Origin of the sequence: Spiroplasma chinense (genome assembly GCF_008086545.1) — a bacterium.
GTDB classification, from domain to species: domain Bacteria; phylum Bacillota_I; class Bacilli_A; order Mycoplasmatales; family Mycoplasmataceae; genus Spiroplasma_A; species Spiroplasma_A chinense.
Genome location: NZ_CP043026.1, coordinates 1 through 57,671, shown reverse-complemented (window position 1 = coordinate 57,671; position 57,671 = coordinate 1). Strand labels below are relative to the sequence as shown.

The following is a 57,671-nucleotide window of genomic DNA, read 5'->3' as shown; positions in this document are numbered from 1 at the left end:
ATTTTTGAACATTTATTACACCACCCACAAATGAAAAGTATGATACAATTTAATTAGTCAGATCATTAGGTTGGTCTAGTCGTGCTTGAAATAGTACATAAATTGAGTTTATACTCCTACACTTGTGTATGGGGTTTTTATTTTAATTTGAATAATCAATACAACCGTTAACGCTGTTGTATTTTTTTTATTCTATTTTGCACGCCAAGACTTTTAATTTCACATTTAATATTCTAAATAAAAAAACACAAGAGTTAAAAATAAACTCTTGTGTTAAATAAATAAAATTCTTCTTTGTTTTTTAAAGTTGTGTATCTACTACAAGTTTTTTATAGAAATTTGTCTGAACAAATTTATTGGTTAAAAAATTAATACCTTGCATGTACTTCTTATATGGTCAGTATATTAATAAACTTATTAAAAAAGTTATAGCTGATGCAAGTGAATACATACCATCGCTATTATATTTTCATCCAAATAAATGAAAGAAAAATTTTGAGAATCATATAGTTGACATATGCAAAGCAAATATAAATAACGAAATGCTTCCTAAAAAATCTATAAATTTATAATTCTTCATTGGCATTATTTTAAAACTTGCAAATAAAAAGAATGAAGCTCCAAACGATAAAAGTGAACCATTGTTTTTTGATAAATCAAATCAATCATCTTTTTGAGGATATAAAAAAACATAAAGTAAGTGAAACCCTAATTGAACTAAAAAATATACAATTGTAGAAATTCATATAGTTTTTTTATAATTAAAAACATTTTGTCCAAATAATTTTAATCAACCACCAAGTAAGTAAGAGAAAAATAATGTTGGCAATGCATTATGGATATATGTAAAAGGTCTATATGAATAAAGTAATAGAGCTTGGATTTGAAAAGTTAATCAAAAAGAAATTATCAAAATAAGCGACACTTTTTTCCCAGTAACTTTTAATCCTGCATTAAAAAATGGTGTAAAAATATATAAAATAAATACTGCATAAATATATCATCAAGGACCAGTTCCTAATTGCAAGAACTTAATTCATTCCAGTCTAGTTGAAAAAATTTTATAGTCACTTGAAAAGTTAAAGATTAATACTAAAGATAAATTAATAACATATAAGAAAACTATTGTCGGTATGAATTTTAAAAACCTTAGGTTATCTTTTTTTTCAACCAAATAATAACCAGAGATCATAGCAAAGGCACCAACACAACCATGAAGAAATGGTATGTTTGCTTGAAAGCTAGGTAAAAAATGAATTACTAGTACGCATATTGCCATAAAAATTCTTAGCAATTCGATATTACTTGAGCGTTTTGTTTTTACTTCTTTAATGTTATTTTCGTTAATTTTAAATACTTGTTTTTCCATTGAGAAATTCTCCCTAAAAAAATAGTATCATTTATTGCACTCATAATTTCTTTAATGATTAATTTATCAAAACCCAAAACATTAATTTATAACTTTATTATGATCAAGCATTTATTAAAAACTTTTTATAAGAAAAGAATAATAAACAACATGAAGATAAGGAAAGCAACAAATAAATATAACCTACTAAACCATAATAGAAACTATAATTTATTTTAATTGTTTCGTTGTAGAAAATGCTGTCCCTGAAAGAATTAGACCCAGAATAACTATATTTATTTAAACTTACTTCTGTAGAATTTTCTCCTTGTTTGGCATCAATTAACTTTTCAATTTCTGGAGAATATTCAACACTCGTAACAGCACTACTTTTAAAATGTATTCCGTTGCCCGTTTTAAAAAATTCTACTAGTATTGGATTTATATTTCTTGGTTGATTTAAAGTAGATAAGAATGTAAATGGATTCAAAAAGCTTTCCAACCTTTGTTGCCTTTTAATTTTTTTCATCTCTTTAGTAGTTAAATTTTTCGAATCGCCATTAGAAGCCATTTCAAAATTCATTCTTATTAAAGGAATGTCAACAGACTTACTTCAATACGTATTTAACATCTGCATATATAAATTAAATTCAGGAACTCTTTTGTAGAAATCATTTACAGCACTTTCTTTTTGTGACTCTTCTATTTTATTATCACGGTATATGTCTTCAATGGTTTTATATCATTGCCCTTTATTTCCATTTTGATAAAAAAACACAATTCTTTCATCTAAAAATTCGAATAGTTTTTTATATTTATTTCAAAATAATTCATTACTTTTTAATTTTGACATGAACCATTTGGTATCTAGATTAAATGACCCAGTGCTTTTTGAAATTGGAGAATCTTCAATTTTTAATTTACTGTCACTAGTTTCAAAAATAGAATAAGTTTCAAAAATTAAATCAGTTAAAAAATCGTTTCCTCCATATAAAATCAAAGACTCTTTTTGGATTTCACTTTCTGAACTTCTAGGATCTTGATTTAATAATTGTCCAGCTTTAAACATTAACTCTTCTTCTATGCTTTGTGGAGTGATATAAGAACTTTGACCAAGAAAAATTCTTTCATCAGAATTTTTAAAAACAACTTGTCTCAAGTTTTCTGACTCATAAATTTTATTTATTTCATTATCTTCACTAAATTTATTATAAAATTCTCACCCCAAAAATGTATTTGCATTTATACGTGCAAGACTAGCTGAGTTTTGATCTCTATTTCTATCAATAATTTGAGTCAATGCTCTATTTATTATTCCTGAAAAAGCCATTAAGAAAATCAAAGTTCATGCCAATATAGACGAACTTACCTTATTAAAATAATTAAACACAAACGAAAAGAAAGTGTTAGTTGTTAATGCTAGAAATAGCATTACAAAATAGGGAAGTATAATTAAACTAAAGTAGGTTGAATTCATTGTAGTATTTCCAATAAGAAAAAAACTACTTGTTATCAAGACTACAAATATCAATAAGAAATTTATTAAAATTATAATTAAGAACCTTGTAAAAAAAATGCTTCACCCTTTATATCCATATCTTTGTTCGAGAGTAATTATGTTTTTTGCAGTTTCACTTTTAAAGAATAAACTTCATAAATAAACCGAAAATAAACCTAATACTAAATAATTAAACATGTAGTAGAATACTAGAAAATAAGTTTGTTCACTTATTAAAGGTCCCCTTTTAAAATAAAGACCAAAAATTTGTAAACCTAAGTTTCCTAATATAAATATTGCAACCATGATGTAAGTTTTGATATTGGAAGCTAATAGCTTATAAGAAATTTTACAAATTGGCAGTAAGGTGCTAAATCTATTTTTCATATAGATCTCCTAGTTGTTTTGTAACATTTTCTTTTTTAATATAAAACCTGTTATAAATTTCTAAAATCTTTCCACTACCTTTTATATATTTTTCATCGTAAACTATCTGTCCATTTTTTAAAACAATAAGTCTATTAACATATTTGTCTAACTCATCTGTTATATGACTTGTTATAAAAATACCAACTTCTCTGTTACTTAAAAAATTTATTATTTCCAGTAACTCTTCTTTTGAATCTATATCCAAATTAGCAGTTGGTTCATCCATAAAAATAAAACTGGGTTCCACTATCAACACACCAGCCAACATTACTTTTTTTATTTGACCTGTTGATAAAGTTTTTATTTTCCTTTTTTGTAGTTCAACTATTTTTATAATTTCTAAAATTTTTATGATTCTATTGTTGTAACTTTCTCTGTTAACATTTGCTAACACAGAAACGTATCACAAATAATCTTTAACAGTTAAGTTGTAAGGGATTTCCCCTTGATTTGGAAACAAACAAATTTCCTTCAGTTTGTTTTCCAAAAATAAATTTTCGTTGTTAATAATTATTTCTCCATTATCTTTTTTTAATAAGTTAAAAATTAATTTGATAATAGTAGTTTTTCCAGAACCATTCTCTCCAATAAAAGCAATAAAGTCACCTTTATTAATTTTTAAATTTATTTTTTCTAGAGAAAAGTCTTTAAAACTTTTAGATAAATTTTTTATCTCTAACATATTTTCTCTTCTTTCAATTTGACAATAACAGTAAAAACTGTTTTATATATTTCTAATATTGTTACTTTAAATCAAATAGTTGATTTATCTTTTTACCAACCCCGTCATTTTCTGGGGACTCTATCATATTTTCACTTAATATTTTTATGTAACTGGGAGCACTTCTTGGAACATATGCATTCTTTTTAAAACGTTTTATCATTTCTACATCATTTATTCCATCTCCAAAAATATATACATCTTCATCTTTAATATTATATTTTTTATTAAGGTATTCTATACCAACAAGCTTTGAAGTATTTTTACTTGAAATCATAAACAAATCTGTTGCTTTTCTTGATGACTTTGAACAAATAAAATCTATGTCAAGATCTTTGTTCTTTAAAAAACTTTCTAGATCATCGTATTTATCTTTTGGACAATAAAGAGCAATTAGCACAACATTGTTTCAGTTAAAGTATTCATCAATTTCTATAACTCTCATGTTAGGAAGTATTCCCTGTTCAACTCCATACCTATCTAATTTTATATTTGAAAAATATATAGCCGGTTCTAAGTAATCTATGATGTAAGCTTTTATTTCTTTCAATGTTAAGTAGTCAACAATTCTTTTTACAGATTTTGTTTCTATAGTTCTTACATTTTCTGGCTCAAAATAATTTGTGTTAGAAACATATGAACCATTACAACAAATAGATTCTTTAAAGTTTTTGTTTATTTCTAAAGTTGCTGCAAGTTCTGTTACTTCTGCAAAAGTACGTCCAGTTGCAAAAGCAACTTTAACTCCTTTCTTTTGAACATTAATAATTGCATCCCTTGTTAGATCACCTAAATTTTTATTCTTATCCAATATTGTCCCATCAATATCTAAATAAATTATTTTATTCATAATTAAACCTCACTTTCTTTTTATGGTTAGTAGGGTTTATACAATTAATAATTTATATATTTAGCAAGAGAGGAAAAATAAATAAAAAGTACCAACTTTTAAGATTGGTACTTTAAATTAATTTTTCTATTTCATATACATGATCAATTAAATGATCGACTACTTTTTCAACTCCAGGTTGATGGTGTTTCATTCCAAAACCATGTTTTGTCATTGCCAACATTTCAATGTCATTTTCTCCATCTCCACTTGTAACAACATCATCAAGTTCAAAACCTTTTAGTTTTTGAACTTCAAATATTCCATGAGCCTTTGAAACATTTTCATTCATAATTTCAATTACATTTACATGTGTTCTTACAGCTTTGCAACCTTTAACTCTTCCTTCAATTATTTTTTTAACCTCTTCTACTCCATCTTGTCTTACATAAATGTATAACAAGTTTAAGTCTTGGTCTTCTAAAATTTCTTGAGTTGCAATTTCAAAGTTGTTTTCTCTTGGAGCATAGTCTGTTAAAAATTTATTGTCATCAATTTCTTTTTCAACTACTCTTGAGTATCCACGTCTTTCATCTAATATACAATATCCCAAAGTATACTTATCTCTAATTTCTTCAAACAATTCAATGATGTCTTTTCTTGATTCCATTGGAATTGAGGTTTTTGAAATTATTCCTTTTCCTTTTTCATAAACTACAGCTCCGTTATTACAAACCATATAGTTATAAGGAATGTTTGCAGCTTCTAACTGAGGTCTAATTTCGTGTTCCATTCTTCCTGTTGCTATTGCAAATTTATTTCCTTGTTCAATTCATCTATTTATAAATTCTAAATCTTTTGGGTCAATATAATCATTGTGTTGTAAATTAATTGTCCCATCGTAATCTGAAAATCATCACTTCATGTTTTTGATACCTCTCTTGCTAGATAAGTTTATTATATCAATAAATTTTTGAATACTTTAGATAAAGAAAAACTCCACACTTATTTGCGTGGGGTCTCTTTATTTTAGTCTCACAAAATTTCTCCTTTTGTATCTGAAACTTTTTTAAATCACTTACCTGATTCTTTAATTTTCCTATCACCCGTTCCTTTTCCAAAATCATCAATATCAACATAAATGAATCCATAACGCTTAGACATTTCCTTTGTTGACATTGAAACCAAATCCAAAGCAGTTCAAGCAGTATACCCAATACACTCAACCCCATCCTGCATAGCCAGTTGAATATTTTTTAAATGAGATTTTATATATTCAATTCTGTAATCATCTTTAAGAATATTTTCTTTATCATCTCACTTTTCATCCACACCAATTCCATTTTCAACTATCATTAAAGGTTTTTGATAACAATTATAAAGTCTATTCATAAAAATTCTCAAGCCTATAGGATCAATTTGTCAACCTCAATCACTTTCTTTTAGATAGGGATTTTTGCCACCAAAAAATAATGTACTTCCACCTTTATCTAATACTTCTTGTCCCATAACAGAAGACATGTAATAAGAGAAACTTAAATAATCAACTGAACCTTCTTTTAAAATTTCTTTTTCTTCTTCACTAATATTTAACTTAATATTTTCTTGTTCAAAAAAGTTGAGTATGTATTTTGGATACGCTCCTCTTGATTCAATTTCAAAAAATAAATCATTATTAATTTGTGAAAACTCTTGATTAATAATTACATCATTTGGATCACAAGTACTGGGGTAACTATTTACAGCAGCAATCATTCCTCCCATTTTATTATCTTTATTTATTTTATGTGCTAACTTAACTACCAAAGCTTGTGCGACAAATTGATTGTGTAAGGCTTGGTACTTTATTTCTTTGTTTTTTGGATTATCTCTTTTTAGCACAACACCTGCCCCTGTATAAGCAGAGTGTGTTGTCATATTAATTTCATTAAAACAAATTCAATAGTTAGTAAACTCGTCAAACTCTCTTAAAACTATTTCGCTATATTCCAAGAACTTTTCAATGGCGTCTTTATTTGCAAAGCCATTATATTTTTCAACCAACCACATTGGATAATCATAATGACTAAGTGTAAGAACTAACTCAATTTTTTGTTCTTTGAATTTTTTAAAAATCTTTTTATAATGCTTTATAGCTTCATAATTTATAACTCCTTCTTCTGGAATTATTCTACTTCATGCAATAGAAGTTCTGAAACAATTCATTCCTATTTTTTTAAAGAGTTTTATATCCCCTTCGTACTTATTATAAAAATCTACTCCTCAACGATAAGGATAAATTTTGTTTTCTTCTGTATCTTTCAATTGAAGAAAAACATCTTCATAACATTCGATTTCGTTCATGTTAATTTTTTTTCTATCAACTTTAGGGTTATAGGTTTTGTAATCTGCTATACTTAAAGATTTTCCATCTTGTTTATAAGCTCCTTCGTATTGACTAGCTGCAGCTGCAGCCCCTAATAAAAAGTTGTCTGGAAATTTTAATTTTTCCATTCTATTCCTTCTTTCTATAAATCAAAAATTTGATTTATTTTTTTTCCTACGCCGTCATTCTCTGGTGGTTCAATTATATTTTTACTTATCTCTTTTACATAGGCTGGTGCATTTGATGGAACAAAAGCATTTGACTTAAATTTTTGTATCATTTCTAAGTCATTTACTCCGTCACCAAATATATATACATCTTCATCTTTGATGTTAAATTTTTTATTTATATATTCTATTCCTACCAGTTTAGATGTATTCTTATTTCCGATCATAAATAAAGGGTTGACCCTGTGTGATGATTTTGAACAAATATAATCAATCTCTGTTGATTTACTTTCTAAAAAATCTTCATAGCTTGAAAGTTCATTTTTAGGACTATCAAAAGCTATTAGTACAACATTATCTCACTTAAAATCATTATCTATCGTTTTAACTTTCATTTTAGGCAAGACCCCTTGTTCTATACTAAACTTATCAATATTCAAATTAGAATAATAAGTTTTAGGGTCCAAGTAATCTATAAAGTAACCCTTAGTATTTTTACTTGATAAAAAATCTGCAATATCTTTAGAAACTTCTTTAGGAATGGTTCTAATATTTTCTGGTTTAAAAACATCAGTGCTTGATATGTAAGAACCATTACAACAAATAGCTGTATTGAAGTTCTTGTCCAGCTCTAACAACTTAGCTAAATCTTTTATTTCAGCAAATGTTCGACCGGTTGCAAAAACTACTTTAACATCTTTTTTTTGAACATTAATGATTGCATCTCTTGTTAAATCTCCTAATTTTTTTTCTTTATCTAATATAGTTCCATCAATATCTATGTAAATTATCTTATCCATTTTTTACTTCCACCTTTTTTATTTTTAATTTTTTTAAGTCAGAGAAATTATTGTCGTAACCTTCCAACAATTTATAATTAACTTCTAATCCATGAGAAATATTAAACAGAACATTTCCAATGGTATTTAAACTTTCGTTTGTTATATCATTTAATGATTTTATTTTTTTCATAACTAAGTCATACATTGCTAGATGATCCTTATCAACAATTTTCAATTCAGCTTTAATTTCTTTTTCAAGTGAATTTATTTGTTGTGTTTCTTTCTCAATTCTTAATTTTTGACTATCTTTTAAATTTTCTTTACTACTGTATTTTTCTAATAGATACTTTTTATTATTGCTAGCTACAACTTTTTTTTCTAAAATTTTTGTTCTTCTTAAATAATCTTTATTTTGCATTTGATTTATATTATTTTTCATTTCAGAGATTTCAGTTATTCCAAGTTGATTTGAAATTTTACTAATAACTTTAAATAATTTGAAGTATTCTCTTTTTTCATTTTTTCTTTCTTTGTAAACTAACATAGTTAAAGCAAAACAAACAACAAATATAAATGCCATACAAATAAAATACTTAGGTAGATTTCAGCTATCTGCAAAAACCGATATGGCACTTGTGAATCCTAAAACTCCTCTACCACCAGGTTGATATCATCTTAAATCTAATAATCCTATAAGAACTCCAGTCAATCCTCTAGCCACTACAACCGGAACAAACAAGATTGGTCTAATCATAGAAATACTGTAGTAGGTTGGTTCTGAAATTCCAAACGCTCCCGGAACTAACGCGCCGAATGCAATGGTTTTTATATTATTTTCTTTAGCTTGAATACCAACAGCAGCACATGTTGCTATTGTTGTAATACTTGTCATTGTTGTTAAGGCCAACAATGTTGAACCCACTTCTGGATTACTTAAAAAACCACTCATCATAGCTGTTGCCAATGCCAAATGCATTCCAGTTAATACTAGGAATGTTCAAGCAAACCCAAATATTCCAATTCCAATTCCGTAAGGAATTTTTTGTACACTGTTAAAAATATAAAAGACACCTGTTTCAACAAGACCCAAAATTGGTCCTGCAACAAAAAACATTATTCCACATGTTATAAAAAATGCCATGAAGTGTCTCAAAATTATATCTAGAGCAGCTGGTATTCAAGTTTTAATCCAACGATCTAAATAAACATAAATGAAGGCAGCAGCAATCTGAGGAAATATCATTGTAGTATATCCCTGAAATTTAATATCTACTGGTCCAACTGTGAATAGAACTCAAGCCTTTCCAGGATATAAAAATGGACTTGCAATAGCTAAAGCTACTAAGACACCCATTGGTAAATTACCCTTCATATATTTCACAGTATTGAAACACATAAACATTCCAATAAATTGAAGTGCTGTATTGGTAATAACAAACAGCGAACCTGAAATAAGGTTTTGATCTGTTGTTAGATTTGGAATATTTGAAGTTGTTATTGGGTCAACCGCTTTTGTTATAGTTAAGATTGCAAATAAAGCTTGACCCATTCCTCCGACCATCAATATCGGAATGGTTGGCAGCATAACATTACTTATAAAATCGACAAAAGCTCTTTTAAATTGAAACTTTTGTTTATTAATTAGTTTTTTAGAAGCTGAACCATTAGTTTCAAAAAGCGATATATATTTATCTCTTACTTTGTTTACCTCGGGTCCTATAATAACTTGCAGTTGATTACCACTTCAATTGATTCCTCTTACGAAGGATATTTGTTTTAATTCTTTGATATTAACTAAATCTTTATTTATAATATTAAACCTAAATCTTGTTACACAATTTAAATGCGAATCAACATTTTCGCTTCCTCCGACATGTCTGTTCAATAGAGTATAATCACTTTCAATATTGCCCCCTATTTCTTTTATAGGTTTATCAATCAATTCAATTTCAATCTCAGCTATCAAGTCTCCTTGTTTTGCGTTTTGTTTTAAAATTAATACTTTTAGTTTTTTTACATTCTGTTGATCAACACAAATAACGGTTTCATTAGAAAGTCCTTCTTTTTCGATCAAATCTAAATTTACATTTAGTAAAGCTTCACTTAAACTAACTTCCTCCTTTTCTTCAACAAGAATATTAAAAGGTTTTCCATTTAGATTTACTGTCTCTAAGCCTATATGCATTAGAAACTTTAGATTTTGACTTTCCAAAAATATAGCATGTTTTGTGTCTGCGATCATAGCAACTTTTGACGATTCCAAAAATGATTTGAAACTTCCGTTTTTGGGTATGATTACTAATCCATCACCCAACATTTTTTGAGCAAAAGTTTCATCACTACACTCACCAATTGACTTTACATCACAGTCAACGGGTGCATAAATTTTAATCTTCATTTCTCTTTCTCTCCCTTCATAATGATTTTATTGACATCAAAGGAAAAGAAAAGTAATAAAGAGTACTAACCATTAGTTAGTACTCTTTATTAGTTTCTTCAATTATAAAACTTAAAGCCAGGTCAAAAATGTCTTTCGCTACATTAATTTTTGTAAATCTCTTCATTTCTTTTATGTATCTTGGTTCTGTGATTAACCAATAAATAAATGCAAGAAAATCAATTCATTTTACATAACCTCTTTCTTTTAAGAAGTTTCTAAGTTCTATGAAATGAACTTTTATTAATTCCAGAACACATTCTATCTTAGTAACATTAAAATTTATAAAAGCAGAGTAAATAGCTTTTCTGTTAGCTTTTAAAAAACATTTACTCTTTTCATCTTCATACCAATTCTTTTTAGAAATGAATAATCTAGTTAAAAGAACAGGTGCAAATGAACTGTTACTTAAAAATTTGAATGTTGTTGTGTTATAAATGTTGAGCGCTTCGTCGTTATTCAAAAACAAATCTATGTTTTTATAAAAATTTAATCTATCATTTTTCTCTATATCAAAATAATAAATTAGTGCATCGTTTATAGCTTTTTCACACAAATCTGTAAGTATAAGTTTAATGTTTTCATGTCTAAATTTTAGTTCGGACAGCATTTTAATATACAAGAGTCTTTTTATTTTTTTTAAATCAAAATCATATTTTTCATTCTTTTTTTTCTCTTCAAAAAGACCAGAACGAATATAACTTTTTATTTGTGGTAAAGTAGTAAACGCCTTTCTTTTTAGTAAAGAAATCCCTCAAACCAACTTCATTTTATACCTCGCTATTTCTAGGTTGTTAAATTTCTATAATAAATAAAAATTAACAATTGTTAGGTTGGTACAATATTGATAACCAGCATTTCTGCATCAAGTTAAGTTGAACATATTTTAGAAATATATTTCCTTCTTTAACTAAGTTTATTATATCAATAAATTTTTGATTCCTTTAGATAAAGAAAAACCAATACATCAGTATTGGTTTTTATATTGCTATTTATCAAAAGGTATAAAGAAATCATTTATTCATTTATTTATTACTAAATTATTTCTTGAGTAAACTTCTTTTTCAATAATAGTACCTTGACTTGAATTATCCTCTAAGTATTTCAAACTTCTTAACAAGTGTCCTCTGTAGTAAGCGCTTGATTGAATAAAAGGATGAATATGTTTTCCTGAAAAATTGTAAGCCTCTAAGAAACTTCCAATTACCATTGGTGCAACATGTCATCAAACTGGAAATCCTAACAAAATGTGTTCATAGTTGTTTATAAAGTCTGGTGTTTCTTTTAGTTCTGGTCTTTGATTATTAACAGCTTCAACTCTTGCTTGTTCTGATAACTCACTGTAGTTAGAAGGGTAATCTACTTTTCTTTCAATTCTAAAAATTGGTAAGTTTAGTTGTTCTGCTAAATAAGTTGCAGATCTTTCAGAATTTCCACTTCCCGAAAAGTAAACAACAATAGTTTTAGATCGTAAATCTTCTCCAATTTGTTTCATATTTGCATCTTGTGCTCTATCTTCTACATTTGTAGTATCTTTATATTCTGGTGGTAAATCATCTAGGTTGAAATCAGAATTAGAACCTGTTGAGTTATCTGTGCCACAAGAAATTAACTGACTTGTAGCATTTGCTATTGGACTTGATGCCAATAAAGTTAATAATAATTTTCTCATTATATCTCTCCTCTTAATTAATCCTATTTCATTAGAGTAACTATAAGGCAAGTGTTATTTTCAAAAAAAAAAAAAAAACACTAAATAAAATTTAGTGTATTGAACAATTAATAAAAACTTGGTTTATCAAAATCTGTGTTTGGTTCAGAAACTCCAAGACTTGTATTTTTAAAAGTTTGTTTATCATCGAAAATGATATCTTCAACAAGTTTCGCACAAGCATTTCTTGAAATTTCAACACCTTTAAATTTTTCGCCTTTTTGAGTTAATTCATAATCTTCATTTTTCTTATTATGCATTCATGCATATCTTAATATTGAATAATCAATTCCAAATTTTTCAACAAGTTCCATAGCATCATAGTATTTTTTGTAAGCAGCTTTGCCGCCAACCATACCTCAATGTCAATCTGCAAAAGGCCCCTCTATTTCATCATAAATTCCTACAGCACTAGCTCAAATTAATTTATTAACTTTTGTACCTTTTGCGGCTTCTAAAATTGAAATTGTGTCTTCAATATTTGTTGCAGCGTTTACATAAACTTTTTCTACACCTTCAAGCATTAACTCGTGCATTTTTTGTGTTTGAGAAAAATCACCATTTATTACTTTTACATTTTCTTTTTGAATAACTTGGTTGCTTATTCTTCTATTTGCATCTCTTGCAAATAAAACTAATTCTACATTATCTCTTTCTAGTAACCTTGCGGTAACTAATTCAGATATTCTTCCCGCTGCTCCTAAAATTAATATTTTCATAATTTTTTCCTCCTCATAAATAAATGATAAAACATTAGACCTAGACTAATGCAAGAGGAAACTTAAATTAATTTTCTTTTATTAAATCATCATAAAATTTTAATTTATATTCAAGATAAACTATTTGGTCATCTATATCTTTTCTGATTGAATGAGCTTCTTGTAATTGTTTTTCAATCATTTGTTGTCTTTCTTTTAAAGTATCACGACCTTGTTCTACTAACTTTAAATAATGTTTAATATCTTCTAAACTCATATTTGTCTTTTTAAGACAAATAATTACTTCAATAGTTCTTAGATCATCTTCATTTAAATATCTATAACCATTATCATCTCTTTTAAAATTCTTAAGTAACATTTTTTTATCATAATAACGTAATGTGTGTTCTGATATATTAAACTTTTTAGCTATATCATTTATATAGTATTTTTTTTCCATAAATTAATCATTCCTTTTCTTGATACTTTAAATATTTTAACATTATTTTAATTTTACTCTTGACCTAGAGTAACACTAAGGTTGTAAAATTTTTTATAGTTACAAAAAAGAGGAGGTAACTGTAATGAAAAAAATAACATTAAACGATGGTAACCAAATGCCAGTAATTTCATTTGGTACATTCCAAATCACTGACTTTAAAGAATGTGAAAGAGCAGTATTAGATGCTCTTGCAGTTGGATTTAGAGCAATAGATACTGCTCAAAGTTATATGAATGAACAAGCTGTAGGAAATGCACTTGCAAAAACCGAAGTAAAAAGAGAAGAGATATTTTTAACTACAAAAATTTGATTAAGTAATTATGGATATGAACAAACAATAGCTTCTTTTAAAAGAAGTTTAGAAAGACTTCAAACTCCATATGTAGATTTAGTATTATTACACCAACCTTTTGGTGAATATAGAGAATCTTTTAAAGCACTAGTTTCTTTAAAAGAACAAGGTTTAATTAAATCAATTGGAGTTTCAAACTTTTATGATGATAAACTTGTAGATCTTTGTTTATTTAATGACTATGGAGTTGTGCCAGCTGTAAACCAAATTGAAGTTAATCCTTTCTTTCAAAGAATTAACTCGATTGAAGTAAACAAAAAATATAATGTAACACCTCAAGCATGAGCACCATTTGGTGAAGGTAAAAATAACATTTTTGAAAATGAAATTTTAAATACTATTGCTAAAGCTCACAACAAATCTGTAGCTCAAGTAATTTTAAGATGACTTTACCAAAGAGAAGTTCCTTTCATCACAAAAAGTGTAAACAAAAATAGAATGGAAGAAAACTTCAATATCTTTGATTTTGAATTAACTTCTCAAGAAATGAATGAAATATTATCATTAGACCAAAAAGAATCTTTATTCTTCGATCACACAAGCGCAAAAGGCGTGGAATGAATTCACAGTTTGATTGCACAAAGAGGTTAACTCTAAAATAAAAAATACTACTTTTGAAAGTAGTATTTTTTATTCTAAACATAGTTTTAAATAGTTTCATTTATTGTTAATTTAAATACAGCAATATATAAAGTTGTATTATTCAAGAATAGGTTTAAATTAATAATAAAGGGGGGGATAATATGATTTTTAACGAAGAACAAGTAAGCGAAGAAATTCACCGTTGTTAAAAAAATATTTTCAAACGACATAAGTCGTTTGTTTTTTAAGTTGAGGAGTTTTATGAAAAGATGAATATTCAAAAAAATGGTAGTAATCAATAAAGATATCAATAGTATAGTATTTCAGCATCTTACCAAAAAAATTACCCTTCAGGACAAGGAGGGTAATTTTGAATGAGAAATAAAGAAAGTACAAGATAAACCCAGTTTTCAAGAAAGCGAACTAGATCCATCCCTTTTTAACTTTTTAAAAAATAAAAATCTTATTTTAGAACTAGAGGAACCCATTCATTTAAATGCAAGGTATGAAAAAAATTACCCTTTCTTTCAGGAAGCAATCAGGGATAATTATTCTATAAATGAATTTATTACTAGTATCGAAAACGAAATAATTTTAATTTTAGGTTGCGGAGGATTAGGCACTGTTGTTCTGGATTGCATGTTAAGAGCGGGATTTAAAAAATTTATATTGATCGATGGGGATAAAATAGAAATCTCAAATTTAAATAGACAACTTTTTTTAGTTATAAAAGAACAAATAATTATAAAGTAAATTATTTAAAAACTTTGATAGACCAGGAATACGAAGATGTTAGTATAAAAATTATAAACAAATTTATATATTCTACAGTGGAACTCAAAAAAATTTTGATTAACGAAAATCCTTCATTTTTTATAAATTGTGCAGATCAACCAAAAGAAAAAATTTTGGAATTAACTAGTAGATGTTCAAGAGAAACTAAAATACCATATATAACTGCAGCTGTTGGAATAGAATCTGGTTGATGAGGCCCTATTATTGATAAATACAACAATAAAAATTATAGTTTTCCAAAAAGCAAAACTGAAAGTAATAATTTAAAAATTGAAGGTTCTTCCTCAACAACAAATTTAATAATAGGTGCGGTTTTGTCTAATGATGTTATGAACTATTTTTTAAGAAAAAATAATAATCTCTATATTGGAAAGGAAATTAGTTTTTTAAATTATGAAATTAAAAGACGATAGTAGGAATATTTATATATTCCTTGAAGATATACCAAAAACCATAGATTTAATTGGATGTAGAGACTATAACCAAAACTATATACTCGGTTTCTTATATCAACCCATAATTGACTTTAATAATTCTGGTTCGATATGTTCGCATTTAATTCAGAAGAACAAACTCATTTTGAAAATTAGAGCTCAAAAATGGTCTAATGGTTTAAAAATTGAGCTGAGAGATGTGTATAATTCATTAATTTATCACTTAAAAAAACAAAACTCCAGCTGCTGCTTCTTTGGGTTTTATATTGGGTGTTAGAGAATATTTTGAAGACAAAATAGAACTAGATGAAATACAAATTTATTTTAAAAAAAACGAAATGGAAATTTATGTTGATGATTGAAAAACTGCTCAAGAAGTTTTGTCTTCCATTTACTTTAGCCCATTTAAGGTTCAAAATAAAAATTTGACCAATGGTGATTTTACCGTAGAGAAACACACAAGAAAAAAAATTGTATTAAAACCTATAATAAAAAATCGTAAGATCAAAAAACTTATATTCATAAAAGTAAGTAAAATAAATCTCGTTTTAAAAAAATTTTATAAACTTAAATGTAATGTTATAACAAATTCACTCTTTTTTAAGTACTCCCTCTTGAGTCGTAAAGAAATAATAGACAGGGTATTTGAGAAGAGTTCCGGGCTATATATGTGCTATGAATTTAAGGATAACAATTTAAAGGAAGCTTTCAAACTACATCTTCTAAAAAATTACAATACTTTTAAAAACTTTCATAAAAATTATTTTAAAGTTTTCGAATCTTCTTTACTCTTTGAAAATCGAAGTATTGAAAAAAAAATTAATTCAAAAAAAAGTGTGAATATTTTATTGCCCGGTTATTTTCCAAACAAGAAAAACATCACAACACTTATACAGTTTCTCGAGTCTAACTCGATAAAATATAAAATTTTTGAATTTAGTATGACGGATTATTTAAAGGAAATTTATAAAGACAATTACGATATCAAATATAAAATTTTTAAACCTATTACTAATGATTACTACACCTTTTGTAAAATTTTTATAAGTATGGTACGAGGAATGACAAATAGAAAAAAATTAATTAATTTTTTAAATCGACAATATTATTTACAAGAAAATAATAGAGAGTCGGTTCTAAAATATATAAATAGCAACACCAATATTTTAGTTTATGGTAACCTAAGGCATATCTATTTAACAAACAGCTCTATTAATACTTTTTTCTATATAGATGAGAATGATTTTTATAGATTTAAAGATAATTGATGACAGTAAGGAAGTGAAAAGATGAAAAAACAACAAAAAGTATTTTTTATTAAGATTTGTTTTTACACATTTTTTGTTACTCTTATGTTTGAAAATTCTTTGTGAATGATTTATTTAACAAATCTAGGATACTCTTTATCTCAAATTGCTACTTTACAAATTACTTTCTCTGTCGCCTTATTGTTCAGTGAATATTTATCTGGAATTCTTGCAGATAAATTTGGAAGAAAGAAAATGTTAATCATTGCAAATATTGGAATATTCACATATGCTTTGTTAATGATATTTGCATTTAAAATTATTTTACTTTTTATTGCTTTCTTAATTTATGCGTTTTCATTAGCTCTTGCTTCAGGTACAAGTGAAGCTTTGCTTTATGATAACTTAGACAAAGAAAACAAAAAGAAATATATTAAATTAAGTTCAATAATTCATGTAGTTTCAATTTGCTCAATGTTTTTAGCAGATTCTTTGGGAGGTCAATTAGTATGATTGTTGAATTGAAAATGAATATTTATATTCACTTGTTCTTCACATGTGATCACGCTTTTAGTTTTATTCGCAATTAAAGATAAGCACACTAAATATTTAGAAAAAAATGAGATCAAAATTTTTAAGGAATTGAAACTTGAATTTAAACATAAAAAAGAATTATATTACTTTATTTCTATTTTTGCTTTATTACAGTCTTCAGTTTCTATTATGTTTATTTACGGACAAGTAATTTTTGAAAACCTTTCTCAAACTCCTTTAAGTATAAGTTTGATTTATGCATTTACAAGTGCCTTTGGTGGAGGTGTGTTACTATTTCTTTCCTTTATCAAAAAATTGAATTGATATAAATTGACGTCAATTTTTATTTTAGTTTCTTTAGTTTTGATATCTTTCTTTACAACTAAAAACATTTATTTTTTTGTTGTAATTTTTGTTACATTAAACACAACCTTGATATTATTTTATGTACATCTAATGAATAAGGTTAATGAACTTATTTTAAGTTCAATTAGAGCAAGTTTTATTTCCATAATGAGTGGTGTATCTTCCATGTTGATGATAGGTTTTCAAATTTTGTTTTTGATTTATAAAGATTTTAAAATAGTTCAAAGTTCTATATTTATTTTTCTGATTATTTCATTTTCTCTTGCAACATTTTTATATTTGATTTACCTAGTAAAATGTTCTAAAGATATCGATCAAAAAATAAAAGGTCTTCTTTTATTAAAAGAAAAATATGGAAAGTTAAATTCAAAAAAAATGGTAAAAAAACTTTCTTCAATAGAAGAAAGTTTAAGTCTATTAGAGAAAACAAAATTACTAGCAGAAGAACAAGAAGAAATTTAAAATAAAAAAAACTACTTTTAAAAGTAGTTTTTTGTTTCTAGTTTTCGATTAGAACTTTGATTCCAGGACCCATTGTTGTTGTTACTGAAATGTTTTTAATGTAAGTTCCTTTTACAGCTGCAGGTTTTGCTTTTCTGATTACATCAAATAATGCTGCATAGTTTTTCATTAAATCTTCTTCTTTAAATGAAACTTTTCCTAAGATTGAGTGAATATTTCCTTCTTTATCAGTTCTGTATTCAACTTTACCTTTTTTAATTTCTTCTAAAGCTTTTTTAACATCCATAGTAACTGTTCCAGTTTTTGGGTTAGGCATTAATCCTTTTGGTCCTAAAACTTTCCCGATTTTTCCTAATTCAGCCATCATTTCTGGTGTAGCTACAATTACGTCAAAATCAAATCAGTTTTCTTTTTGGATTTTTTGGATTAATTCTTCTGCTCCAACAAAATCTGCTCCTGCTTCTTCAGCATCTTTAGCTTTTGTTTTTGTAAGAACTAAAACTTTTTGTGATTTTCCAGTTCCTCCTGGTAAAACAAGAGCCCCTCTAATTTGTTGGTCAGCATGTCTTGGATCTACGTTTAAGTTGAAAGCAACTTCTACTGTAGAATCAAATTTTGTAATTGAAGTTTCTTTTGCTAATTTAATAGCTTCAGCAATTGGGTATAATTTAGTTTTGTCAACTTTAGCGTTAACTGCAGTTAATTTTTTACTTAATTTTGGCATAACTATTTATCCCCTTTTTCAGGCATACCTGTTACTTTGATACCCATGTTTCTTGCTGAACCTTCGATAATTCTCATTGCTGCTTCAATTGTATTTGCATTTAAGTCTTTCATTTTGTATTCTGCGATTTTTTTAATATCGTCTGCAGTTAAAGTTGCAACTGTTTCTGTCCCAGTTTTTGATGCTCCTTTTTGAATTCCCGCTGCTTTTTTTAACATAAATGCTGCTGGAGCTGTTTTTAAGATGAAATCAAATGATTTATCATCATATGCAGTAATAACTACTGGCACAACTTCTCCTGCTCTGTCTTTAGTGGCATCATTAAATTGTTGTGTGAATTGAGGCATGTTAATTCCAAGTGAAGCTAATTCTGCACCTGGTTTTGCTTGCATTGCCATAAATTCTAATTTTGCTATACGTGTGATTTTCTTTGCCACGAACAACACCTCCCTGTTTTCGCTGTGGTACTAACGTACGAACAATTCTTGTTCTTACTTCCACAATTAAAATCTGCCATAAATAATAATAACACAAGAAGTATGAATTTTTTCATACTTTTTTACTTTAATAAGAAAAACAAAAGCACTTTCGTGCTTTTGTCTGGATTATCTATTAGCAAATTCTTTTGTAAAAGCATTGGGAAGACTTTACAAAAGCTTTGCTATAGGGTGAAACTCTATACACAGATCATAATTATCTAGTTAGGAGAACTACAACAATTAGAAACATGTAATTTAGTTTTAATAAATCTGTGTAATTGAAATTATTCACAACAGATGTTGCTTTCGCTTCAGCTAGTTTTCATCCTTTTTGTTCAATATATTTTTTAAATATAACCGTAAACTTTTTCTACTCATTCTCATTCAAGTATTGGGATAACCCACTATTATTATAACTAAAAAATTAAAAAATTTCCAAAAAGTTTTATTTTTTTCAAAAAAATAGAAAAATACCCTTACAGGTATTTAGATTAATTCTACAGTTTTAATGATAATTGGCTCTACTGGTACGTCATCGTGGAAACCTTTTGATGTAGTTTCAACGTTTTCAATTGCAAGAGCAACATCTAAACTAGCTTGATCACTTAATTTTCCAAATGAAGCATATTGTCCATCTAAGAATTTAGCATCTCCAGTTACAATAAAGAATTGACTTGTTGCACTATCTGGAACATTAGTTCTTGCCATTGAAAGAACTCCTGGAACATGACTTAATTCCATTGCATTTTTGTTTCAACCATTGATTGAAAACTCACCTTTAATTTCTTGTAATCCACCTTTTTCATTCATATCCAAAGTCATTCCACCACCTTGGATCATAAATCCTTTAATTACTCTGTGGAAAATAAGACCATCGAAATATTTATCTTTTATTAAGTTTACGAAATTTTCAACACTAATTGGTGCTAAATCAGGATATAAATCTGCTTTCATTTCTCTTCCATCCTCAAGAATAAATTTAATTTTGATTGTATTCATAATTGATACCTCCTACTAATTAATATAATACAATAAAAAAACATATCCTAAGATATGTTATTGATAATTAAAGTTTATAAGCTAATTCAAGACTTTTGAATTGAAATTCTGTTGGGGTCATTCTTCCGAACACTTCAATATTTACAACAGCCACTCCTTTTTCAAAATCCATTTCTGTTACTTGTCCTTCAGTTCCTGCAAATGGTCCATCTTTAACAAGTACAACTTCTTTGACTTTGAAGTCAGCTGTGTGAAGTACTTTTTCTTTTTTAGGTTGTGCTTGACCAGAATTTTTTGAAGCAGATTTTTTATCTTGACTTGATTCGTTTGATGCAAGCATTTTAGCTACTTCTTCACTTGTTAATGGGAAAGGTTTTGCACCTTTTCCAGATGATCCAATAAATCCAGTTACTCCTGGAGTATTTCTAACGATAAATCATGTTTCATCTGTCATTAACAAGTTTATAAAAATATATCCTGGGTATTTGTTTTTATCTGTAACTTTGTTGTTTTTTCCAACAACAGGTCCTTTTGAAATTCTAATGTCAAAGATTCTATCTTCAAGGTTTGAAGATTCTACTTTTTGAAGTAAATCTGCTCTAACTCTTTCTTCATGACCACTGTTACAGTTGATTACAAATCACTGACCTTTATAAGAACCAAGTTCTTCTTCTAAATAATTTAAATTGTCTTCCATAATAACCTCCTATATGATTTTTGCCAATGTAAATAGATACTGCAATGCAGTATCGACTGCATAAAAGAATATACCAAATACTATAAGAAATACAATAACTCAACTGAATTTTTGACCTAAATTTTTACGATCACTTCATTTAATTTTGTTAATTTCTTTAAGCATTTTAATTGGTGCTTCTTTTAAGGCAAGTTTATAGTTTATTTTTTCTTTGTGTTTTTTAATCTTTACATCTTTAGCTTTTTTAATTTTTTCTTCTTTAGTTAAATTTTTATCACCATCGAGTTGTTTATACAATTCCTGCATTTGTTCTTTTTGTGCAGATTTTTGTTCTTTCTTTATTCTTTTAGCTTCTTCTTTTTGCTTTAACTTATCTAGTTTAGCTTTGGCTTTTTGTTCAGCTAATTCATTTTTATTCTTTTCGCTCATTTTTTATCTTGTCTCCTTATGAGTAGTGTGCGCATTGCAATTACTACAGAATTTTTTAATAACTAATCTTTCTCTTTGAGAAAGAGTACTTTTTGTTATACTGTAATTCCTAGATAAGCAATCCTCACATACTAGGATTATTTTCTTTTTACTTTGTGACATTGTTTTACAACTCTTTTCTTACCAAATAATTATATATTACTTGGCCCATTAAATAAACTACTTAGGAAATTTTTTAACTTTAATAGTATTTTTTCAAGTTCTCTTCTTGTAATATCTAATTTATCGCATATTTCTTTCTTACTTCTTCCTTCTTGGAAGTAAATTAATGCTTTTCTTTCAAGTTCACTTTTAGCATTTGCTATGTGTTCCTTAAAAGAATTATCAATTAAAATTGTTCTTTGCATTGTTATGTAATCATTATATGCTTTTGACTCTAGACCCATAGAGTAAGAATTTAATTCTTCACCAAAGTAACTTATTTGTGAAACAAATTCTAGTTTATATTGTCTAGCCAATTTTCTAACGTAATCTAACATTCTTTTTCTAACAATAAACATGGCATAGTTTTCAAACTTAATACCTCTTTGTTCGGTGAACTTTTCTTTAACTTCAACTAATGCTAAATAAGCCGTAGTTAAAAGTTCATCTGGTTCACAAATTGTTTGTTTATTGTAAGTTGCAAACTTTAGCATATTTGCACGTATACTATACGTCAAATAATCTAAAGCTTCAGAATCAAGATTTGGAAATTGTGTATTTACAAGAACCTTGATGGTTTGATTAATATTAAGCACTTAAGTTTTTAGTAAATAATATGATACCTGCAGCTACAGATACATTTAAAGAATCTATAGCTTTGTTTGTTGGAATACTAAAGCAGAAGTCAGACTGATTTGCAATTTTTTTCATTACACCATCTCCTTCACTTCCCATAATTATTACGGATTTTTTATCAAATTTAATATTTCTAATGTCAGTTGATGTATCAGATAGGTATGAACAATATATTCAATACCCTTTTTCTTTTAACATGTTAATTGCATTACTTAGGTTTGATACTTTTACAATTGGTATGTTGTAAATTGTTCCTGCTGAAGATTTTATAACAGCTGGAGTTACATCTACTTGATTATGATCCAAAATTACGATTCCTTTAACACCAAAAAGTACAGCACTTCTGATAATTGAACCAAAGTTATTTGGGTCTTGAATTCTATCTAAAACCAAAATAGTTTGTTCTTGTTCATTTCCAATTATATCTTTCATACTTCTATAATTGTATTCTTTCATATCAGCTATGATACCTTGGTGATTTACTTTTTCGTGGATTAAGTTGTTAAACTTTTCTTTATCCAAAGAACTTCAAGATATATTTTTTTCTTTTATTACTTTATATACATCCCGGTCAAAAGAAAATCCTTTTAAAACATAAATATGTTTTATTAGGTTTGTAAAATTTACAATTGTATTTTGAACAGGTTTTTTACCATAAATAAAATTTTTCATAATTATATAATTTTTTCTACTTTCAATTTATCTCTAAGTTCATCTGCTATTGCAAAATCTTTTGCAACAACAGCTTTTCTTCAAGCTTTAAGATCATCTAAATTTTGACCTTCAATTTTTTTTGTTTCAAATACAAAACCAAGTGTTTGTAAAATACAAATTAACTTATTATAAGTTTGGTCTATCACTTTTTCTCTAACTTGTTTGTTTAGATTTTTAACCATTTCGTCAATTAAAGTTATTGCCATTGGTGTATTTATATCATCTTCCATATAACAACAGAATTTTGACATATATTTATACGAGTTAAAATCTTCATCAATTGGGGTTTGGTTGCTGTTTGTAATTTCACCCACCGCCAATGATCAATTAATTAAGGTTAAAATGTTTTGTACTTTATTTTTTCAATCGATTGCTTGAGAAATTAATTCTCCAGAGATATTTAAAGGTTGTCTATATCCAGAGTTTAAAAATATAAATCTTAGTTCGTTAGAACCATAATCATTTATAAAATCTTTAACCAATATTGTATTGTTTAAAGATTTAGACATTTTTATATTATCTACTGCTAAGTGACCATTATGCATTCAAACATTTGAGATTTCCTTGTTGTTTTTTGCAACATATTGAATTCTTTCGTTTTCATGATGTGGGAATTTTAAATCTATTCCCCCTAAGTGAATATCAATACTATCTTTAAAGTAAGAATCTATCATAACAGCACATTCAGTATGTCATCCAGGTCTTCCCAGACTTCATTTTGATAGTCATTTTTTCCCTTTTTCTGTTTTCTTTCATAAAACAAAATCAAAAGGACTTTTCTTGTTACCGTCTTCTTCTACTCTACTTCCAATTTCTAACTCTTCTAGTTTTTGTTTTGACAGGTTTCCATATTTACCCTTAGTTGCTTGTACATCAAAATATACATTACCATCAACTTCATAGGCAAATCCTTTTCCTATTAATTCGTCAATGAAATCTATGATTTCATTTATTTTTTCAGATATTGGAATGGTTTGGGTTGGTCTTTGAATATTTAAATTATTTAAATCATCTAAAAATGCTTGTGTAAATTTTTGGGTAAGTATTTCTTCTGGTATGTTTTGTTCTACAGCTTTATCAATGATCTTGTCATCAATATCTGTGATATTTAAGAGGTATTTATATTTGATATTTCTAAATTCTAAATACCTTACTATAACATCAGTTAATAGTAAGGGTCTAGCATTACCAATATGAATATAGTTATAAACAGTTGGTCCACAAGTATAAATACATACTTTTGGAACATCAACTTCTTTTAATTCAGTTGTTAAAGAATCATATAACTTCATATTTTTAAACCGTCTCTATCTATCTCTTTTTACCAATGGTGATACTGCTTTATATGTATAGTAAAGAACTGCAGTGTTAAACAAGATTTTTAACGGTGCTTGTACTAGTCTTGACATTAACATAATAATATAACCATTTGTATTAACTTCGTTACCAGATAATCCTAAAAACTCATAATCTCCTCATGCAGAAATTATTGAGGTAACTAAATATTCTGATGCTGTTGCAAACAGAACAATTGGTAGTAATGTGCTTAAAGCCTTTTTTCTTCCAGTTGCAAGAGTCACTAATGCCAATGTTCAAACAACAAAGACACAAGCAATAATTGAACCAATGAAAACTCACTTAAAGACTTGTTTGCTCATTTCGAAACCAAACACAGATATTGTTTCAAAAGATGCCAAGTCAATAATGTATGTCATAACAAAAGCAAAACCAATTAAAAAAGTATTAATAACTGTCATAATGATTCAGTTATTTCCTTTTCCAATTCTTAAAAAACTTGACCCTATTCCTGCAACAAAACCATAGAAAACTATAGTGATCATAAATGCAGGGTGAATAAATGAAGGTACAAAAATCATAACTAAAAGTTCTGTAATTAAACCTACTATTACTCCTACAATTGGACCAAAAATAAATCCTGTAATTTTTACCATAACCCCTTCAAAGGCTATTCTAATTGGTGGAAAAACTGTAATTGGTGCTGTTAATAAAATAACAACAGTTACACTTACACTCACCGCTGTAAACATTGTCATATAGGCTATGTTTTTTGTTGTAAAACGAATACCGTGATATCTTTCTTTTAATATTCTATAAGACAAGGTGTTATAACCAATATAGATAAAGATAAAAATACCTATAAAAGCTGACATAAAATATGCTAAATTGTTACCTTGTAATAGAGTTTCTGCAAACTTTTGCATTCCTTATTCCCCTTTTTATAAATCTCAATTAATTGGTTTTGAATTGTTTTCAACTAATTTTTCATTTATTTTTGAAAACGGTTTACTGTTTTCAAAACCTTTTTTGTAGCTGAAAGGAGAAGGGTGTGAAGAAAAAATCACATCCTTACCTTTAACATTAAGTTTATTATATAAGTTTTTTGCGTGATTTCCCCATAAACAATAAATTATATTTTTATTTACTAAATTTAAATTATTTAACGCTTTTTCAACGACCCGTTCTCACCCTAATTTGCTGTGAGAACCCGGTTTTGCCTTTTCAACAGTTAAAGAACTGTTAATTAGCAAAACTCCTTGTTTTAATCAACCCATTAGATTGGTATTTTCATAATGTTTGATACCCAAATCTCTCTCAAGTTCTTTAAAAATATTTCTTAAACTTGCAGGAGTTTTGTTATTGCTACTTACACTAAATGCTAAACCATCAGCCATGTTGGGGGTGTGATATGGATCTTGTCCAATAATCACAACCTTTACTTGCTCTGGTTCAATTTCTTCAAAAATTCTGAAAACATTTTTTCTTTCAGGAAAAATGTTTTCTCAACTGTCGATATTTGCTAAGATGCTTTCAACTTCTTTATCTATATTTTCCGAAATAAAAAGGGTTTTTCACCCTTGCTTAAAATTGTCTAAAAAACTTTTCATATCACTAACGTATCATTTTATTGTATTTTTTTCTATTCGCAGCTTCAGCTTTTTTAATTTTTTTAAGAGTTTTTTTATCTTTATTTGTTAATGTAAAATCTTCAAAATCATCTTGTTGTGCATCCATTCTTGGAGTTGAAAAGATATCATCTTCTTCATCAATGGGTCCTAAATCAATTAGTCCGTCATCTTTTTTTGAAGTAACTCTATTTTCAGGCATTAAGTTATTTTCATATGCTGAAGTAATAGTATCGTTTTCTCCAAGTGTTTTACTTTGCTCTTTGGTACTTTGAGTTTGCGTTGTAGTACCTAAAGAGGTTAAATTTTCATTTAACATGTTACCATAACTTCCTAAATCACTATTGGAAGTATTGTTTGTATTTCCTGCTCAATCATTGACCACAGGACTGTGACTCTCTACTACAGAACTCATATTATCTAGATCGAAATCATTGACAACATTTGTTGATTGAGCAATCGTTTCGTTTTGTAATAGTTTGCTAGTATCTTTTAATTCACTTTCGATATTTTTGTTTTCAACACTAACTAGAGCTTCGCCCTCTTCTTTTTTTGATTTCTTGTCCGCCTTTTTGTCCATTTTTCTTCGCTTAGAATAAGCTGCAGCTTCACCAAGACTATCATCGTCAGTGTTGTTGATCATTGGAGGATTAACCTGAATAATTGCTCCTAGTCGATCTTCTTCAAATGCACTCATATCGAATGACATCGTTGTGTCATCAAAACTCACATTCTTTTTCATTGAATCTTTTGTAGAAGTTTGACCCCCAAGAGATGCACCGCCTAGTGATGACATTCCTTGATTCATAAGTCCACCCGTTTGTCCCATCTGTGCTCCATTATGAGGAATGACAGGTCCATTTTGATTTACCATAGGTTGAGACATCATTGGTTGTTGCATCATTTGCTGTGGTTGCATCATTGGCATCATTGGCATCATTGGTTGTTGTGGGAAGTAAGCTGGCATGTATGGATTCATACTTGGCATTGGATACATCGGTTGTTGTGGTTGTACGGACGCTAAAAGAGATTGCATAAATTTGTAAGCGTCTATTTCGTTTACAAATGATGCAATCACTCTGTTTGTGTTACCGTCAACTATTTGGTAACTTCCGTTATCAATACGAATATAATAATTCACGCTAGCCCCTCGATTCTTATTACTATTATCTCATATTTTAGGCAGTTTTTAAACCCCCTAATTACCCTACTTTTGCTGTGTCGATTGTTACTTGAGGTTTAAAATCGTTTCCAAGCATTGAAAATACATCTTGCCCATTTGTGCTTGGTATAATTTCGTTTTTAAATTGGTATCCTACTGGCTCATATCAGAAAATGTATTGGTCATATTTTCTATCATCAGTTTTTGAAGATAAAACCAATCCTCTAAAACTAAATACTAAAGCCATTTTATTAATACCTTCATATTTGATAGTATAGTTATCCATGTCTTTTCCTGGATCATCATATGTCATTGTTAAAGTGTTTATTGCACTTTCAGATTCTGCATAGACCAAAGTATTTGTGAACTGGATTTTTTGTCCTGAATCATCAGCATATAATCTGAATTTGTCATTTACTTTACCACTTGCAATTGGTGTGTTGTTTTCACCAACTGCTAATGTTCCATCAGCTTCTTTACTTAAATTATATTTTCCAAGTAATTTAACATCTTTTAATTCTAATGCTTTTAATTTTTGAACTTCTTCTTTACAAGTTGCGTTATCTCCACATTCAGCGGTTGCGTCCTCATCTGATTTACCAATTGCTTTTTTTCAATCAGATAATAAACTTCCTGTTTTTAATCCTTTGTATGCACTTGCATCATCATTAATAATTGTGTCACTTACAAATTCGTTTTTATCATTATAATTTCTGTTAACTAAAAATACAGGAGCATCTCCATTATTAAAAGTATCAACATCAGCGTTAATGTTGATATTTGTAAAGTTTGTGTTTCTTGCAGCTGCATAAGATTTAGCAAACCCTCCATTAGTATTATCTTTTAGGTTTTCATCTTTTAAAACATTATCCAGAGATAAGTTCAATCCGTTTGTTCCTAAAAATTTTCTTTGTTGTTCTCTTTTTGAAGCTGTTGAATATTTAGAATCACTATATGTGATCCCTTCAAGTAATTTTGTTAAAGTTAATGCAACTTTTCCAGTAGCAATATCATTATCAAAATCTTTTGTTTCATATTTAGTACCGTCACTTCCTGTAACAGTTACTTCAATTTGTTTGGTTGGAACAGAACAAGCAACAACACTTGTTATAGAACTTGTTCCGATTACAAATGCTGATAAACTAGCTAAAAGCTTTTTCATATCTTATACCTCAATCTATATATACTAAATAATTTTACATTATTATTTATGTAAAATTTTAAGAATTTTTGGACTGGTCAATAAATTTTCCATAATTTCTTAGGAAGTTTACTTTTACTACACCAGTAGCACCATTACGGTGTTTTGAAATTATTACATCAGTTTCATCTGTTGGATTATCTTCTGCCATGTCATATTCTTTTGCTTTATAGTAAGCATCTCTATAAAGGAACATAATGATATCTGCATCTTGTTCAATGGCCCCTGAATCACGTAAATCTGACATTAAAGGTGTTTTTTCTTCTCTTTTTTCAACACTACGTGAAAGTTGAGAAAGACAAACTATTGGAATATTAAGCTCACGAGCAATTTTTTTAAGTTGTCTTGAAATTGCAGCAACTTCATTTTGACGACTATCAAATTTGTTTCCTATTGAAGAAATTAACTGTAAGTAGTCAATAAAACAAATTTCTATATTAAAGTCTCTTTTCATTTTTCTTAATTTTGACTGTAATTGTAAAACATTTAATCCTGGTGAATCATCAATTACAATATTCATTTTTTTGATTTGCTCTCCACCATTTGTTATTCTTGATCATTGTTCAGTTGATAAACCTTGAGCATTTCTTAATGCACCAGAATCAACTCCAGATACTGAAGAAAGCACACGTTGTACTAATTGTTCTTTTGGCATCTCTAGTGAAAAGAAAGCTACCCCTTTTTGTCTTTCTGCTGCATTAACTGCTAGGTTAAGTGCAAAGGCAGTTTTACCCATTGAGGGTCTGGCAGCTAAAATAATAAAGTCACCTTTTTGTCATCCGTTTGTTATTTGGTCTATATCTGTAAATCCAGAAGGAACACCATTTACTATTCCTCCATGTTTTTCTAAATCTTCAATTTTTTTAATTACTTCAACAACAGTTTTTTTAACTTCAACTGCATCATCCATTTTAATTTCTGTTTTGATATTAAGTATTTTTTGTTGAGCAACTAAAAATACTTCTTCAATTGGTGCTTTGCTTTCACGCAATTGTCTTATGTTAACAAGTACTCTATCCAATTGTCTTCCAATTGAATTTTTGAAAACTATTTGTACATAATCTTCAAAACCTTCATCTGTATAAAAGTAACTTGATACATCTGAAAGGTAACCTATACCACCAATTTTGTCCAACATTTTTTTCTCTTGCAAGTAATCTGCAAGCTTTGTAATTGTTGGGGTTTGACTATTTTGATTTAATTGATTTATTGCTTCAAAAATCACAGAATGAGATTCAAGCGAAAAATCTTCAGGTTGAAGTTGAGTTAGAATGTCAAATCCAGCTTTTGGCGAATGCATAGCAACTGCCAAAACAGCTTTTTCTGAATCTAAAAGTACCAATTCTTGTGATGTATCAATAGCTGTTTCCATTATTATTTTCCTTCTATATTAATTTTTAAAGTAGCAACTATCTTATGATCTAATTTGATTTTTAAATAATATAGTCCTACTTTGTTTAAATTATCATGTTTTTCAAATTTTCTTTTATCTATATCTATGTTATATTCTTTTTTAAGTCTGTCACAAATTTGAGTTAAAGAAACAGAACCAAAAGGTTTTCCGTTTTTAACAACGAGAGCAAATGACATATTTAAATCTTCAATTTGCTTTTTAAATTGCTCAACTTTTGCAACATCTTCTTTAGTTGCTTGTTCTTCTTTTTTTTGACGTACTCTTAAATGACTTACGTCATCCTTAGTAGCAACAATTGCAAGTTTCTGAGGAATAAGATAGTTTCTTGCATATCCATCAGACACTTCAACAATGTCATCTTTTTTACCGTAGTTTTTTACGTCTTTTAATAGAATCATTTTCATAAATATCACCCCATTAATTATAACAAACTATTAAAAAAACCTACCCATAATAGAGTAAGAAAAAAATAAAAGTTTTAGATAAAAAAATCTACACCAAATGATGTAGATTATTTAAACCCTATTCAAAATTGGGTTTATAGTTTTAAAATTATTGATTTACGAATGGTAATAATCCCATAATTCTAGCTCTTTTGATTGCTGTTGAAAGCATTCTTTGGTGCTTAGGTGAAGTTCCTGTAGCTCTTCTTGGTAAGATTTGTCCGTTATTTGAAATAAATTTTTTTAATAGATCTACGTCTTTGAAATCAATATAGTCAATGTTATTTTTAGCAAAGAAATTAACTTTTTTTCTTCTTACAAATTTTTTCATAATTTCTGATTCTCCTTATTAGTCTTCTCACAAGATTGAATCGTCATCATTTGAAGATTTACTATCTTCAATTAAGTCGAAATCAAAGTTGCTTGAACTAGATTGGTTTGATTGAGCAGGACTTGAAGGTTGAGCGAAATTGCTTGAACCTCCAGCACTTTGTCCTTGTCCTGTTCCTCCTAAAAATTGAACTCTGTTTGCTCTAACTGTAACAACTGTTGAAAATTGTCCGTTTGAGTTATCTTGTCTAACATTTAAATTTCCCTCAACAGAAATTTGAGCTCCTTTTTTTACAAATTTTGCTAAATTTTCTGCAGTTTTTTCTCATGCAAAACATGGAATAAATTGAGTGAATTGGTTTCCCCCACCAAATTCATTAACAGCAAGAGTGAAAGCAACATAGCTTTTACCACCACTTGAAGTTCTTAATTCTGGGTCTTTTGTTATTCTTCCGATTAAATTAACTGAGTTCATTTTTTCCTCCTAAATTATTCAGCTGGTTTTTCAGCTTTTTTTGTTGTAGTTTTTTCTTCTGCTTTTACATCACTAGCTGGTGCAGCTTTTGGAGCAGCAGCTGGTTTTGAGTCATCATTTCTTCTGTATGGTTTTCTTTCGAATCCACGTTGTGGTCTTTTTTCTTCTTTGAATTTAGACATGTCAGTTTTTGATAACTTAGTTGATTGAATATATTTTTTTTCGTTTTCAGTGTTAATTACTAATTCTCTAACAACGTTTTTGTCAATTTTAGCAATACGTTGGAATTCAAGAATGTTTGCTGAATCTGTATCAACAATAACAACTGAATAGTGACCTTTTTTCTTTTTGTTTATTTCATATGCAAAATCTTTTAAACCTCAGTCTTCTGAAGCTAGAATTTTTCCACCATTTGCTGTAAGAGCATCGTTCAATTTTGTTTGAACTGCTTTTACATCAGTAGTGTCTTGATCAATAATGTACATAACTTCGTATGTTCTTATCATATAAAAATTCTCCTTATGGTCTTTGGCCTTATTCAAGGCAAGGAGTTAATAAACATTAACTCGCAAATATAATTATATATTATTTTTAACTTTTTTATTAAGTTATTGACAAATTAAGTTTTTTTAACTATGAACAAAAAGAAAAAAAGAGTTTTACCTCTTTTTTTCCGCCAGTTTTTGAACGTATCCTAGACCGACTACGACAGAAGCCGCTTCATGCTTAACCAATAAATTGGTTAAATAAATAATATCATATAATTTTAAAATTTTATCTAGCAAGATTTATAATATCGTCTTTATAAGTAATTTTTATATTCTTCAAATCTCCCTGGATCGTTTGAATTTTATAAGATTTTCCTTCTAAAGCTTGGCAATCATCAAATCAGTTTTTATCAAAATTTTCAAATTCTTTTTTTATTGAAACTGTTTTAAAAGCTTGTGGCGTTTGACTCATAACAAAATCATCTCTATCTACTGTTGTCACTTTTCCATTTATATTTTTTAAACAGTTTGTAACTTTTAAAACAGGAACTACACAATCTAAATCTTTGGTCATTATTTCAGTACTAATGTTTTTTATTAAAGTTGTAGAAACAAATGGTCTTGCTCCATCATGAATCAAAACAAAATCCGATTCTACTTTTTCCAAACCTTTAGAAACAGATTCACTTCTTGTTTCTCCCCCGAGAACAAAAGTATATCCTTTTTCTTTTATGAAATCTAAAATTCAATCTTGATTATTTTTATTTCCCACTATTATAAATTTTTTTATTTCCTTTGTATTTTCGAAAGCAGATATTGTCATGGTTAATAATTTCTTACCTTCAACAATTTCTAAAAGTTTGTCGCTTCCAAATCTTTGACTTGTTCCTGCTGCCAAAATAATTACATCTATCATACTTACCACCTACCTAATGATTATAAATAAAAAAACAATCACATTTTGTGATTGTTAAAGTATTTTTATTTTATTGGTCTCACAGTAATCTATGAACTCTTGATCTCATATTGAAGAGTGAACTTCTGCAATATGTTGTTTTTCTAAAGTTCCTATAAGCATTCTGTTGATAAAAATTCCTGCACTAATTGTTAAAGGTAATTCATTTGATTTTACAAGGTGATTATATTGTGTTTGACTTTTTTGAGTTTCTTTCAAAATGTTGTTTTGTCTTTTCAACATTTCTCTATCAACTTGAAAAGAAACATAACCTAGTCCCATAACTTTTTCACAACTTTTGTTATAGTAATAAATTTTTGAATAAGTTTCAAAATCAAAAACGTCACTTGAGAATTGTTCAACATCATTTTGGTTAAACATTTTTTCAACAAAGTTTTGTAGAACAAAAGCTCCGTTATCTTTTCCAAACTTTGTTAACCTTTCTTTGAAAGTTAACAAAGGATACAAGTCTCTTAATTTTTTATAAGTAATAAAAGTTAATGTCTCACCAAAATGTTTATCTTCAAGAACATCAAACATTTTAGAAACTTTATAATCAACTCGAGTTACTGTTTCAAAAATTTTTACAATAATATCTTTTATAACTTCAACATCATATTCAGACTTTACAATTTCCATTCCAAATTCTTCAAATGTCAAAGAAGTTACATTATTAATTTTTGCATCCCTTGCAACTGTTGTAAAGTCTGTAAAAATTCCTTGATCATTTTCTGACATTTCTGCTTTGTATAAAAAATATCTTCTTCATTTATTATTGGTTTGTAATAGTTCACCATATTCAAAATTTGAAGGTGCATCAAAATCTATCGGTCTTCTTGTTTGTTGAGAGTCATCATTTAATCAAATGTTTTTCTCTGTGACAATTGAAGAACCAACTTCAATTAAGTTAAAATTTTTTTTCAAAGATTCTTTTAAAAGATTTTTTGTAACACTTATTGCTTCAACTGTTTCTTTCAAGTTTAACTTAGAAGTGTATCCTAGTGAGATTCCATATTTCATTTTTCATTAACCCCTTTGTTTTAATTGTGGGAATAAAAGTACATCTTTAATTGATTCAGAATTTGTAAGTAACATAACTAATCTGTCAATTCCAATTCCAATTCCACCAGTTGGAGGCATTCCATATTCTAGAGCTTCAACAAAATCAATATCCATATCATTTGCTTCATCATTTCCTGCATCAGCTTCTTTAACTTGTTCTAAGAATCTTTCAAATTGATCAATTGGGTTATTTAATTCTGAAAAGGCATTTGCATACTCTCTTCCAATTATAAATAATTCAAATCTATCTGTAAATCTGTTATCTTCTGCATTAATTTTTGCTAAAGGTGAAATTTCAACTGGGTGTCCGTAAACAAAAGTAGGTTCCACAATTTTATCTTCAACAAATTCTTCAAAGAATAAGTTAATGATGTGTCCTACTGACATTTGGTGTTTTTCAACTTTGATTCCTTTTTCTTTTGCAAGAGCAGCTGCTTGTTCAACGCTCATTTTTTCTCAAAAATCAACTCCTGTGATTTCTTTGATTGCATCAACCATGTGTCATCTTTTGAATGGTTTACCTAAATCTAAATCATGTCCACCATAATTTACTTTTGTAGTACCGTTAACTGCAGTAGCACATTGTCTAAAGATTTCTTCACTTAAGTCCATGATAAATTCCATGTTTTTGTAAGCTACATAAATTTCAATTGAAGTAAATTCTGGGTTATGTCTTGTACTGATTCCTTCATTTCTAAAGATTCTTCCAATTTCATAAACTCCTTCAAATCCTCCAACGATACATCTTTTTAAATGTAACTCTGTTGCAATTCTTAAATAGAATTCACTATCCAAAGCATTGTAATGAGTTGAGAAAGGTTTAGCAGAAGCTCCACCTCTAATTTGATGTAGGATTGGAGTTTCAACTTCCATATATCCTTTTTCATCCAAAATACTTTGGATAGTTCTAATAACTTTTGCTCTTTTAATAAATACATCACGAGTTTCTGGATTTACTATTAAATCAACATATCTTCTTCTGTATCTTTCTTCAATATCTGCAATACCTGCATGTTTGTCTGGTAAAGGTTTTAAAGCTTTTGTAAGTAAAACTGCTTTTTTAACTCTTACAGTTAATTCTCCATGATCTGTTTTCATCATGATTCCAGAAACACCAATTATGTCTCCTAAATCTAAATCTCTAAAGTATTCAAATTCTTCTTCTCCAAGTTCATCTTGTCTAACATAAATTTGAACACTACCTGAAAGATCTTGAATATTTGCAAAGATAGCTTTTTTTCCAGCTTCTCTAAATAATCTAATTCTTCCTGCGATTGAAATTTCTTGGTCTTGTTTTGTAGTTAACTCTTCTTTTGAAAAGCTATCAAATTGCTCAATTAATTGAGCTGCATTATGTGTTCTATCAAAGTAAGTTTCTCTAAAAGGATCTCTTCCTTCTTCTACAAGTTTTTCATATTTACTTCTACGGATTTGCTCTTGCTCCGTAAAACTTCTTTCGTAATTATCGTTCATTGTTTTCTTCTCCTAATTTTTTTCATATATTTCAAATATATTTTTAATATCGTTTATTGTTTGTAATTCTGTTGCGTATCTTTTCATTTCCAAAGTCTTTGGTGTTCTTCCAAGGACTGCGATGTATCACAACATTTGCTTCCGCATTTCTCTCATTGCAAATTCTTCTCCACGCATTTCAATCAAAAGATCTGAGTGTCTTAGAATTGTTTCTTTTCATTCTTCATAAGATGGTTTTTCAAGTTCTTCACCAGTATCTAAGTAATGTTGAATTTCTCTAAAAATTCATGGATTTCCTTGAGCTGCTCTTGCAACCATTATTGCATCACAACCAGTTTCATCCAACATTTTTTTAGCAGTTGGTCCGTCGACCACATCACCATTTCCAATTACAGGAATTTTTACAGCTTCTTTAACTTTTTTTATTCAAGTTCAATCTGCTTTACCAGTATAAAACTGCGTTCTTGTTCTTGCATGAATTGCTATTGCAGATGCTCCGTTTGCTTCTGCGATTTTTGCAAGTTCAACTACATTCTTGTTGTCTTCATCTCAACCTATTCTCATTTTAACTGTGACTGGTTTTGATGTATTATCTACAACAGCTTTAATAACTTCGCCAACTCTTTGCGGGTGTTTTAAAAGATTTGCTCCCGCTTGACTACGCAAAGCAACTTTTGGTGCAGGACAACCCATATTTATATCTATAATGTCACATTCTGAAAATTCTTCAACTATTTTGGCTGCTTGAACAAACGAATTTGCATCAAAACCAAAAATTTGTAAAGAAATCGGGTGTTCTAAATCAGAAACTTCTATCATGGTCTTTGTCTTCTTGTTATTGTGGACCAATCCTTCAGTACTAACCATCTCTGCATAAACCAGAGATGCCCCTTTTTCTTTACAAATTATTCTAAAGGCTGCATTGGTAGTTCCAGCCATTGGACCTAGAAATACTTTACCTTTTATATCAACATTTTTGATTTTCATCGTTTAGCCGACAACTTCTCCGTTTAAGTATAAGAAGCTGTTAACCTCAGTAAATTTAATATAGATATTTTTTGAATCTGCGCCGAAAAACTCCTGAATGTGTTTAGCTACGGCGTCTTGCTTCAATGGTCTCCCCATTCAATCTATTGAAATAAAGATTGCATCTTTTTCATAACCATTCCCAATTAATGTAACTGGTTCTGATCAGAAAACGAATTGTTCAACTTCTGCGTTGATTAATTGAGCAAGTTCTCCTGTTTTTTTAAAATATTCTTGTATCCTTGCGTCAGATACGCCTCTAAAACTAAAAATTGGCATTTGTTTTCCCACCTTTACAAATTGATTATATCTCTTTTTTAAATTGATAATTTAAAATTAAGTAATAACTCTAAAATGATTTTAAACTTTTTTTGTAATAAAAGCAAAAGAATAGACAACAAAAAAACAAAATCTCATTAAGATTTTGTTTTTTTGAAATCAGAACACAAGCATATTCCTTAACTCTTTGCCTTTAAGGCAATATCTATAAGTTTCTTTTTTTATTTTAAACCTTTAAAATATAAGGGAAAAGAGAGGAGTAAATTAAATGTATAAAATAAATGACAAAGTAGAACTAATAAAAAACCTAACATCTAGAAACAGAATAGTTTTACCACCAATGGATACTTTAATGGCAGATGATGGATTTGTATCAGATTTTCACATTCAACATTATGGAGCTAGAGCTTATGGGGGAGTTGGAACTATAATAATTGAATCGACTGCAGTATCAAGTGAAGGTAGAATTCGTCCAAGAGATTTAGGTCTTTGAAAAGATGAACACATAGAAGGTTTTAAAAGAATTGCAAAACTTTCTCATGATGCTGGAGCAGTTGTGGGTGTTCAATTAAATCATGCTGGTGCAAAAGCTGAACTTGAAGGAAAAATTTATGGTGCAACAAACTTTTATCAAATTTCATTGACCAGTGATTATAGTTTGGTAAATGAAATAGAGTCTGAACGAATAAAACAAAGTTTTGTAAGTGCTGCAAAAAGAGCAAAAACTGCTGGTTTAGACTTTGTAGAAATCCATGCAGCTCACGGATATTTATTAAATCAATTTATTCACCCCAAACTTAACAATGTAATTGAAAGTGACAACATTTTAGAAAGAGCAAAAATTATTTTAGAGATAGTAAAAGAGATTAAAGAAAATATTTCAATACCAGTTGGTATAAGATTAAGTCTTGGTGATGATGTGGAAAACACAGGTTTTCAACCAAAAGAATTTGAACCGTTAATAAAAGCATTAGATCCTTTTGTTGAATATTTCCATATATCAAGTGGTGGTACTATTGGTGTAAAACCACCAAGCGAAAACAATAACATTGAAAGCAGACTTTATAAAGTTCCATATGCTGAACTAGTCTTAAAATGAACTAAAAAGAATGTTATAACAGTTGGAGAATTTAAGACCAGAGAAGATGTTGAATATGCTTTAAATAAAAACATTCCCTTCATAGCAATTGGAAGAGAACAAATTTTTAACCCGAACCTTGTAATTAATAGTTTGCTAAAAAAAGAAGAGTTAGAAAAAGGTACTTATCATTGAAATAACAATCCTTGATTTAATCCCAAAGATTACTCAAGCAACTAAAAAATCAGACTCAGCAACGAGTCTGATTTTTTAGTTTTTTAAATTATTTTTATCAAATTATAATAAAATTGTTTTGTACAGTTTTATATTAAGGAGTTGAAAAAAATGTACAAAATTAACGATAAGGTAGAACTAATTAATGGAGTAACATCTAGAAACAGAGTGGTTTTACCACCAATGGATACTTTAATGGCAGATGATGGATTTGTATCAGATTTTCACATTCAACATTATGGAGCTAGAGCTTATGGGGGAGTTGGAACTATAATAATTGAATCAACTGCTGTATCAAGCGAAGGTAGAATTCGCCCAAGAGATTTAGGTCTTTGAAAAGATGAACATATAGAAGGTTTTAAAAAAATAGCAAAACTTTCTCATGATGCTGGAGCAGTTGTGGGTGTTCAATTAAATCATGCTGGTGCAAAAGCTGAACTTGAGGAACCAACATTTGGAGCTACAAATTTTTACACATATTTAGCAAAAGAAAATTATTCACTTTTAGATGAAGAAAATTTAAAAAGAATTGAAGACTGTTTTGTGAAAGCTGCACAACGTGCAAAAATTGCTGGTTTAGACTTTGTAGAAATTCACGCAGCTCATGGTTTCTTAATTAGCGAATTGATTCATCCTCAATTAAATGACTTAATTAAAAGTGAAGATATTTTTGAAAGAAGCAAAATGCTGATAACTGTTTTAGAGAGAATAAACTCAGAAGTTAAAATTCCAGTAGGAATAAGATTTAGTATTTCTGATGATATGAAAGATTCTAAATTTGACATTTCTGAATTTAAACCACTTGTTGAAAAAATTGAAAACTTAGTAACTTATTTTCATCTATCAAGTGGTGAAACCATTGGGAGAAGAGATATTGTTTCTAATCCCTCAAAACCAGAAACTAAAATGTTTAGAATACCTTATGCTGAAACAGTTTTGTCATGAACCAAAAAGAACATTATTGTTGTTGGGGAATTTCAAACTAGAGAGGAAATAGAATTTGCTTTAAACAAAGATATTCCTTTTGTAGCAGTTGGAAGGGCTCAAATTTATAACCCAAGTCTTGTGATGACAGATTTATTAACTGTCGAAGAAATGGATAAAGAATTATATAAATGAGCTGTGAACCCATGATTCCATCCAGTGGATTACAAATCAACTTTTAAAAAATAGAAAAAAACAGATTCAAATTGAATCTGTTTTTTTTGATATTAAGATCAGTCAATGTCTGATGGTTTTTTTGGATTTGGGTTATTTTTAACAGAATCAATAAGTCCGTTTTTAACATGAATAACTGTATCTCCAATTTCAGAAATGTTAGGGTTGTGAGTAACAACAATAACTGTTGTATTGTAAGTATCTTTAACTTTAACTAAAATTTCAAGAACTTTTCTACCCATTTCTTCATCAAGAGCTCCGGTTGGTTCATCTCCAAATAGAATTTCTGGGTTTTTAGCAAGCGCTCTCGCAATAGAAACCCTTTGTTGTTGTCCCCCTGACATTTGGTGAGGGTATTTGTTGATTTGTTCTTCCATACCAATTGTTTTGAAGATATCTTCAATTGACATAGCTCCATCTTTAGTTCTACTTAAGTTTTCCCCAACTTCTGCATTTTCTTTTGCAGTTAGGTTTGAAAGTAAGTTATATTGTTGGAAAATAAACCCAACATTTTCTCTTCTAAATTTTGTTAAGTGAGAATCTTTTAAAAGTGTTAGGTTGTTTCCTAAAACGAAAACATCCCCTTCATTAGCTTTATCTAAACCTGAAATTGTGTTAAGTAAAGTTGTTTTCCCTGATCCAGATGGTCCAAGAATAACGATAAATTTACCTCTTTCAACTTGTAAATCTACACCTTTAAGAACTGGTGATAGGATATCTCCAGTAACATAGTTTTTCTTAACATTTTTAAGTTCAATAACATATTTGTCAACATCTGGTTTAGCACCAGTTGTAGAAATAATGTTTCCACCTAAAATTTCTTTTGAGTGTTTTGATGTAAATTGTCTTTGTAATCTTAATTTTTGTCTATGACCTTTTACACCTTCATCAGTAACTGGTGGTAATTCAATATGTTTGAATTCTCTCACTAAAGGTTCTGATGGTTCTTTCACTTTTTTGTCTTTTTTAGGTTTTTCAGCTTTTACTTTTTCTTCCTTTGCAGGTTTTTCTTTCTTAACTTTTTCTTCTTTAGCTGGTTTTTCTTTCTTTACTTTCTCATCTTTTTGAGGTTTTTCATCTTTAACCTCTTTATTAGCATCAACATTTGCTGCTTCTGTATTAGCTTCTTCAGCTAATACAATATCTTTTTCTTCCATAATTACTCCTTTATGAAAGTTAAATAACGTCTCTAAGATTATAACACTTTTTAATTTAAAAGTGTTTTTAATTCCTCAGGTTTAATAAGGTATTGTTTTTTACAGAAATCACAAATAACTTCAACTTCTTCTCCTTCATTGATTGCTTTTGTGATTTCTTCTGCTCCAAGCATTTTGATTGAATCCATAACTTTTTTTAAGTTACAAGTACATTCAAATTTCAATTGATTTACCCCTAAAACTTTTGCATCAGGACAAATTTCTTTCAATAAAGATTCATAGTTTGTTGAATCTACTAAAGTTTTTTTCAAGTGATCTAATGAACCAATTTTTTCTTCAATATCATCAATTGCTTCTTCTTTGAAATCTGGCAATAATTGCATAATAATTCCACAAGCTTTTTTAATTGAACCATCATCATTAATTTCCACAGTAGTTGTAATTAATGAATGAACTTGATCTGATTGTTGTAAGTAATACATGTAATCCATATTTACTTCACCAGAAATTAATTCAACTCTTGAAGTATAAGGTTCACTTCCGCCATTATCTCTTGATACTTGTAAGAATCCATTTTTACCTACTACTTGAGAAAGTGGACTTCCTTCATCTTCAATAATATCTGCTATGTCAAAGTTTGGATTTTCAATGTAACCTCTAACTGCATTATTTTGGAATTCTGCAATTATAGTTCCTCCAAGTCCCATACCATTAATGTTTGTTGTCATTTTACTTCCATCTTTTACACTTAAACTTAAAAGTGCGTTTGCCACGATAGTTCTACCTAAAGCAACTGATGCTAAAGGATTTGTTTTTTGTAATTTTATTATTTCATCAAGTGACTCACTAATATCTACAACTGCCATTTTAACGTTATAGTCGTCACTTATTGCTCTAATTTCCATATCCATAATTTGGACCTCCTATTTTGCTTTTCTAATTATACTTTTTTTACAAAATAAAATCACCTATTGGTGATTTTATTTTTCTTATTCTGAATCTGGTTCAAATTCTAAGATTTCCCCAGCTTCTTTTTTCTTCTCTTCGTTTTCTTTTCTTGATTTTTCAACAAGAACTTCATTTGGAAGTTTCATATTTGTGTTAATATAATCAATTTGTTCAGCTGTAATAGTTTCAAGAACTCTTAAAGATTCAGCAATTAATTCTAACAATTCTTTGTTTGCATTAATTGTTTTTACAGCAACTACATAACACTCATCTAGAATGTCGTTAATTTCGTTATCAATTTTGTATGCAACTTCATCTGAGTATACACCTTTTGTTTGACCATATGACTCTTCTGCCATTGTTAGGTATTTTGTAAGTCCAAGTTTAGACATACCAAATTGTGTTACCATTCTTCTTGCAATGTTTGTAGCCTTATCAAGGTCATCATGTGCTCCTGTTGTAATATTATCTTTTCCAAAGATAATTTCTTCAGCAGCTCTTCCCCCAAGATATCCAGCAATTGATGCGAATAGATCTTCTTTTGATGAGAAGTTTGACTCATCTTTTGGAGTCATTATTGTATATCCTCCAGCATTACCACGAGGAATAATTGTTACTTTTTGCACTTTTGATGCTGATTTTAATTTTAGACCAATCAATGCATGTCCTGCTTCGTGGTAAGAAACGATTTGTTTGTCTTGTAAAGTCATTGCTCTTGATTTTTTAGCAGGACCTCCAACAACTCTGTCGATTGCTTCATCAATATCAACAAGTGTAATCATTTTTCTTTTTTCTCTAACAACTAAAATTGCAGCTTCATTAAGAACGTTTTCAAGTTGAGCACCTGAGAAACCAGGTGTTCTTTCAGCAATTCTTTTTCAATCAATTTCAGGAGAAACAGATTTGTTTCTTGCGTGTAATTGTAAAATAGCTTCTCTTTCTCTAATATCTGGTAGAGAAATTTGAATAGTTCTATCAAAACGTCCTGGTCTTAATAGAGCTGGGTCAAGTACGTCAACCCTGTTTGTTGCAGCCATAACAATAACTCCTGAGTTAGTTCCAAATCCATCCATTTCAACCAATAATTGGTTTAATGTTTGTTCAGTTGTACCTGTTCCCATTGAAGAATTACGTTTTCTACCAACAGCATCAATCTCATCAATAAAGATAATACATGGCGCTGCTTTTTTTGCATCTGAGAATAGATCTCTAACTCTACTTGCTCCAAGTCCAACAAACATTTCTTCAAATTCAGAACCTGCCATTGAGAAAAATGCTACTCCAGCTTCTCCAGCAACTGCTTTTGCCAATAATGTTTTACCAGTACCTGGTGGCCCTTCCATAAGAACTCCTTTTGGTACTCTTGCACCCATTTGTGCATATTTATTTGGGTTTTTTAAGTAGTCAACTAACTCAACTAATTCTTGTTTTTCTTCGTTTATTCCAGCAACATCTTTAAATTTAACATCAGATTTAGTTTCACGTGGACGTTGTTTGGTTTGACCAAACATTCCTCCACCCATTCCACCTTTTTGCATTGATGAGAACATTCAAACATAGAATGCTACCAATAAAATCATTGGTAAAAATGTTGTTGCTAGAGTTAATCACATTGAAGTGGTTTGAACCAAAATATAAATTTGACTTCCAAACTGTTTTTGCACTTCTAAAAAACCTGCAGCTGTTACATTAGCTTTAAAGTTTAATAATTTGTCTCCAACTATATACTGTCCAGATATCACTCATGTGTCACTGGTTACTTGTTGAGCAGATAGGTTTCCGTAAATCGCATAGTTTCCACCCAATAACTCTTCTTGGTTCCATTGAGCTGTTGTCCCGCTTGTAAATTGTAATATTACTATCGCTATGACAATTATGACAGCTACAAAAAGAACTCATAATCATAACGTCTTTTTATTTTTCATTATTTCACCATTTTCTAAGACATTCTATTTAATTTTACACTTAAATTATATTATTAATAACATTTTTATTGTAATAATTATAAATAATTATTACAAATTTTCTCTCTATTTCAGGTATTTTATTCCTATTAAAAACCTCAATTAACGGATAACCTTTGTAAGTTAACTGATTTTGTAATGTCTCAAAATTGTTGCTTATTCTTAAGTCTTTACTATGATCAATCTTATCAAAATCATTTAAATTCAAAATAAACGGATATTTATCCTTATCAAATTCTTCGATTTTCATATCAAAGAATTTGAAAACTGCTTTGTTATAAATATAGGCATATTTATTATTTTTACATATCTCTAAGTCTTCAATTTGGATTATTATTTTTGACTTATTTGAGACCAATTGCTTATATATTTCTTTTAATGTAGATTTTTTTCTTTTATAAAACAAATGACCCAAACCACATTCTTCAATTTTTTGAAAAATCAATCTTTCACCAAATTCACTATTCTCTTTAAGTAGTTTTATTTCTATTCTTGTTGGCCCTAATTCTTTTATTAAGTTATTTAGAGTTTCTAAATCAGAGTTTAGTTTTTCTTTTTCTCCTTGTAAATCAAAGAAATCATCTTCTTTTAATTCACTTCTAATTTTGTTTCTAGTATATTTGGTATCAGAATTTGTAGTATCAACTGCATAAGTTATATTTTGTTCTTTTAAAGAGTTTAATATCTCACTTTTTTTTACCTCAATTATTGGTCTTATTATTTTCAAATCTTTATAGCTCGAATTTTTGTTTATTCCATAATATTTTGGTTTTATATTTTTTTGCTTTTGCATTAGAAAAGTTTCAATATCATCATTTAAATTGTGAGCAATTAGAATAGTGTCAATTCCATTTTCTTTTCCCACTTTATAAAACATGTCATACCTTTGTTCTCTAGCTCAAGATTCGAAGTTTTCTTTTAACTTATCATAACTTTGTTCGATGTTTTTTATTAGTAATTTTATTCCTTTTGCTTTGCAAAATTTTTCACAAATTTGTTGATCTATATTAGAGTCACTTCTGTAATTGTAATTAACATGACAAGCAATTATGTTTTGATTGTCTATAATTTTAGAAAGTTCATTTAACATATAAATACTGTCAGGTCCCCCAGAGAGTCCAACTATATATTTTTTACTTGTGTCGATCTTCATTTAATCACCAAACATTTCTAAAACTTGTTCTGTGTAATCACCGTTATCTTTATGAACGTAAAGTGGAGGTAAAAATTTCATTCCTTCATTTCCATCATTTATAGCGTCAATTAAAATTTTCTTAGCGTCTTGTTTTTCCTTTGAATAAACTACTTGAATATTTTTTACTGCAAAATTATTTTTTTTAAGTAAGTAAATGATCTCATCCATTCTTTCAATTAAATGAACCATAACAAACCTTCCGCCATTTTTTAGAGCAACTTTTGCACTATAAATTAATTGCTCTAGCTTCAAGTGTGTTTCATGTCGAGCAGGAATTAAAAAATCACTTTTCTTATTTAAATTAGAATCTTGTTGTACTTTGAAATAAGGAGGGTTTGAATAAATTACATCAAAAAAATTATTTTTATCTTTAACATATTCGTTAATATCTTGATTTATTATTTCAATTTTCTCTTGTAAATTATTTAACTCAACATTTTCTTTTGCAATTTTCACAGCTTCTTTTTGGATATCGATTCCATAAATTTTTGAATCTTTATTTATGTAATTTGAAACTATCAAAGGAATGATTGCATTGTTGGTACCAAAATCTCCAATTATTTTTTCTTTAGATTTTGGTTTATAAAACCTGGCCAACAAAATAGAATCTAAAGAAAAAGAAAACATATCAGTCTCCTGATATATTTTTAAATTCTTATATCCTAAAACATCGTTTACAACTTTCATTAGAGCACCTCAAAAATTTTAATGAAAAGATTTTCTATAGTTAAATTTGTATAGTTTGAATTTTTAATTTCTATTATCGTGTCCAAAAACAATTCTGATAAATTTGGCATTTCTAATTGAATAAAATTTTTAAAAGTGTATTCTAAAATTTTTACTTGATCAGCTTTATCTAATTTTTTGAACTTATCAGAATATAACAAAATAAAATTCTTATTTTTTGATTTCATTAATTCAAAAAATTCTTTATCTTCAATTTCCTCATCTACCTTATGAGTTAAGTTTAGTAATTTACATCTAGATTTAATTGTTTGCAAGATTTGGTTTTTATCTTTAGTTTGCAAAATAGCAAAAACATTCTTTGGTGGTTCTTCTAAAAATTTTAAAAGTGAGTTTGCTGCCCTATCACTTAAATTTTCTGCGTTTCTAATTATGTAAATTTTTTTATCACTATCTTCAATATTTGAAGAAGAAAAATTTATTATCAAGTTTGAGATTTCTTCTTTTTTGATATTTGAAAAACCGTCACCTATAAAAAAAATATTTAAAGCATTCATTGAATTAACTTTTTTACATCATCTACAATTATCATTTTCTATAGATGAATTTTCACAAACTATCATTCTTGTAATTTCTTTACAAGTAAAATCTAATTCTTCTTGATTTGTACAAGACACAATTAGTGAATGATAAAGTTTATTTGAAAATATTAATTCTTGAATGTTTTTAAATATTTCTTGTCTAACCATTTTTTGCTGTCATTCTTTCATTGATTGCGTTTTCAACTAAAAAGTCAACTTGTTGCAATACTTCATTAATTGCTTTTCTTGAATCTACAACTTTAATTCTATCTGTATTTTCAGAAATAAGCATTTGATAACCTTCATATACTGCTTCATGGAATTTTTGATCTTCTTTTTCCAATCTGTCTGCATTTCTTTTTCTGTTCATTAATCTTATTTGAGCTTCTTTAGGAGTTATATCAAAGAATATTGTTAGGTCTGGTTGTGTTAAACCTAAAACAATATTTTGAAGTTCATCAACATCAGTCATTCCTATATTTCTACCATATCCTTGGTAAGCAGATGTTGAATCCATAAATCTGTCACAAATAACAATTGTTCCCTCTTTTAAAGCTGGAATTATTATTTTATCTAAATGTTGTTTTCTTGCAGCAACATATAATAAAGTTTCTGTTCAAGGAGTAGGATCACTTTCAGTGTCTAAAATCATTTTTCTAATTGATTCTGCCAATGGTTCACCACCAGGTTCTCTAGTTAAAAGTACGTCATACCCTTTTTGAACTAATGAGTCCTTTAACATTTTTGATATTGTTGTTTTACCAGAACCATCGATTCCTTCAAGTGTTATAAATAGCATATTTAACCTACTCTTTTCTATTTAAGATTTTTTCTATTAGTAATTGCATTTTCAAGTGTTTCATTATCGATATAATCGATAACACCACCTAAAGGAATTCCTCTAGCTATTCTTGAAACTTTTTTTACACTGCTTTTGATTTTGTTTCCAATGTAGTTTGCAGTTACTTCACCCTCAAAAGTTAAATTGAGAGCAAGAATTATTTCCTTATCCTTATTTATTCTAGCAAATAATTCTTCCATTTTTAAGTTTTCAGGGTGAATATTTTTATTTAAATTAATTTCACCATTTAGTACGTGGATCAAACCTCTATAGTTAGATTCCAAAATTCTTTGCGCATCTGTTATATATGAAACCACACAAATCAATTCTTGATTCCTTGTAGCGTCATCACAAAATTTACAAAGATTTTCAAATCTGTAAAAATAACATGTCTCACAAATTTTATAGCTGTTTGATATTTTTTCTATGGTTTCAACTAATTTATCTTTTTTCGACTTACTAGTCATAATTTCAAAGAATATTTTCTTTGCAGCTTTATTACCAATTCCATCAAATTGTTTTAATAATTCAATTAGTTCGTCCATATTAATCCACTACCTTTATCTCAATATCTAAAATTTCTCTTGCTCTTTTTAAATATTCATTTTCGCTTTCAACTTCATTTAAACTTTCATAAAAGTTTCCTAAATCAATTGGTTCGTAAACATTATTTAAAATTCCAGATTGTTTTCTAAACATGTATTCTTCTTTAATTTGTTTTCATCTTTTTTTATCAATACAAATTATAGCAACATTAGCTTCAAGAATTGAGAATAAATCATTTCTAAAAATCTCATTTTGTAATTTGTAATTTATTCATTGTGCGATTCCACTATCCTCAACGATTAGAATTAATGACTGATCATTTGCAGCACTAACCTTTCCGTTGTAGAAACAAATATATTTTTTTAATTCCTCTAAATTATTTTTATTACTAAAAACCAAATTTTGAATTTTCTCGTCATAAGTTTTTCTTAAATCTTTATCAACGTTAAGTAAAGAATTTAAAATTTGGTTATCAGAAAATTCTATTTCAGAACTTGAACCTGTCATGTTTTCAACCATCAAATACATTTGAAGTTTTAATAATTTTTCTTCTTCATTAGAAATATCTAAAATATTATTAATTCTATTTTCATCACTGATATTTTTTTCGTTTGTAGATTGTGATCTAGTTACTGTTTCCATTTTATTTTCATCAGCAACAACATTTTGAATATTGTTGTTTTCTTCTTGCAAAGTTTCGGTTCTTAAATTTTGTTCTTCAACTTTTGGTTCTTCAACTTTTGGTTCTTCAACTTTTTTTATTTGATTAAAATTTGAAATATAAGGTTGGACATTTTCAATCTTATTATTTTCATTTAAGTCATTTTTCACTACTACACTTATTGGTGTAGTAGTGAAACCCTTAATGGTTTTTAAAATATTTATAAGAATGTATTGATAACTTACATTTGAATTTTTTGTTTTTGTATATGCTTCAGAAATGTTATCAGCTAGAGAAAATATTTTTTCTATTTGAACTGATTCAAAATAATTAAATTCATCTTGATCTAAAATTTTTAGGTAGTTAAAGTTACCTGTCATTTTTACTGAAACTATTTCTTTCAAAATATTTAATAACCCAAGTATTGTAGCTTGAAAGTCGATTCCTTGATCATTTGAATTTTCAAAATAATTTATAATTTCATTTGCTTTGCCATCAAAAATATTTTTTAGTACTTCAACTTTTTCTTTCTTTGTTGCAATATAAAATATTTTTTTAAGTTCGTCTGTTGTAACTTTTCCTGTTGAGATAGTTAATGATTGTTCCAAATAATTTAGAGCATCTCTCAATGATCCATCTGACATGTAATAAATTTCTTCTAAAGCTTCTGAATCAATTTCACTTCCTTCAGAATTACAAACCTCTTCAACTTTATTTTCAAGAGCTGATTTACTAATTCTTTTAAAATTAAATAACTGACATCTTGAAATTATAGTTTGTGGTATTTTTGAAAATTCTGTTGTTGCTAATATAAAAATCACATGCGTTGGTGGTTCTTCTAAAGTTTTTAATAATGCATTGAAAGCAGAATTGGTTAACATATGAACCTCATCAATTATATAAACTTTATATTTTGAAATACTTGGTAATGTAGAGACATTTGCTTTTATGTTTCTAATTTCATCTACTCCATTATTTGAAGCAGCATCCATTTCAAAAATATCTGAGTGAGCATTGTTATTAAATTCTTTACAACTTACACATTCATCACAAGGATTATATTTTTGTAAATTTGTACAATTTACAATCTTTGCAAATATTTTAGCTATAGATGTTTTTCCTGTTCCTCTTTGACCAGAAAATAACAAAGCGTGAGGATAATTATTACTTTCAATTTCTGATTTTAATATTTCTTTTATTCCTTCATGACCTGCAACTTGATCTAAGTTTTTGGGTCTATAAATTCTATATAAAGATTTTTTATTATCCATTGTTATCACCTCTCGCTAGTATTATTTTACCTATTTATTTCTTAGATTTTTAAAGAAATGTTTAAGTTCCATTTCTAGTTTATTTTCTAAATCTTCTAATTTAATAAACTTTATATTGTTTTCAAATTTATGATAATCACATTTTAAATTTTCTAAGTAATAATAAACTTTTTTTATATTAGCGTGTTGAATAGCTCCGATACACATAAAACAAGGTTTTAAACTGACAACCATATTAAATTCTTCTAAATTTTTATTACCTATTTTTTTAAACATTTTATTTATGACTTTTATTTCTGCGTGACCAGCAATGTCTAAATCTTTTTCTCGAGTATTGATTGATTTTGCTACAATCTTTTTATCTTTAACTAAAAAAGCAGCAACAGGAACATCTTTGCTCTTTTTGCATTTTTTTATTTCTTTAATTAAATTCTCGTAATATATATCTGTCATTTCAAATCACCTAAAAATAAAAAATGCCATTGTACAAGGCACTGGATTCTTATGGCTGCTACCTTCCGGTCCTGACCAGCTTCGAACGTCACCCTTACAATGACATTTATATATTATCATATTATATTGAAAGTAATACTTTTTTTTACATTTAAAATGTTTCACGTGAAACAATTCTTATATATTTTGTTCTAACTTAAATGTTTCACGTGAAACAAAAAACCTGGTTTTTTGTCAAAAAAAAATGTTTCACGTGAAACATTTTTTTTATTTTATATATTCTTTATTATCAAAATAAGGTCTTAATACTTCTGGTAATATTAATTTTTCACCATCATAATGATTTTCTAACATTGCTGCAAATAATCTATCTATTGCAAGTCCTGAACCATTTAATGTATTTAAATAATTAACTTTACCATCTGTGTTTTTATATTTTGCACCCATTCTTCTAGCTTGATAATCACCACAATTAGAACATGAAGAGATCTCTCTAAATTTATTTTGATTAGGGAATCAAACCTCTAAATCATAAGTTTTTTGTGATGTGAAACCAATATCTCCAGAACAAAGTTCTACAACTCTATATGGTATATTAAACATTTTTAAACAATCTTCTGCATCTAAAACCATTTTTTCAAGTTCTTCATATGAAGATTCAGGTTCACAAACTTTAACCATTTCAACTTTATTAAATTGATGTAATCTAATCATTCCTTTTGTATCTCGTCCAGCACTTCCAGCTTCTCTTCTAAAACATTGTGTGAAAGAAGTTAAATAAGTTGGTAATTCTTTAACATCAACAATTGTATTTCTGAATACATTTGTTAATGGAACTTCAGAAGTTGGAATTAAATATTGATCATCAATTTTATATGCATCTTCTTCAAATTTAGGAAGTTGACCTGTTCCAAACATATTTTCCGCATTTACTAATAATGGAAGGAACATTTCTTGGTATCCATGTTTCTTGTGTCTATTTAATAAAACATCTGCAATAGCTCTTATCATTTTTGATCCTTCGTTTTTATAAACTAAGAATCTTGATCCAGATAATTTTGCACCTAATTCAAAATCTACTAATCCTAATTTTTGTCCTATATCTCAATGAGCTTCACCATCATTTTTAATTCCTGGTTCAACTCATCTTCTTACTTCAACATTATCCTCATCATCATTTCCAAGAGGAATATTATCGTTAGGAACATTTGGTATTACAGCTAACAATGAATTCATGTTTAGTTGTACTTCTTTTAAATTTTTATCAAGTACTTCAATTTTTTCATTCATAGTTGTTACTTCAGATTTTAATTTTTCAATTTCATCAAATTTTTTATCCTTAGCTAAAATTCCAATTTCTTTTGAAATTGAATTCTTTGTAGCTTTTAATTCTTCAACTTCTTTGATTATTTTTTTTCTATCAGAATTAAAATTTAAAACTTGATTTAATTCTTCTGAATAATCTTTATTTCTTTTTTTCAATTGAACTTTTATATGTTCAAGATCATTTTCAATTCTATTTATATCTAACATTGTTTTATTCTCCCTTATTGAATTCCAATGAAACAGTTGTAATGTATTCACCTTCATCCAAACTAAATCCAATTACTCCAGTAGAAGTTCTAGATTGTAAGTTAACATCTTGAGCTCCAATTTTGATGATTTTACCTTTTGAAGAAATCATAAGTAAATCATCTGTTTCTCTAACACCTAACATGTTTTTGAAACTTCCAGTTTTATCATTTAGTTTCATACCTAGAACACCTTTAGCACCTCTACCAAAAATGTTATATTCACTTATAAGTGTTCTTTTTACTATACCATATTCTGATATAGTAGCAACACTTTCAACTCCGTAATTACTTACAGCTGAAACTACTTGATCACCTTTATCAATGTTCATACCTTTTACACCTCTAGAAGATCTAGACATTGGTCTGAAATCGTTTTCATCTACTTTAATAATTTTTCCTTTTTTAGAAGCAATTAGTAATTCATTGTTACCAACAGTTGGAACAACTGAAACTAATTTATCTCCTTTATCTAAGTTGATTGCTATTTTTCCATAATTGTTAATTCTATCAAATTCTTCAATAGCAACTTTTTTTACAACTCCATTAAGAGTTATAAAATTTAAAAATTTAAATTTCTTATCTTTATTTTTTAGAGATAAGATTGATGTAATTTCTTCAGAGGAATTTATTCCTATGAAATTAATTATTGGTAGACCACGCGACGTTCTAGTAAACTGAGTAATATTGTATCCTTTAACTTTGTAAACTTTTCCTTCGTTAGAGAAAAATAAAACATCATCTTTTGTTTTTCCAACACAAGAAATAATAATATTATCATCTGGATAAGAATTAATTATAATTCCTTTTCCACCACGTTTTTGAGTTTTAAATTCTGCTGGACTTAATCTTCTAACATAACCATTTTCAGTTAGAGTTAAAATCATTTGAGTATCTTGAATTAGTTCTTCCTCTCCAATTAAAGTTTGTTCTTCTTTAATTATTTGAGTTCTTCTTTCATCACCAAATTTAGTTTTAATATTTTCAAGTTGAGAAACTAAAACTTCGTTTTGTTTTTCTTTTGAATTTATAATTTCATCTAATTCAACTAATCTAGCTTCAATAGTTTTTATGTCTAATTCAATTTTTTCTCTTTCAAGTCCAACAAGTCTTTGAAGTCTCATATCTAAAATTGCTTTTGATTGTTGTTCATCAAAACCAAATTTTTCATTTAACATTTTGTGAGCTTCTTCTGTGTTAGCAGACTCTTTAATAATTTTTATAACTTCATCAATATGATCTAAAGTTTTTCTAATTGCATTTAAAATATGTAAACGTTTGTTCAATTTTTTTTGTTCAAAAATTGAACGTTTCATAATAATGTCAATTTGATGTTTTACATAAAATTTAATTATGTCTTTTATATTTAGAACAACAGGTATTCCATTATTTAATGACAACATGTTAATTGCAAAATTAGTTTGAAGAGAAGTATACTTATATAATCTTTTAATAATTAATTGTGCATTTGCATTTGTACTTAAATCTAAAACAATTCTAATACCTTGATAGTTTGATTCATCACGAATATCTGTTACACCAACAATAATTTTATTTTTGTAAAGATCTGCAATTTTTTCAACTATTCTAATTTTATTTGTTTGATAAGGAATTTCACTAATAACAATTCTTTGTTTTTTATTATCAGATTCAATATCAATTTTTGCTCTGATAGTTAAATTACCTTTTCCTGTTTTATAACCATCAATCATAGATTGACCGTTTGTCATTAAAGCTCCTGTAGGAAAATCTGGTCCTTTAATAAATTCTAAAATTTCATCAATAGTAATATCATTATTATCAATGTATGCAATTATTGCATTTGTAACTTCTGTTAAATTGTGTGGAGGAATATTTGTAGCCATACCAACAGCAATTCCTGTAGCACCATTAACTAAAAGATTTGGAAAGTAACCTGTTAAATATTTTGGTTCTCTTTCTGAAGCATCATAGTTATCTGTGAATGGTACTGTTTCCATATCAATGTCTTTCAATAACATATTTGAAATTTTTGAAAGTCTTGCCTCAGTATAACGCATCGCAGCAGCTCCATCACCATCGATTGATCCAAAGTTACCATGTCCTTCAACTAAAGGATAACGATAAGAAAAATCTTGTGACATTCTAACCATTGCTTCATAAACTGATGAATCACCATGAGGGTGATACTTACCAATTACTTCCCCAACAATACGAGCAGATTTTTTATGTGGTGAATCTGCTGTAATTTTTAAATCATTCATAGCATAAATTATTCTTCTATGAACTGGTTTCAAACCATCTTTTAATTCAGGAAGAGCACGACTGACAATAACACTCATTGAGTACTCTAAAAAATCTTTTTCAACTTCATTTTTAATATCTACTTCTAAAATTCTACCAATATTATTTTCAGCCATTTGTACTCACCTATTTCTATATATCTATGTTTTCAACAAATTGAGCATTCTCAGTAATAAAGTTTCTTCTTAACTCTACACTCTCACCCATTAGACTTGAAAAAACTTCATTAGCCATGAAAGCATCTTCAACTTTGATTTGAATCATAGTTCTTCTTTCAGGGTCCATTGTAGTTTCTCAAAGTTGGATTGGATCCATTTCTCCAAGTCCTTTGTAACGTTGAATTACATATTTTAAATCTTTGTATTTGTTATTTTTTAATTCTTCAAGTTCTGCATCTGAATATGCATAATCAATATTATTTTTTCCTGCATCAATTTTATATAATGGAGGTTGTGCAATATAAATGTTTCCATTATTTAAAAGTTCTTTCATATATCTATAAAAGAAAGTTAATAATAAAACTCTAATGTGAGCTCCGTCAACATCAGCATCAGTCATAATAATTATTTTTTTGTATCTTATTTTTTTGATATTAAAATCTTTTTTAACACCAGTTCCAATAGCAGCTATAATAGATTGAATTTCATTGTTTTCAAAAACTTTAGATTGTTTAACTTTTTCAACATTTAAAACTTTACCTTTTAAAGATAAGATAGCTTGGTTTTTTCTATTACGTCCAGTTTTTGCACTACCACCCGCAGAATCCCCTTCGACTAAATATAGTTCTGAAATATCTGCATCTTTAGATTCACAGTCTGCTAATTTTCCAGGTAAAGAAAAATTATCAATAGCAGATTTTCTTCTTGTGTCTTCTCTAGCTCTTTGAGCAGCTTTTCTTGCTTTTTGTGAAATTAAAATTTTCTCAATTATTTTTTTTGCATCATTAGGATTTTTTAATAAGTACTCTTTAAAACTTTCAAACAAAATATTTGATACAGCTTCTTTTGCATCAACGTTTGAAAGTTTTGCTTTTGTTTGTCCTTCATATAAAGGATCCACATGTTTAATTGAAATAACAGCACAAATTCCTTCACGTACATCATCAAAAGTAAATTTATTTCCTTTGAAATTTTTTAAATCATTTGTGTAATTATTTAAAGCTTTAATTAAAGATAATTTAAAACCTTCTTCATGTGTTCCACCTTCACTTGTGAAAATATTATTACAGAATGAAAAAATATTTTCGTCATAAGTGTCATTATATTGAATTGAAACTTCCACTTCAATTTTTTCAAATTTATCACTTATGTAAAAAATCTCGTCATTAATTTTTTCTTTACCACTATTAATTTCTTTTATATAATCTTTAATTCCATCATCAAATCTATAAGATAAAAATTTATCATTTCTTTGATCATATAAATCAATTTTTAAACCTTTGTTTAAAAAAGCTAATTGTTTTATTTTAGTTTTAACAACTGCAAAATCAAACTCTACAGTTTCTTTAAAAATTTCAGGATCGGGTTTAAATTTAATTAACGTTCCATTTGCATCTGATAGACCAATTGTTTCAAGTTCAGTTGCTTTTGTACCACCATCAAAAAATCTTTGGTAATACATTTTATTATCTCTTAAAACAATTGCTTCAACATATAAAGATAATGCATTTACAACAGAAGCTCCAACTCCATGAAGTCCTCCAGAGATTTTATAAGTTGATTCATCAAACTTACCACCCGCATGTAGTACTGTAAAAATTGTTTCTAAAGTACTTTTTTTAGTTTTAGGGTGAATAGCTACTGGTATTCCTCTCCCATTATCTTTAATTAAAATTTCATTTTCATCAGTTATAACAATTGAAATTTCATCACAAAAACCTGCTAATGATTCATCAACAGAGTTGTCTAAAATTTCTCAAATTAAATGATGTAGTCCTACTTTATTTGTATTTCCAATATACATACCAGGTCTCTTACGAACTGCTTCCAATCCTTCTAAGACTTGTATCTGATCTGCTCCATAATTATTTCCCATAATTTACCCACTTACTATTTTTAAATTATTAATTAAACACTAAAAAAATTAATTTGAAGACATTGGTAAGATAATTTGACTCAATGATAAATCTTCACTCGAAGAAATAACAATTGGTTTTTTAGCATCAATAAAATTGATCTCAATTGTTTTAGTTTCAAATGTTTTTAACGATTCTAAAAGATATCTAGAATTGAAATAAATATTTTGTTCGTCTAAACCTCTTAATTCAAATTCTTTAAATTCTTCTTCAAAGCTACCAACTAGTTGGATGTTTGATTTTATAAAAATTGATTCTCCTTGTAAAATTAAATTAACAACAGTTGATAAATTTTCTTCACTAGGAATATCTGCTCTCGAAATTAATTTAACAAACTTTTTATTTTCAACATAGATTGTACTGTTGAAGTCAGTTGGAAAAACAGAATTCACATTTGGAAATTGTCCTTCTAATAAATTAACTTGAAATATAGTTTCATTAATAAGTACAGATAAATAGTTATCTTGTAATACTAATTTACATAATCCCTTTTCACTTAAAATTTTAATAATTTCATGAACTCCTTTGAAAGGAATGTTAGCTTCAAATTTTTCTTCTAAAGGATAATTTAAAGTTATTTGTTTTCTAGAAACTCTAAAACCATCAGTTCCTGTTACATAAAAAATGTCATTGTCGACACTAAAATTTAAACCAGACAAAACAATTTTTTGATTTCATTCGTTAACAGAAATAATTGTTTGGTTCAAAGCTTTTTTTAATTCTGAAGAATCTAATTCAACAACAGTTCCTTTTTCTCTAAATGCTATTAAAGGATAATCAAGATGATCTAATATGTTCAATGTAAATTCTGATTTTTCTCCAGATAAAGTAATAAGATTAGTTTCCACTTTAGAGATGTTAATTATTTCATCATCCATTCTTCTTAAAATTTCTAAGAAATATTTACCCCTAATTAACATAGTTCCAGCTTCTTTAATTTCTAAACCATTTTCAAAATTATTTGTAGATGTTTTAATTGAAAAATTAGAGTTAGTAGAAATTAAAGAAATTTTTTCAGCTGTAACTTCAACTAAAATCCCAGTCAAGTTAGGGCTTAAAGATTTATAATCTATAATCCTATTACATTTATTAATTTCTTCAATAAAATAATTTCTGTCAATCTTAAAAAACATAAAAACCCCCTATTAGATTAATATTATTATTTATTATTATTATGCGGTTAAAATGTGGAAAACTCTTATATAACAAGTGTTTATAATACTTTTTACCCTATAATAATAACATTTTAAAGCACCAATTAAAACCTTTAAGAAACTATTTCTTTCTTTATTTTGTTCAAAGTCTTTTTAAAAATCTTGTCAGATTCTAGGCTTTCATTGATTTTTTTAAATGCGTGCATAACAGTTGTGTGATCTTTACCACCAAATGACACACCTATTTCTGTGTAATTTTTCTTTAAGATTTCTCCAGTTAAATACATAGCAACATGTCTTGCTCTAACAACTGCTTGTAATCTTACTTTTGAATCTAACGCTTTTGCAGTAACTCCATAATTTTGAGCTACAACATTTTTTATTTTTTGTATTGTAATATCTCCACCAGGAGCAAAAGAATAATCCTCTAAAAATAGATTAATATCTTCTAAGTCTATAGTTTTACCTACTTTTTCTTTGTCTTGAATTATTGCAAATTCGATTTTATTAATTACTCCTTCGATCTTTCTAACGTCAGATCCATAATAAGAAGCTATATATTTTTTTACCTCTTCTGTAAATAAAAGGTTTGCTACTCTTGATTTGTAATCCACAATAGCTGTGGCTGTGACAATATCTGGTGTGTCTATTTTCACATTTAATCCCTGATTAAAACGAGAAACTAGTCTTTTGTCAAAACCATTTAAATATTCAGGTGCTTTATCAGATGTGATAACTATTTGTTTGTTATTTTCTACACAACTGTTAAATAAGTTAAAAAATATTTCATTTGTTTTTCCACTATTTGCTAAAAATTGAATGTCATCAATTAAAATAACATCTAAGTTAGCAAATTTTTCTTTAGTAGATTCAATTTCCTTGAAACCATCTTGTAAAGAGTCTAAGATTTCTTTTCTAAAATCTGCAGATGTATAATATTTAATATTAATATCATTAGAATCTTTACTTAGTTCATTTAATATAGCTTTTAAAAGGTGAGTTTTACCAAGTCCTGAGTCTCCATGAATGAATAAAGGATTTCATTTAGTACCTAAATTGTTAATAATTGCCTTTGATGCATTATATGCATTCATGTTACTTACCCCGGAGACAAAGTTTTCAAATGAAAATTCTCCCCCATTGATAATTTTGTTCTTTTTAATAACTTTTAAATATTTCTCTTCTTTTTTATATTCCTCTTTAGTCAAAAATGTTAACATAACATCTTTTTCTAATAGTTCACAAATTTTACTTTTGATGTCTATATCAGAATCTAAATTTTCAAGATAATATTTTGATAGATCAGAAGAAACAACGATTGCTACATTATTTGGAGATAGTGATTCTAGTGATGCATTTTTTATATAATCTTCATATATATTTGGCTCTATTAAATCTGATGAAATAAGCCATTCTTTTATTTTTTTTCACAAAACTGTGTTTGTCAT

The 57,671-nt window shown here is 28.0% G+C and carries 57 protein-coding genes and 1 other RNA gene; 7 read left to right on the top strand and 51 right to left on the bottom strand.

Features of this window, described 5'->3' with window-relative positions; genetic code table 4:
* Positions 1 to 301: 301 nt before the first annotated feature.
* The 12 genes from SCHIN_RS00290 to SCHIN_RS00235 form a co-directional block, all read right to left on the bottom strand.
* Positions 302 to 1,369 (bottom strand): acyltransferase family protein, encoded by a 1,068-nt coding sequence (locus tag SCHIN_RS00290; RefSeq protein ID WP_166507649.1) that lies wholly within the window; start codon positions 1,367 to 1,369, stop codon positions 302 to 304.
* Between the two features lie 97 nt (positions 1,370 to 1,466).
* Positions 1,467 to 3,233: a hypothetical protein gene (locus SCHIN_RS00285; RefSeq protein ID WP_166507648.1), complete on the bottom strand. Its 1,767-nt coding sequence runs from the start codon at positions 3,231 to 3,233 to the stop codon at positions 1,467 to 1,469.
* On the bottom strand, positions 3,223 to 3,957 hold the full coding sequence (locus tag SCHIN_RS00280; RefSeq protein WP_166507647.1) for an ATP-binding cassette domain-containing protein: 735 nt from the start codon (positions 3,955 to 3,957) through the stop codon (positions 3,223 to 3,225). The genes SCHIN_RS00285 and SCHIN_RS00280 overlap by 11 nt, the downstream gene beginning before the upstream one ends.
* Positions 3,958 to 4,018: 61 nt before the next feature.
* Positions 4,019 to 4,846, bottom strand: a complete 828-nt coding sequence (locus SCHIN_RS00275; protein ID WP_166507646.1) for an HAD-IIB family hydrolase — start codon at positions 4,844 to 4,846, stop codon at positions 4,019 to 4,021.
* Positions 4,847 to 4,958: 112 nt separating this feature from the next.
* The gene (locus SCHIN_RS00270; RefSeq protein WP_166507645.1) at positions 4,959 to 5,750 is read right to left on the bottom strand and encodes a Cof-type HAD-IIB family hydrolase; all 792 of its coding nucleotides are present in this window, start codon (positions 5,748 to 5,750) and stop codon (positions 4,959 to 4,961) included.
* A gap of 104 nt (positions 5,751 to 5,854) precedes the next feature.
* Positions 5,855 to 7,318 (bottom strand): glycoside hydrolase family 1 protein, encoded by a 1,464-nt coding sequence (locus tag SCHIN_RS00265; RefSeq protein WP_166507644.1) that lies wholly within the window; start codon positions 7,316 to 7,318, stop codon positions 5,855 to 5,857.
* 14 nt (positions 7,319 to 7,332) lie between these two features.
* A complete protein-coding gene (locus SCHIN_RS00260) occupies positions 7,333 to 8,157 on the bottom strand; it encodes an HAD-IIB family hydrolase (RefSeq protein ID WP_166507643.1) in 825 nt (274 codons plus the stop codon).
* Entirely contained in the window at positions 8,150 to 10,537 is a 2,388-nt protein-coding gene (locus SCHIN_RS00255; RefSeq protein ID WP_166507642.1) for a PTS glucose transporter subunit IIA, read from the bottom strand. Before SCHIN_RS00255 ends, SCHIN_RS00260 begins: the two co-directional genes overlap by 8 nt.
* Before the next feature lie 76 nt (positions 10,538 to 10,613).
* The gene (locus tag SCHIN_RS00250) at positions 10,614 to 11,345 is read right to left on the bottom strand and encodes a hypothetical protein (RefSeq protein ID WP_166507641.1); all 732 of its coding nucleotides are present in this window, start codon (positions 11,343 to 11,345) and stop codon (positions 10,614 to 10,616) included.
* 219 nt (positions 11,346 to 11,564) lie between these two features.
* Positions 11,565 to 12,248: a flavodoxin gene (locus tag SCHIN_RS00245; RefSeq protein WP_166507640.1), complete on the bottom strand. Its 684-nt coding sequence runs from the start codon at positions 12,246 to 12,248 to the stop codon at positions 11,565 to 11,567.
* Between the two features lie 107 nt (positions 12,249 to 12,355).
* Complete coding sequence (locus SCHIN_RS00240; protein WP_166507639.1) at positions 12,356 to 13,006, bottom strand: NAD(P)H-binding protein; 651 nt, start codon at positions 13,004 to 13,006, stop codon at positions 12,356 to 12,358.
* A gap of 67 nt (positions 13,007 to 13,073) precedes the next feature.
* The gene (locus SCHIN_RS00235; protein WP_166507638.1) at positions 13,074 to 13,445 is read right to left on the bottom strand and encodes a MerR family transcriptional regulator; all 372 of its coding nucleotides are present in this window, start codon (positions 13,443 to 13,445) and stop codon (positions 13,074 to 13,076) included.
* Between the two features lie 124 nt (positions 13,446 to 13,569).
* On the opposite strand from SCHIN_RS00235, the gene SCHIN_RS00230 reads away from it, so the two are divergent.
* From SCHIN_RS00230 to SCHIN_RS00210, 5 genes are all read left to right on the top strand, one after another.
* The gene (locus SCHIN_RS00230) at positions 13,570 to 14,430 is read left to right on the top strand and encodes an aldo/keto reductase (RefSeq protein ID WP_166507637.1); all 861 of its coding nucleotides are present in this window, start codon (positions 13,570 to 13,572) and stop codon (positions 14,428 to 14,430) included.
* A gap of 252 nt (positions 14,431 to 14,682) precedes the next feature.
* Complete coding sequence (locus SCHIN_RS00225; RefSeq protein ID WP_208057189.1) at positions 14,683 to 15,174, top strand: ThiF family adenylyltransferase; 492 nt, start codon at positions 14,683 to 14,685, stop codon at positions 15,172 to 15,174.
* 95 nt (positions 15,175 to 15,269) lie between these two features.
* A complete protein-coding gene (locus SCHIN_RS00220; RefSeq protein WP_166507636.1) occupies positions 15,270 to 15,629 on the top strand; it encodes a hypothetical protein in 360 nt (119 codons plus the stop codon).
* Positions 15,630 to 15,916: 287 nt separating this feature from the next.
* Complete coding sequence (locus SCHIN_RS00215) at positions 15,917 to 16,927, top strand: hypothetical protein (RefSeq protein WP_166507635.1); 1,011 nt, start codon at positions 15,917 to 15,919, stop codon at positions 16,925 to 16,927.
* A gap of 12 nt (positions 16,928 to 16,939) precedes the next feature.
* Complete coding sequence (locus SCHIN_RS00210; protein ID WP_166507634.1) at positions 16,940 to 18,259, top strand: MFS transporter; 1,320 nt, start codon at positions 16,940 to 16,942, stop codon at positions 18,257 to 18,259.
* A gap of 37 nt (positions 18,260 to 18,296) precedes the next feature.
* On the opposite strand, the gene rplA is transcribed toward SCHIN_RS00210, so the two are convergent.
* The 23 genes from rplA to SCHIN_RS00095 all read right to left on the bottom strand — a co-directional run bounded on the left by rplA (position 18,297) and on the right by SCHIN_RS00095 (position 36,370).
* On the bottom strand, positions 18,297 to 18,983 hold the full coding sequence (gene rplA, locus SCHIN_RS00205; protein ID WP_166507633.1) for a 50S ribosomal protein L1: 687 nt from the start codon (positions 18,981 to 18,983) through the stop codon (positions 18,297 to 18,299).
* A gap of 2 nt (positions 18,984 to 18,985) precedes the next feature.
* Positions 18,986 to 19,420 carry a 50S ribosomal protein L11 gene (gene rplK, locus SCHIN_RS00200; RefSeq protein ID WP_166507632.1) on the bottom strand — a complete coding sequence of 145 codons (435 nt, stop codon included), beginning with the start codon at positions 19,418 to 19,420 and terminating at the stop codon, positions 18,986 to 18,988.
* A gap of 528 nt (positions 19,421 to 19,948) precedes the next feature.
* The gene (locus SCHIN_RS00195) at positions 19,949 to 20,461 is read right to left on the bottom strand and encodes a peptidylprolyl isomerase (protein WP_166507631.1); all 513 of its coding nucleotides are present in this window, start codon (positions 20,459 to 20,461) and stop codon (positions 19,949 to 19,951) included.
* Positions 20,462 to 20,528: 67 nt separating this feature from the next.
* On the bottom strand, positions 20,529 to 21,158 hold the full coding sequence (gene nusG, locus SCHIN_RS00190) for a transcription termination/antitermination protein NusG (RefSeq protein WP_166507630.1): 630 nt from the start codon (positions 21,156 to 21,158) through the stop codon (positions 20,529 to 20,531).
* 9 nt (positions 21,159 to 21,167) lie between these two features.
* Positions 21,168 to 21,587 (bottom strand): preprotein translocase subunit SecE, encoded by a 420-nt coding sequence (secE, locus tag SCHIN_RS00185; RefSeq protein ID WP_208057188.1) that lies wholly within the window; start codon positions 21,585 to 21,587, stop codon positions 21,168 to 21,170.
* A gap of 3 nt (positions 21,588 to 21,590) precedes the next feature.
* Positions 21,591 to 21,749: a 50S ribosomal protein L33 gene (rpmG, locus tag SCHIN_RS00180; RefSeq protein WP_166507629.1), complete on the bottom strand. Its 159-nt coding sequence runs from the start codon at positions 21,747 to 21,749 to the stop codon at positions 21,591 to 21,593.
* A 29-nt stretch (positions 21,750 to 21,778) separates the two neighbouring features.
* On the bottom strand, positions 21,779 to 22,384 hold the full coding sequence (locus SCHIN_RS00175) for a sigma-70 family RNA polymerase sigma factor (RefSeq protein ID WP_166507628.1): 606 nt from the start codon (positions 22,382 to 22,384) through the stop codon (positions 21,779 to 21,781).
* Positions 22,377 to 23,096: a 23S rRNA (guanosine(2251)-2'-O)-methyltransferase RlmB gene (rlmB, locus tag SCHIN_RS00170; protein WP_166507627.1), complete on the bottom strand. Its 720-nt coding sequence runs from the start codon at positions 23,094 to 23,096 to the stop codon at positions 22,377 to 22,379. The genes SCHIN_RS00175 and rlmB overlap by 8 nt, the downstream gene beginning before the upstream one ends.
* 2 nt (positions 23,097 to 23,098) lie before the next feature.
* Entirely contained in the window at positions 23,099 to 24,430 is a 1,332-nt protein-coding gene (gene cysS, locus SCHIN_RS00165) for a cysteine--tRNA ligase (protein WP_166507626.1), read from the bottom strand.
* A 15-nt stretch (positions 24,431 to 24,445) separates the two neighbouring features.
* The gene (locus tag SCHIN_RS00160) at positions 24,446 to 25,360 is read right to left on the bottom strand and encodes a hypothetical protein (protein ID WP_166507625.1); all 915 of its coding nucleotides are present in this window, start codon (positions 25,358 to 25,360) and stop codon (positions 24,446 to 24,448) included.
* Positions 25,361 to 25,375: 15 nt separating this feature from the next.
* Positions 25,376 to 26,044: a uracil-DNA glycosylase gene (locus SCHIN_RS00155; protein ID WP_166507624.1), complete on the bottom strand. Its 669-nt coding sequence runs from the start codon at positions 26,042 to 26,044 to the stop codon at positions 25,376 to 25,378.
* A 4-nt stretch (positions 26,045 to 26,048) separates the two neighbouring features.
* Positions 26,049 to 27,203, bottom strand: a complete 1,155-nt coding sequence (locus SCHIN_RS00150; RefSeq protein WP_166507596.1) for a hypothetical protein — start codon at positions 27,201 to 27,203, stop codon at positions 26,049 to 26,051.
* Positions 27,204 to 27,264: 61 nt separating this feature from the next.
* Positions 27,265 to 28,386, bottom strand: coding sequence for a hypothetical protein (locus SCHIN_RS00145; RefSeq protein ID WP_166507623.1), 1,122 nt, complete (start codon positions 28,384 to 28,386; stop codon positions 27,265 to 27,267).
* 58 nt (positions 28,387 to 28,444) lie between these two features.
* A complete protein-coding gene (gene dnaB, locus SCHIN_RS00140; RefSeq protein ID WP_166507622.1) occupies positions 28,445 to 29,797 on the bottom strand; it encodes a replicative DNA helicase in 1,353 nt (450 codons plus the stop codon).
* A 2-nt stretch (positions 29,798 to 29,799) separates the two neighbouring features.
* The gene (gene rplI, locus SCHIN_RS00135) at positions 29,800 to 30,243 is read right to left on the bottom strand and encodes a 50S ribosomal protein L9 (RefSeq protein ID WP_166507621.1); all 444 of its coding nucleotides are present in this window, start codon (positions 30,241 to 30,243) and stop codon (positions 29,800 to 29,802) included.
* A 148-nt stretch (positions 30,244 to 30,391) separates the two neighbouring features.
* A complete protein-coding gene (rpsR, locus tag SCHIN_RS00130; protein ID WP_166507620.1) occupies positions 30,392 to 30,613 on the bottom strand; it encodes a 30S ribosomal protein S18 in 222 nt (73 codons plus the stop codon).
* A gap of 18 nt (positions 30,614 to 30,631) precedes the next feature.
* Positions 30,632 to 31,087 (bottom strand): single-stranded DNA-binding protein, encoded by a 456-nt coding sequence (locus SCHIN_RS00125; RefSeq protein WP_166507619.1) that lies wholly within the window; start codon positions 31,085 to 31,087, stop codon positions 30,632 to 30,634.
* A 14-nt stretch (positions 31,088 to 31,101) separates the two neighbouring features.
* Complete coding sequence (gene rpsF, locus SCHIN_RS00120; RefSeq protein ID WP_166507618.1) at positions 31,102 to 31,593, bottom strand: 30S ribosomal protein S6; 492 nt, start codon at positions 31,591 to 31,593, stop codon at positions 31,102 to 31,104.
* A 268-nt stretch (positions 31,594 to 31,861) separates the two neighbouring features.
* Complete coding sequence (locus tag SCHIN_RS00115; RefSeq protein WP_166507617.1) at positions 31,862 to 32,491, bottom strand: IspD/TarI family cytidylyltransferase; 630 nt, start codon at positions 32,489 to 32,491, stop codon at positions 31,862 to 31,864.
* A 54-nt stretch (positions 32,492 to 32,545) separates the two neighbouring features.
* Positions 32,546 to 33,550, bottom strand: coding sequence for a class-II aminoacyl-tRNA synthetase family protein (locus SCHIN_RS00110; protein ID WP_166507616.1), 1,005 nt, complete (start codon positions 33,548 to 33,550; stop codon positions 32,546 to 32,548).
* A 6-nt stretch (positions 33,551 to 33,556) separates the two neighbouring features.
* On the bottom strand, positions 33,557 to 35,065 hold the full coding sequence (gene lysS / locus SCHIN_RS00105) for a lysine--tRNA ligase (RefSeq protein WP_166507615.1): 1,509 nt from the start codon (positions 35,063 to 35,065) through the stop codon (positions 33,557 to 33,559).
* Between the two features lie 12 nt (positions 35,066 to 35,077).
* Positions 35,078 to 36,052: a tRNA dihydrouridine synthase DusB gene (gene dusB, locus SCHIN_RS00100; protein WP_166507614.1), complete on the bottom strand. Its 975-nt coding sequence runs from the start codon at positions 36,050 to 36,052 to the stop codon at positions 35,078 to 35,080.
* Between the two features lie 3 nt (positions 36,053 to 36,055).
* Positions 36,056 to 36,370, bottom strand: a complete 315-nt coding sequence (locus SCHIN_RS00095; protein WP_166507613.1) for a DUF1904 family protein — start codon at positions 36,368 to 36,370, stop codon at positions 36,056 to 36,058.
* Positions 36,371 to 36,638: 268 nt separating this feature from the next.
* Between SCHIN_RS00095 and SCHIN_RS00090 the strand changes: the two genes are divergently transcribed.
* Both SCHIN_RS00090 and SCHIN_RS00085 read left to right on the top strand, forming a co-directional pair.
* Positions 36,639 to 37,688, top strand: coding sequence for an oxidoreductase (locus SCHIN_RS00090; RefSeq protein WP_166507612.1), 1,050 nt, complete (start codon positions 36,639 to 36,641; stop codon positions 37,686 to 37,688).
* A gap of 105 nt (positions 37,689 to 37,793) precedes the next feature.
* Positions 37,794 to 38,855, top strand: a complete 1,062-nt coding sequence (locus tag SCHIN_RS00085; RefSeq protein ID WP_166507611.1) for an oxidoreductase — start codon at positions 37,794 to 37,796, stop codon at positions 38,853 to 38,855.
* Positions 38,856 to 38,893: 38 nt separating this feature from the next.
* Here the strand turns inward: SCHIN_RS00085 and SCHIN_RS00080 are convergent, their stop codons facing one another.
* The 16 genes from SCHIN_RS00080 to dnaA form a co-directional block, all read right to left on the bottom strand.
* Positions 38,894 to 39,997 carry an ABC transporter ATP-binding protein gene (locus SCHIN_RS00080; RefSeq protein ID WP_166507610.1) on the bottom strand — a complete coding sequence of 368 codons (1,104 nt, stop codon included), beginning with the start codon at positions 39,995 to 39,997 and terminating at the stop codon, positions 38,894 to 38,896.
* 50 nt (positions 39,998 to 40,047) lie between these two features.
* Positions 40,048 to 40,908, bottom strand: coding sequence for an Hsp33 family molecular chaperone HslO (locus SCHIN_RS00075; RefSeq protein WP_166507609.1), 861 nt, complete (start codon positions 40,906 to 40,908; stop codon positions 40,048 to 40,050).
* Between the two features lie 78 nt (positions 40,909 to 40,986).
* Positions 40,987 to 42,870, bottom strand: a complete 1,884-nt coding sequence (gene ftsH, locus SCHIN_RS00070) for an ATP-dependent zinc metalloprotease FtsH (protein WP_166507608.1) — start codon at positions 42,868 to 42,870, stop codon at positions 40,987 to 40,989.
* A gap of 40 nt (positions 42,871 to 42,910) precedes the next feature.
* Positions 42,911 to 44,062, bottom strand: a complete 1,152-nt coding sequence (tilS, locus tag SCHIN_RS00065; RefSeq protein WP_166507607.1) for a tRNA lysidine(34) synthetase TilS — start codon at positions 44,060 to 44,062, stop codon at positions 42,911 to 42,913.
* Entirely contained in the window at positions 44,063 to 44,791 is a 729-nt protein-coding gene (locus tag SCHIN_RS00060) for a tRNA1(Val) (adenine(37)-N6)-methyltransferase (RefSeq protein ID WP_166507606.1), read from the bottom strand.
* A complete protein-coding gene (locus SCHIN_RS00055; protein WP_166507605.1) occupies positions 44,791 to 45,558 on the bottom strand; it encodes a hypothetical protein in 768 nt (255 codons plus the stop codon). The genes SCHIN_RS00060 and SCHIN_RS00055 overlap by 1 nt, the downstream gene beginning before the upstream one ends.
* Entirely contained in the window at positions 45,530 to 46,168 is a 639-nt protein-coding gene (gene tmk, locus SCHIN_RS00050; protein ID WP_166507604.1) for a dTMP kinase, read from the bottom strand. The genes SCHIN_RS00055 and tmk overlap by 29 nt, the downstream gene beginning before the upstream one ends.
* 17 nt (positions 46,169 to 46,185) lie before the next feature.
* On the bottom strand, positions 46,186 to 46,755 hold the full coding sequence (locus SCHIN_RS00045) for a toprim domain-containing protein (protein ID WP_166507603.1): 570 nt from the start codon (positions 46,753 to 46,755) through the stop codon (positions 46,186 to 46,188).
* 1 nt (position 46,756) lies between these two features.
* Positions 46,757 to 48,688, bottom strand: coding sequence for a DNA polymerase III subunit gamma/tau (gene dnaX / locus SCHIN_RS00040; RefSeq protein ID WP_166507602.1), 1,932 nt, complete (start codon positions 48,686 to 48,688; stop codon positions 46,757 to 46,759).
* 30 nt (positions 48,689 to 48,718) lie between these two features.
* Entirely contained in the window at positions 48,719 to 49,141 is a 423-nt protein-coding gene (locus SCHIN_RS00035) for a nucleoside deaminase (protein WP_166507601.1), read from the bottom strand.
* A 15-nt stretch (positions 49,142 to 49,156) separates the two neighbouring features.
* Positions 49,157 to 49,252: signal recognition particle sRNA small type (gene ffs / locus SCHIN_RS00030), an RNA gene on the bottom strand.
* 156 nt (positions 49,253 to 49,408) lie between these two features.
* On the bottom strand, positions 49,409 to 50,674 hold the full coding sequence (gene serS / locus SCHIN_RS00025) for a serine--tRNA ligase (RefSeq protein ID WP_166507600.1): 1,266 nt from the start codon (positions 50,672 to 50,674) through the stop codon (positions 49,409 to 49,411).
* A gap of 4 nt (positions 50,675 to 50,678) precedes the next feature.
* A complete protein-coding gene (gene gyrA, locus SCHIN_RS00020) occupies positions 50,679 to 53,111 on the bottom strand; it encodes a DNA gyrase subunit A (RefSeq protein WP_166507599.1) in 2,433 nt (810 codons plus the stop codon).
* A 16-nt stretch (positions 53,112 to 53,127) separates the two neighbouring features.
* Entirely contained in the window at positions 53,128 to 55,029 is a 1,902-nt protein-coding gene (gene gyrB / locus SCHIN_RS00015; protein WP_166507598.1) for a DNA topoisomerase (ATP-hydrolyzing) subunit B, read from the bottom strand.
* A 48-nt stretch (positions 55,030 to 55,077) separates the two neighbouring features.
* Positions 55,078 to 56,202 (bottom strand): DNA polymerase III subunit beta, encoded by a 1,125-nt coding sequence (gene dnaN, locus SCHIN_RS00010; protein ID WP_166507597.1) that lies wholly within the window; start codon positions 56,200 to 56,202, stop codon positions 55,078 to 55,080.
* Positions 56,203 to 56,336: 134 nt separating this feature from the next.
* Complete coding sequence (gene dnaA / locus SCHIN_RS00005) at positions 56,337 to 57,671, bottom strand: chromosomal replication initiator protein DnaA (RefSeq protein WP_208057187.1); 1,335 nt, start codon at positions 57,669 to 57,671, stop codon at positions 56,337 to 56,339.